Source organism: Vibrio sp. 1078-1, assembly GCF_033340475.1.
The window spans coordinates 57,672-100,253 of record NZ_JAWOWM010000015.1; the positions used below are offsets into that span (position 1 = coordinate 57,672).

General features: G+C 44.6%; 45 protein-coding genes, 1 tRNA gene and 1 rRNA gene (1 of these 47 cut by a window edge). 22 read left to right on the forward strand and 25 right to left on the reverse strand.

The window, feature by feature from the left end:
* From mgtE to R7190_RS21075, 11 genes are all read right to left on the reverse strand, one after another.
* On the reverse strand, positions 1-902 hold the 5' portion of the coding sequence (mgtE, locus tag R7190_RS21025; protein WP_005381121.1) for a magnesium transporter. Its footprint begins 457 nt before the window's first position; 902 of the gene's 1,359 nt are visible here — the first part of the coding sequence; its start codon is at positions 900-902; the stop codon falls past the left edge of the window.
* Positions 903-1,050: 148 nt separating this feature from the next.
* Positions 1,051-1,326, reverse strand: a complete 276-nt coding sequence (locus R7190_RS21030) for an HPr family phosphocarrier protein (protein WP_005381120.1) — start codon at positions 1,324-1,326, stop codon at positions 1,051-1,053.
* A gap of 2 nt (positions 1,327-1,328) precedes the next feature.
* Entirely contained in the window at positions 1,329-2,192 is an 864-nt protein-coding gene (gene rapZ / locus R7190_RS21035; RefSeq protein ID WP_005381118.1) for an RNase adapter RapZ, read from the reverse strand.
* A gap of 14 nt (positions 2,193-2,206) precedes the next feature.
* Entirely contained in the window at positions 2,207-2,653 is a 447-nt protein-coding gene (gene ptsN, locus R7190_RS21040; protein ID WP_005381116.1) for a PTS IIA-like nitrogen regulatory protein PtsN, read from the reverse strand.
* A gap of 2 nt (positions 2,654-2,655) precedes the next feature.
* The gene (gene hpf / locus R7190_RS21045) at positions 2,656-2,943 is read right to left on the reverse strand and encodes a ribosome hibernation promoting factor (RefSeq protein ID WP_005381114.1); all 288 of its coding nucleotides are present in this window, start codon (positions 2,941-2,943) and stop codon (positions 2,656-2,658) included.
* A gap of 24 nt (positions 2,944-2,967) precedes the next feature.
* Positions 2,968-4,437, reverse strand: coding sequence for an RNA polymerase factor sigma-54 (locus tag R7190_RS21050; protein ID WP_005381112.1), 1,470 nt, complete (start codon positions 4,435-4,437; stop codon positions 2,968-2,970).
* 50 nt (positions 4,438-4,487) lie between these two features.
* Entirely contained in the window at positions 4,488-5,213 is a 726-nt protein-coding gene (gene lptB / locus R7190_RS21055; RefSeq protein WP_005381111.1) for an LPS export ABC transporter ATP-binding protein, read from the reverse strand.
* A 1-nt stretch (position 5,214) separates the two neighbouring features.
* Positions 5,215-5,709, reverse strand: a complete 495-nt coding sequence (gene lptA / locus R7190_RS21060; RefSeq protein WP_005381109.1) for a lipopolysaccharide transport periplasmic protein LptA — start codon at positions 5,707-5,709, stop codon at positions 5,215-5,217.
* The gene (gene lptC / locus R7190_RS21065; protein WP_005381106.1) at positions 5,690-6,253 is read right to left on the reverse strand and encodes an LPS export ABC transporter periplasmic protein LptC; all 564 of its coding nucleotides are present in this window, start codon (positions 6,251-6,253) and stop codon (positions 5,690-5,692) included. The genes lptA and lptC overlap by 20 nt, the downstream gene beginning before the upstream one ends.
* Positions 6,254-6,339: 86 nt before the next feature.
* Entirely contained in the window at positions 6,340-7,311 is a 972-nt protein-coding gene (gene kdsD, locus R7190_RS21070; RefSeq protein ID WP_005381104.1) for an arabinose-5-phosphate isomerase KdsD, read from the reverse strand.
* Positions 7,312-7,340: 29 nt separating this feature from the next.
* Entirely contained in the window at positions 7,341-8,306 is a 966-nt protein-coding gene (locus R7190_RS21075; protein ID WP_005381102.1) for a calcium/sodium antiporter, read from the reverse strand.
* A 374-nt stretch (positions 8,307-8,680) separates the two neighbouring features.
* Between R7190_RS21075 and mlaF the strand changes: the two genes are divergently transcribed.
* The 8 genes from mlaF (at position 8,681) to R7190_RS21115 (ending at position 14,122) form a co-directional block, all read left to right on the forward strand.
* A complete protein-coding gene (gene mlaF, locus R7190_RS21080) occupies positions 8,681-9,484 on the forward strand; it encodes a phospholipid ABC transporter ATP-binding protein MlaF (RefSeq protein WP_005388422.1) in 804 nt (267 codons plus the stop codon).
* A complete protein-coding gene (gene mlaE, locus R7190_RS21085; protein WP_005381100.1) occupies positions 9,474-10,265 on the forward strand; it encodes a lipid asymmetry maintenance ABC transporter permease subunit MlaE in 792 nt (263 codons plus the stop codon). The genes mlaF and mlaE overlap by 11 nt, the downstream gene beginning before the upstream one ends.
* 2 nt (positions 10,266-10,267) lie before the next feature.
* Positions 10,268-10,756 carry an outer membrane lipid asymmetry maintenance protein MlaD gene (gene mlaD / locus R7190_RS21090; RefSeq protein ID WP_005381099.1) on the forward strand — a complete coding sequence of 163 codons (489 nt, stop codon included), beginning with the start codon at positions 10,268-10,270 and terminating at the stop codon, positions 10,754-10,756.
* Between the two features lie 2 nt (positions 10,757-10,758).
* Positions 10,759-11,397, forward strand: a complete 639-nt coding sequence (mlaC, locus tag R7190_RS21095; RefSeq protein ID WP_033907408.1) for a phospholipid-binding protein MlaC — start codon at positions 10,759-10,761, stop codon at positions 11,395-11,397.
* A complete protein-coding gene (locus R7190_RS21100; RefSeq protein WP_005381093.1) occupies positions 11,397-11,717 on the forward strand; it encodes a lipid asymmetry maintenance protein MlaB in 321 nt (106 codons plus the stop codon). Before mlaC ends, R7190_RS21100 begins: the two co-directional genes overlap by 1 nt.
* Positions 11,718-11,720: 3 nt before the next feature.
* A complete protein-coding gene (ibaG, locus tag R7190_RS21105; protein ID WP_005381092.1) occupies positions 11,721-11,975 on the forward strand; it encodes a BolA family iron metabolism protein IbaG in 255 nt (84 codons plus the stop codon).
* 9 nt (positions 11,976-11,984) lie between these two features.
* Positions 11,985-13,241, forward strand: a complete 1,257-nt coding sequence (gene murA, locus R7190_RS21110; RefSeq protein WP_005388419.1) for a UDP-N-acetylglucosamine 1-carboxyvinyltransferase — start codon at positions 11,985-11,987, stop codon at positions 13,239-13,241.
* Between the two features lie 155 nt (positions 13,242-13,396).
* Positions 13,397-14,122 carry a 1-acylglycerol-3-phosphate O-acyltransferase gene (locus tag R7190_RS21115; protein ID WP_005381088.1) on the forward strand — a complete coding sequence of 242 codons (726 nt, stop codon included), beginning with the start codon at positions 13,397-13,399 and terminating at the stop codon, positions 14,120-14,122.
* An 85-nt stretch (positions 14,123-14,207) separates the two neighbouring features.
* Here R7190_RS21115 and R7190_RS21120 read toward each other — a convergent pair whose 3' ends face one another.
* From R7190_RS21120 to arcA, 6 genes are all read right to left on the reverse strand, one after another.
* A complete protein-coding gene (locus R7190_RS21120; RefSeq protein ID WP_005381087.1) occupies positions 14,208-14,597 on the reverse strand; it encodes a RidA family protein in 390 nt (129 codons plus the stop codon).
* A gap of 130 nt (positions 14,598-14,727) precedes the next feature.
* A complete protein-coding gene (gene pyrI / locus R7190_RS21125; RefSeq protein WP_005381086.1) occupies positions 14,728-15,189 on the reverse strand; it encodes an aspartate carbamoyltransferase regulatory subunit in 462 nt (153 codons plus the stop codon).
* Between the two features lie 15 nt (positions 15,190-15,204).
* Complete coding sequence (pyrB, locus tag R7190_RS21130; protein WP_005381085.1) at positions 15,205-16,134, reverse strand: aspartate carbamoyltransferase; 930 nt, start codon at positions 16,132-16,134, stop codon at positions 15,205-15,207.
* 86 nt (positions 16,135-16,220) lie between these two features.
* On the reverse strand, positions 16,221-16,316 hold the full coding sequence (locus R7190_RS21135; protein WP_005381084.1) for a hypothetical protein: 96 nt from the start codon (positions 16,314-16,316) through the stop codon (positions 16,221-16,223).
* Between the two features lie 99 nt (positions 16,317-16,415).
* Complete coding sequence (locus R7190_RS21140) at positions 16,416-17,420, reverse strand: ornithine carbamoyltransferase (protein WP_005385520.1); 1,005 nt, start codon at positions 17,418-17,420, stop codon at positions 16,416-16,418.
* Between the two features lie 156 nt (positions 17,421-17,576).
* Positions 17,577-18,797, reverse strand: coding sequence for an arginine deiminase (gene arcA, locus R7190_RS21145; RefSeq protein WP_005381082.1), 1,221 nt, complete (start codon positions 18,795-18,797; stop codon positions 17,577-17,579).
* 583 nt (positions 18,798-19,380) lie between these two features.
* Here arcA and rraB point away from each other — a divergent pair.
* Positions 19,381-19,794 carry a ribonuclease E inhibitor RraB gene (gene rraB / locus R7190_RS21150; RefSeq protein WP_005381081.1) on the forward strand — a complete coding sequence of 138 codons (414 nt, stop codon included), beginning with the start codon at positions 19,381-19,383 and terminating at the stop codon, positions 19,792-19,794.
* Positions 19,795-19,948: 154 nt separating this feature from the next.
* Positions 19,949-20,749: a glycosyl hydrolase 2 galactose-binding domain-containing protein gene (locus R7190_RS21155; protein ID WP_042523476.1), complete on the forward strand. Its 801-nt coding sequence runs from the start codon at positions 19,949-19,951 to the stop codon at positions 20,747-20,749.
* A gap of 19 nt (positions 20,750-20,768) precedes the next feature.
* Here the strand turns inward: R7190_RS21155 and R7190_RS21160 are convergent, their stop codons facing one another.
* The 5 genes from R7190_RS21160 to pepA form a co-directional block, all read right to left on the reverse strand.
* Positions 20,769-21,674 (reverse strand): bifunctional helix-turn-helix transcriptional regulator/GNAT family N-acetyltransferase, encoded by a 906-nt coding sequence (locus R7190_RS21160; protein ID WP_186584636.1) that lies wholly within the window; start codon positions 21,672-21,674, stop codon positions 20,769-20,771.
* 116 nt (positions 21,675-21,790) lie between these two features.
* The gene (locus tag R7190_RS21165; RefSeq protein WP_005381078.1) at positions 21,791-22,195 is read right to left on the reverse strand and encodes a DUF2061 domain-containing protein; all 405 of its coding nucleotides are present in this window, start codon (positions 22,193-22,195) and stop codon (positions 21,791-21,793) included.
* A 202-nt stretch (positions 22,196-22,397) separates the two neighbouring features.
* Complete coding sequence (locus tag R7190_RS21170) at positions 22,398-25,256, reverse strand: valine--tRNA ligase (RefSeq protein WP_186584637.1); 2,859 nt, start codon at positions 25,254-25,256, stop codon at positions 22,398-22,400.
* 96 nt (positions 25,257-25,352) lie between these two features.
* Positions 25,353-25,802 carry a DNA polymerase III subunit chi gene (locus R7190_RS21175; RefSeq protein ID WP_031777270.1) on the reverse strand — a complete coding sequence of 150 codons (450 nt, stop codon included), beginning with the start codon at positions 25,800-25,802 and terminating at the stop codon, positions 25,353-25,355.
* 115 nt (positions 25,803-25,917) lie between these two features.
* A complete protein-coding gene (gene pepA, locus R7190_RS21180) occupies positions 25,918-27,426 on the reverse strand; it encodes a leucyl aminopeptidase (RefSeq protein ID WP_005381073.1) in 1,509 nt (502 codons plus the stop codon).
* 200 nt (positions 27,427-27,626) lie between these two features.
* On the opposite strand from pepA, the gene lptF reads away from it, so the two are divergent.
* Both lptF and lptG read left to right on the forward strand, forming a co-directional pair.
* Positions 27,627-28,727: an LPS export ABC transporter permease LptF gene (gene lptF / locus R7190_RS21185; RefSeq protein WP_005381072.1), complete on the forward strand. Its 1,101-nt coding sequence runs from the start codon at positions 27,627-27,629 to the stop codon at positions 28,725-28,727.
* Between the two features lie 3 nt (positions 28,728-28,730).
* The gene (lptG, locus tag R7190_RS21190) at positions 28,731-29,801 is read left to right on the forward strand and encodes an LPS export ABC transporter permease LptG (protein ID WP_005381071.1); all 1,071 of its coding nucleotides are present in this window, start codon (positions 28,731-28,733) and stop codon (positions 29,799-29,801) included.
* Between the two features lie 87 nt (positions 29,802-29,888).
* On the opposite strand, the gene R7190_RS21195 is transcribed toward lptG, so the two are convergent.
* A complete protein-coding gene (locus R7190_RS21195; protein WP_005381070.1) occupies positions 29,889-30,368 on the reverse strand; it encodes an RDD family protein in 480 nt (159 codons plus the stop codon).
* Positions 30,369-30,552: 184 nt separating this feature from the next.
* Positions 30,553-31,821 (reverse strand): DUF2254 domain-containing protein, encoded by a 1,269-nt coding sequence (locus R7190_RS21200; RefSeq protein ID WP_053303445.1) that lies wholly within the window; start codon positions 31,819-31,821, stop codon positions 30,553-30,555.
* 227 nt (positions 31,822-32,048) lie between these two features.
* Here R7190_RS21200 and R7190_RS21205 point away from each other — a divergent pair, with 227 nt between their 5' ends.
* On the forward strand, positions 32,049-32,714 hold the full coding sequence (locus tag R7190_RS21205; protein ID WP_186584638.1) for an SDR family NAD(P)-dependent oxidoreductase: 666 nt from the start codon (positions 32,049-32,051) through the stop codon (positions 32,712-32,714).
* 190 nt (positions 32,715-32,904) lie between these two features.
* Positions 32,905-32,989 (forward strand) — tRNA-Leu (locus tag R7190_RS21210).
* Between the two features lie 246 nt (positions 32,990-33,235).
* On the opposite strand, the gene R7190_RS21215 is transcribed toward R7190_RS21210, so the two are convergent.
* On the reverse strand, positions 33,236-34,519 hold the full coding sequence (locus R7190_RS21215; protein ID WP_053303443.1) for a carbohydrate-binding protein: 1,284 nt from the start codon (positions 34,517-34,519) through the stop codon (positions 33,236-33,238).
* 247 nt (positions 34,520-34,766) lie between these two features.
* On the opposite strand from R7190_RS21215, the gene R7190_RS21220 reads away from it, so the two are divergent.
* From R7190_RS21220 to R7190_RS21255, 8 genes are all read left to right on the forward strand, one after another.
* On the forward strand, positions 34,767-35,072 hold the full coding sequence (locus R7190_RS21220; RefSeq protein ID WP_025767645.1) for a PTS sugar transporter subunit IIB: 306 nt from the start codon (positions 34,767-34,769) through the stop codon (positions 35,070-35,072).
* An 88-nt stretch (positions 35,073-35,160) separates the two neighbouring features.
* Positions 35,161-36,495 carry a PTS sugar transporter subunit IIC gene (locus tag R7190_RS21225; RefSeq protein ID WP_005381064.1) on the forward strand — a complete coding sequence of 445 codons (1,335 nt, stop codon included), beginning with the start codon at positions 35,161-35,163 and terminating at the stop codon, positions 36,493-36,495.
* A gap of 51 nt (positions 36,496-36,546) precedes the next feature.
* A complete protein-coding gene (locus R7190_RS21230) occupies positions 36,547-36,858 on the forward strand; it encodes a PTS lactose/cellobiose transporter subunit IIA (RefSeq protein WP_031777269.1) in 312 nt (103 codons plus the stop codon).
* Between the two features lie 12 nt (positions 36,859-36,870).
* Positions 36,871-38,193, forward strand: coding sequence for a 6-phospho-beta-glucosidase (locus R7190_RS21235; RefSeq protein ID WP_053303322.1), 1,323 nt, complete (start codon positions 36,871-36,873; stop codon positions 38,191-38,193).
* Between the two features lie 18 nt (positions 38,194-38,211).
* Entirely contained in the window at positions 38,212-38,967 is a 756-nt protein-coding gene (chbG, locus tag R7190_RS21240) for a chitin disaccharide deacetylase (RefSeq protein WP_053303321.1), read from the forward strand.
* Between the two features lie 104 nt (positions 38,968-39,071).
* A complete protein-coding gene (locus R7190_RS21245) occupies positions 39,072-40,070 on the forward strand; it encodes a LacI family DNA-binding transcriptional regulator (RefSeq protein ID WP_053303320.1) in 999 nt (332 codons plus the stop codon).
* 130 nt (positions 40,071-40,200) lie between these two features.
* A complete protein-coding gene (locus R7190_RS21250) occupies positions 40,201-41,454 on the forward strand; it encodes an HD-GYP domain-containing protein (RefSeq protein ID WP_005381029.1) in 1,254 nt (417 codons plus the stop codon).
* A 565-nt stretch (positions 41,455-42,019) separates the two neighbouring features.
* Positions 42,020-42,582 (forward strand): 16S ribosomal RNA (locus R7190_RS21255); the annotation flags it as partial.

Here is a 42,582-nt window from a genome sequence, read left to right on the forward strand (position 1 = left end):
GCAAGGGCGGCTAATACGTTAGCGCCAAGCCAGATACTGCGTTTGCGAGCTGATTTTACAACAGGCGCGAAAGTATCTTCGTCATCGTCCATACCCGCCATACTCATCATCGAGTGTTCCGCGTCTTCACGAATAACGTCAACCACGTCATCGATGGTGATACGACCGACCAAATGCAAGTTTTCATCAACAACAGGTGCAGATACCCAATTACGGCGTTCGAACAGACTCGCAACATCTGAGTCGCTAGTATCGACGGTGATGGCCTCGTCCGCGTCTTCCATTACATCAATGATTTTTACGTCTGGCTGAGTGGTAATAAGCGTCGTGATCGGCAGTTCACCGATGAGCTTACTCTCTTCATCGATCACATACAGGGCATCCGTAGCTTCTGGAAGCTCGCCTTTCATACGTAGATAACGCAAAACTACGTCCACATCTACGTCACCACGAATTGTGATGACGTCGGTGTTCATCAGTCCACCCGCGGTGTCTTCTGGGTAGGATAGGGCGGTTTCGACCCGTAGGCGGTCAGATGAGTCCATTTGCGACAGGACTTCGCGTGACAGGTTGTCAGGCAAGCTACGCAGTACGTAAGCCACGTCATCGGTATCCATGCCTTCTGTCGCTTCTGCAAGCGCTTCTGGTGCCATTTTGGATACGAGGCTGTCTTTGACGTCTTCGTTCAGCTCGTCAAGGATTTCACCATAATCTTCAGGGTCGGTGAGTTGCCAAAGAACTTCACGGCTCTTACGTGGGGAGGCTTCTAAAAGGTGAGCGATATCCTCAGGTTCCATGTCCTGTAATTGACGACGAACATGGACGAAGCGGCCATTTTCTAGCGCTTCTGTGACTTCTTGGAGGGCTTGGTGAGCTTGGTCGAATTCAATTTGCTCTGCCATTCATTCCTCCCAATTCCTGATATTTACAATGCGTTGAATAATAACTTAATTCTAGGCGCCTTTTAATAACAACTTATGATACTAAGCAAATTTATTTATTAGGTCAGGGAAGAGAAAGATAATGGGAGGTAAGAAAAAAGCGAGTAAACTACTCGCCTTCATCAAATTTATCTTCGATCAAATGGCAAACGGCATCCAGTGCTTCTTCCGCTTGCCCACCCGTTGCGTGGATCGTGACGTATTGTCCTTGAGCGGACTCTAGCATTAACAGGCCCATTACGCTGTCTGCTGTGGCGGTTTTGTCTTCTTCATTGTCGATGGTGATGACCGCTTCAAAGCTCTGTGCCAGTTCGACCAGTTTGACTGCTGCACGAGCATGTAAGCCAAGGCGGTTTTGAATCAATACTTTACGACTTAACTCCACGGCTACTCCTTAGCGTTTTTCTCTAGTGAGGTATGGCGAATTTGTACTTGGTGTCCTTTGTTGGCGAAGTATTCACCGATTTGCTGAGTTAAGTACACCGAGCGGTGCTTACCACCAGTACAACCGATTGCAACGGTCAGGTAGCTGCGGTTGTTTTTCTCAAGCAGAGGTAACCAATTCTCTATAAAGCTTTCAATTTGATATTTCAAACTTAACACCGATTGGTGTTGCTCTAAAAATGCGGCGATAGGAGCATCCAGACCTGTAAGCGGGCGTAGTGCTGGTTCCCAATGTGGGTTAGGTAAGAAGCGAACGTCGAATACGTAATCGGCATCGGAAGGCAGGCCGTATTTAAAACCAAAAGACTCAAATACCATAACGAGCCCTTTGCGATCTCTGCCTTCAACGCGCATACGCACGGTTTCACTCAATTCATGCAAAGACTGCCCACTACTATTTAGGACCAGATCTGCATGCGCTTTGAGTGGCGTCAAAATTTGCTTCTCACGCTCGATGGCTTGATCGAGCGAGAGGGAGGTGCCACCTAAAGATAACGGGTGAATTCGGCGTGTTTCGCTGTAGCGTTTGAGTAGCGTTTCTTTATTGGCGTCCAAGAAAAGCACGGTCACATCAAGCTCAGTTTTTAACTGTTCTAGTGTACTCGTCAGTTCTTTTAGCTTTTTAGGAATATTACGAATATCAATGCTGACTGCAACATTCTGTTTGCTGTCAGCAACAGAATGAACAAATGCGTCCAGCAAGTTAACTGGCAGGTTATCAACACAGTAGTAACCTAAGTCTTCCAGTACACGAAGCGCAATACTTTTACCGGCACCTGAGTGCCCGCTAACAACGATTAGTCGCATGGAGTTAGTCCTGCTTATTGGTGAATCATGATGTCGTAAAGTTCTTCATCACTCTGAGCATTACGCAGTAGTTTTAATACTTGCTTATCGCTCAGACGTTCTGCCATAGAGGATAGAGTCTTGAGGTGCTCTTTGCACTGTTCTTCTGGTACAAGGAGCGCAAAAAGAAGATCGACAGGTCGATTGTCAATCGCATCAAATTCGATTGCTTCATCACATTGCAGTAAGACAGCAATGGCCTTGTCGCTTGATTGCATTCTCGCGTGAGGGATCGCAATACCGTTTCCGATACCGGTACTGCCCATTTTTTCTCTATTGAGCATGCATTCGAACAGCTCGGTAGAATCTTGGCCCGTTTGATCAGCCACGATACGGCTGATCATTTCAAGGGCGCGTTTTTTACTCGTGCAGTGGACCGCACTTTTGGTGCAGTCCAATGACAGTATTTCGCTCAGTTGCATGATTAATGACTGTTTAGTTTTTCTTTGTGCTTATTAAGTTGGCGAACCAATTTATCTACCAGCGAATCGATCGCGGCATACATATTTTCGTCATCGGCTGATGCGTGGATTTCGCCTTGATTTATGTGAAGCGTAGCTTCCGCGATTTGAGTAATTTTTTCAACTTTTAGTACAACATGCACTTGATTGATATGGTCGAAGAACCTTTCGAGCTTCTGAAACTTAGAATTTACATAGTCTTGCATTGAATCGGTAAGATCAACGTGATGGCCTTGAATATTGATTTGCATAGACTTTCCTTTTCAGTTAGTGCCTTATAATAGGCGTTTACGCTGACTTGAAGGGGCAATTCCCAAGGATTCGCGATATTTGGCTATCGTACGTCTTGCGACCTGAATCCCTTGGTCAGCCAGAAGAGCAGCAATCTTGCTATCACTCAGTGGTTTGGCAGTATTCTCTGCTGCGACCAGTTTTTTAATGAGTGCACGAATTGCTGTTGACGAACATTCTCCGCCGTTGTCAGTACTAACATGGCTAGAGAAGAAGTACTTCAATTCAAAAATACCACGTGGTGTATGCATAAACTTTTGCGTTGTTACACGAGAAATCGTGGATTCATGCATGTCCACAGCCAAAGCGACATCATTGAGTACCATTGGCTTCATGGCTTCCTCACCATACTCGAAGAAATCTTGTTGATGTTCAACAATACATCTTGCAACTTTGAGTAGCGTCTCGTTTCTACTCTCTAAGCTCTTAATTAACCATTTTGCCTCTTGCAAATTGCTGCGGATGTACTGGCTATCCGCGCTATTACCTTTGCCTAATTGAGCATATTGTTGATTTACTTTTAATTTTGGCACGCTATCCGGGTTTATAGAAACGGTCCATTTGCCATTGTCTTTAAAAACGGATACGTCTGGGATTACGTACTCGGTATCATCAGGAGTGATGCGACTACCTGGACGAGGATCTAACTGTTGGATAAGCTTTAAGACTTCACGAAGATCGGCTTCTTTCAGCTTAGTCTCTTTGATGACGAGCTTGTAGTCTCGGTTGCCTAGGTGATCAATGTGATCCGCAAGTATCATTTTGGCTTCAGCAAGCCACGGCGTGTCTTCTGGGAAGGTCGTCAATTGCAGTAACAAACATTCTTGTAAGTTACGCGATGCTACGCCAAGAGGATCGAATTGTTGAATGCGTTTACGAACGGCTTCTACTTCGTCTAACTCTATCTCTTCATTATCGAAGCTCTCATGAATCTCTTCAGGCGACAAAGTTAAATAGCCGTAGTCGTCAACAGCGTCAATAATCGCTAATGCAATCGTGCGGTCGGTTTCACTGAATGGTGTTAGGTCAAGCTGCCACATGAGGTAATCATGTAATGATTCAGTGGTTTCGCCCTGGTAGACGGGCATATCATCATCAAGAGCTAAGCCGGTGCTACCAGTATTCGCGCTGTAGACGTCATCCCAAGTCGTGTCGATTTCAAGTTCAGAGCTAATTTCTGATTTCTCTATCACATCGGAGCTATCTGGAACGTCAATTTCTGTTGGTTCGCTAGCACTGTTGCTATCAGCTGCCTCGACCGCTGACTTATCTTCACCGTTTGCTAGAGGCTCGTCTTGGCCTTCTTCAACTTCCAATAATGGGTTTGAGTCCAACGCTTCTTGGATTTCTTGTTGAAGATCGAGTGTCGACAATTGCAATAAGCGAATCGCTTGCTGCAACTGTGGCGTCATGGCTAACTGCTGACCTAGCTTGAGTTGTAATGAAGGTTTCATTCAGTGTTACTTACCTTGTAATGCTCAGAATCTTACCGTTCCTAATATAATCATAGACGGAATTGTTCGCCGAGATAAACTTGTTTCACCTGTTCATTATTGAGAACTTCTGCCGGAGTTCCCGATGCAATTAGGTGCCCTTGGCTCACGATATAGGCTTTTTCACATACGTCCAGTGTTTCACGTACATTATGGTCAGTGATTAACACTCCGAGACCACGATCGCGCAGATGCTCAATGATTTTCTTGATGTCATTAACCGAAATTGGGTCAACACCAGCGAAAGGTTCATCCAATAAAATGAACTGAGGGTTGGCCGCTAAAGCTCGAGCGATTTCCACCCTGCGTCGCTCACCCCCTGATAGTGCCATACCAGCACTGGTTCTGATGTGCTGGATGTGGAATTCTTCCAACAAATCTTCCAGTTTATCTTGGCGCTCTTCCCTCGTCATTTCTTGACGAGTTTCAAGTACGGCCATGATGTTATCTTCTACTGAAAGCTTACGGAAAATCGACGCTTCTTGCGGAAGATAGCCAATGCCAAGTCGTGAACGGCTATGCATCGGCAAAATACTGATGTCATTGTCGTCAATGGTAATGGTGCCTTCATCGCGAGGTACTAAGCCGACAATCATGTAAAACGAGGTGGTTTTACCCGCACCGTTTGGACCGAGCAGCCCAACAATCTGACCAGATTCAACTTCTAAGCTAACATCAGTGACGACTTTGCGTTTTTTGTAGCTTTTCGCCAAGTTTTTCGCACTCAGTACTGCCATATTAGTTCTCTATCTGATTGGGTTGCAAAATGGTCGTAACGCGCTCTTCCTTAGAGCTATCTGCGACTAGCTTTTGTTTACCAATTTGGTAACGAATCGAAGAACCTTTAATGGTGTTGTTGTCTTGCGCCAGCTGCGCTTGACCTTTCATGGTCAGTTCGTCTGTAGAAATACGGTAATCCAACTCCGTAGCTTGACCGCTAAGTGTTTTACCATCGTCCATCAGCTGAGAAAACTTCGCAGGTTTACCAAATGCTTGAATCTGTTTAATTGCTTCGGTTTTAGGATCGCGAGTTACCACGATTCTATCAGCATCGATATTGATGCTCCCTTGCTTAAGAGATACATCGCCTTCAAAAACAACCTGGTTACTCTTCATGTCCACCTGTTGGGTGTCAGAGTTTATGTAAACCGGCTGTTGAGTATCCGACTTGAGTGCCAGCGCTTGAGGCGCCGCCAATACCAGTGCCAGTAGGCTAAGGTGTAACGGTTTCATATCGACCTTGAACTTCATCTGTCAGAGTCGCAGTATGCTGTTTTAAGTTGCCTTGCATTGCGCCTCCAGTAGTTTCAAATTGTGGTCCAACCAACATCACTTGTTGGTCAGCTTTAAAATCACGATTGGTTAGATTAATGACCAATTTGTCTGTTGCCATGGTATCAAAACTCGCACCAGGCAGAAGGTTTTGCATTAAGACTTTGTCATATAAAGTCAAAACTTGGTCTTCATCTAACACTGCTCTTGTGGCAGTCACCTTCCATTCAATGACGCTACCTTCACGGTAAACCATCAAAGTCGGGTTATTAAAAATAGTATCTCCACTCTTAGCATAATGGTCTAAGTTAGTGGAGCGAATGATGTAACTGCGGACACCATCTTCACCGTAGGTGATGTTTTCTAATCCAGAACCACTGAACATGGGCAGTTCAGAATCTGGTGCTACTTGAATTGCGTCGTTGCCTTTAGGGGTTAGTAGGTAATAACCGCACCACGCTACAACGAAGATCAAGAGCAAATAAATAAGGCGAGTAAAACTCATATAATGAAGGCCTATCGTTTAGCTCAGTACTTCCCTGACCATTGCCTTTATTCGTCTAATAAATGATTTAAATGTTTGTGCTGATATTACATCACGCCAGCTTTTAGTAAATCGTGCATGTTCAGTGCACCCACAATTTTTTCGTCTTTACATAAAATCAGAGCGTTAATGTTTTTATTCTGCATCAAGTTCAAACCTTCAACCGCCAGCATATCAGGGTGTGCTGTGGTTGGGTTTGTCGTCATGACCTCGCCAATTGCCGTCGTATGAATATCGATACGCTTGTCTAAGGTACGACGTAAATCACCATCGGTGAATATACCAAGCATAGCATCGTGCTCATCGACGATGGCTGTCATGCCTAACCCCTTTTCTGAAATTTCAAGCAGGGCATCACGAATTAATGCGTCAGGAGAAACTTTAGGTAACGCTTCTCCAAAGTGCATAATATCAGACAACTTAAGTAGCAGTTTTCTCCCCAGTGCACCACCTGGGTGAGATAGGGCAAAATCTTCGGCAGAAAAACCACGAGCTTGAAGCAGAGCTACGGCTAATGCATCTCCCATCACTAATGTGGCAGTCGTACTGCTAGTTGGCGCCAGGCCTAACGGACAAGCTTCTTGAGGTACCGTAATTTGCAGGTGTAAGTCAGACAGCTTGGCCATATTTGATTCTGGCTTACCTGTCATGCTGATGATCTTAATATTCAGGCGCTTTAATACTGGAAATAGAGACAGAATTTCGTTTGATTCACCAGAGTTAGAAATTGCCAGCACAATGTCACCAGGGCTAATCATACCCAAGTCACCATGTGCGGCTTCGCCTGGATGAACGAAAAACGCCGAAGTCCCAGTGCTTGCCAGAGTGGCGGCAATCTTGTTACCAATATGGCCTGACTTGCCAATACCCATAACGACAACTTTGCCGTTGTTGGAAAGGATAAGTTCACACGCTTTTTCAAATTGATCATCAAAGTAGGTATCTAGCTCTTGCAGAGCAGCAACTTCGATATCAAGAACTTGTTTAGCAGCAGCGCGAAAATCAAATTGATTGGACATATCAGATCTCTACTTATTGATCGTGGTAATTAAGCGGTCATGTTTGCGAATAAGTACACTTGGTAACCTAAGAAGCACACAAACAAGATGGCACCTTCAATACGGTTAATACTGCGTGATTTACCCAAACACATCGCGACAAGTAACAATGAAACGCCTAACATGACCCAGAAGTCACGTCCCATCGCGTACTCACTGAGCACCGATGGATTAATGATGCCAGGAATCCCCATTACCGCCAGAATGTTAAACACATTCGAACCGATAATGTTACCGACAGCCATGTCGTCTTCACCCTTTAAAACTCCCGCAAGTGATGCGGCTAGTTCTGGCAGGCTAGTGCCAATGGCGATAATAGTTAGACCGATAACAAGGTCGCTCATACCAAAGTGTTTAGCAATAATTACCGCGTTATCAACCAGCATGCTGGCTGCCAAAGGAAGCAGTATCAAGCCAATAACCACCCACATGATTGCTTTAGGGTTACTGACGCCTTCTGGGATCTCTGACTCTTGGTCATCAAGAAAAACATCACCTGATTTTTGCTCTTTGCGGCTGATTTGCAACATAGCAAATAAAAATGCCCCAAAGAGTACAAACAATAAGACACCCTCATAAAAACCGAGATGGCTATTCCAAAGCAGAATACCAGCGAGTACGGTTACGGCTATCATGAGTGGAAGTTCTCGGCGGATGACGGCGGAGCTAATCGACAAAGGCTTGATCAGCGCTGTAATACCTAGGATTAACGCAATGTTCGCTATGTTTGAGCCTAATACGTTACCCACCGCTGTATCTGTTTTGCCATCCCAAGCAGCGGTTGCAGATACCATCATCTCAGGGGCGGATGAGCCCATCGCGAGGATTGTCATGCCAATGACAAGCGGGGAAATACCGACGTTGCGGGCTATCGCTGCAGAGCCAAAAACAAGTTTATCTGCACTCCAAACAAGCAAAACAAGACCGACTATAAGCAACGCAACGGCTTCGAGCATGAGAATTCCTAAGTATTAAATAAGTAAAATGAATAACCGCTAATTTTGACCTTTTGCGGCCTAAAATGGAAGATAAACGAAGAATAAATTAAAGGTTAGTAACGAAAATGTATGTAAATCTCACTCATTTAAATGAGCAATTCTGGTCTAGGATTTAAACACTTCGTGCTAATTCGGTCATAAACCATGAGAAATTGCAGGGATATACTCGACTTTATTTAATTGAACAGTGCTTTAAATTCAACGCCAATGTGCTTATGATTGCAGCCTAATAAATGTACCGACGTTACTTTATTAAACGTAGAATTCAACTCCGATGAGTATCTGCTTGATGATTCCGTGAGTTGCAACGCTCCTACAGTAGAAGAGATGATATGTCGAACAACGATTTAGTCACCGTGAACAACCTCACTTTTTCACGGGGAGAACGCATGATCTTTGATGATATTGATCTGCATGTTCCTGAGGGCAAAGTGACGGCCATTATGGGACCATCGGGAATTGGTAAAACAACACTGCTGCGTTTGATTGGTGGTCAGTTGTATCCCGAGCAAGGAGAGATCTGGTTTGATGGCGACAATATTCCCTCTCTCTCGCGTAAAAAACTCTACCATGCTCGAAAGAAAATGAGCATGTTGTTCCAGTCAGGGGCTTTATTCACTGATTTGAATGTTTTTGATAATGTCGCCTTTCCATTGAGAGAGCATACCGATTTATCGGAAGATTTGATTCGCACCATGGTGTTACTCAAGCTCGAAGCTGTCGGTCTGCGCGGCGCGGCGCAATTAATGCCGAGTGAGCTTTCAGGTGGTATGGCAAGACGCGCTGCTTTGGCTCGTGCAATCGCACTTGATCCTGACCTGATCATGTACGATGAGCCGTTTGTGGGGCAAGACCCAATCACTATGGGCGTTTTGGTTGAGCTAATTAGCAATCTAAACCAAGCGTTAGGTTTGACCTCTATTGTGGTTTCTCACGACGTACCTGAAGTCATGAGTATTGCTGACTGGGTATACCTGATGGCCGATGGAAAAATCATCGCCTATGGTACGCCAGAAGAGCTGACTCAAAACTCTGATCCTCGTGTCCAGCAGTTCTTACAAGGTGATGCCGACGGTCCTGTACCGTTTCGTTTCCCTTCTCAAAGTATCGAAAAGGACTTATTTGATGGTCGATAACTTCATTCACTTTGTCGCCTCGCTGGGTCGACGCACGCTTTCTATTTGCGGAGCATTTGGTCGTGCGACTTTCATGTTGATTGGGGCGCTATTTTCTAAGCCACAACCGATCAGAAGCTTTCCTCTGCTTGTTAAGCAACTTTATTCTGTTGGTGTTCAGTCGCTGGCGATCATCGTCGTATCTGGTCTGTTCATTGGAATGGTTTTGAGTCTACAAGGCTATGTTGTGTTGGTGGATTACGGCGCAGAAGGCAGTTTGGGGCAAATGGTAGCGCTTTCGTTACTCCGTGAATTAGGACCCGTTGTTACTGCACTTTTGTTTGCTGGTCGTGCCGGTTCTGCGTTAACCGCAGAGATAGGTCTAATGAAAGCAACGGAACAACTGTCTAGCCTTGAAATGATGGCGGTAGACCCATTGAAACGAGTGATTGCACCACGGTTTTGGGCTGGGGTTATCTCAATGCCTTTACTGGCTATGATTTTCATGGCTGTGGGAATTTGGGGCGCTCAGCTTGTTGGTGTTGACTGGAAAGGCGTTGATCACGGCAGTTTTTGGTCAGCGATGCAGTCCTCTGTTGAGCTAGGGCAAGACATTGGTAACAGTATGATCAAATGTTTTGCGTTTGCAATTACGGTTACTTGGGTCGCTCTATTTAACGGTTATGATGCTATTCCAACATCGGAAGGGATCAGCCGAGCAACTACGCGCACTGTTGTGCATTCTTCTTTAGCAGTACTAGGATTAGACTTTGTACTGACCGCATTGATGTTTGGGAATTAATCATGCAACAAACACGTAAAACTGAATTATGGGTTGGCAGCTTTGTATTAGCGGGAATTTGCGCGATTCTTGTGATGATTTTTCAAGTTGCTGACGTAAAAAGCATTGGCTCTGGTGATACTTATACCCTCAAAGCCGAGTTCGATAATATTGGCAGTTTAAAAGTTCGTTCGCCCGTAAAAGTGGGGGGCGTTGTGATTGGTCGAGTAAGTAGTATTTCGCTTAACCCAGACAACTTATTGCCAGTTGTAACACTATCTATCAATAGCAAATACAATCAGTTCCCAGAAACGTCGAGCGTACAAATTTTGACATCTGGCCTGATTGGTGAGCAATACATTGGTTTAGTACCTGGCTTCGTTTTTGATGATGAAGTCATGCTGGTGGATGGTGATACCATCGAAGACACCAAATCGGCGCTTGTGCTTGAAGACTTAATTGGTCAAGTACTATACAGCGTAGGTGGTTCAGACGACTCAAGTAAGGAATAACTATGTTAGCGAGATTACTACTTTCAGTTTGTGCTGTGTTTAGCGTCTTTGGAACAACAGCAGCAGAGGTGGATAAAACTGAACCTTATAAGATGATGAAGCAGGTAGCTGAAGTCACGTTCGAAAGATTGAAAGCCGAACAGCCGAAAATCAAACAAGATCCAAATTTACTTAAAGTGATCGTTGAAGAAGAGCTAATGCCTTACGTCAACTACCGCTATGCAGGGTTAAAACTTCTTGGTCCAAACTTAAAAGGTGCTAAGCGTGAAGATGTACTTGAGTTTATCGATGCATTTCGTGCGTACCTAATTGCGTCTTATGCACAAGTGTTGACGCAATACTCTGACCAAAAAATTGAGTTTGGTCCTGAGCCTAGCATTGATGACTCTAAGCGTATTACAAGCATTAAAGTTGATATCATCGATACTCCGCGTCCAAACATCAAACTTGAGTTTAAACTGCGTAAAGACAACCAGTCTGGTGAGTGGGAAGCATTCGATATGATTGCAGAGGGCATTAGTTTGCTTTCTAGTAAACAATCCGAATGGAACAGTAAAATTCGTCAAGAAGGTATTCTATCTGTTGCTAAAGACCTAGAAAAATTGGCCGCAGAACCGATCCGCTTCGAGGCGAAGAAATAATGGCCCAGACTCCCGCTCAGTGGCAATTGGATCAAAACATTCTTAAGCTAACAGGGGCACTTGATAGAGATACAGTGCCTTCATTGTGGGCGTATGCACAGCAATGGCAACCTGCTCAATCGGAGCTGGAATGCTCGCTAAAAGAGATAGAGCGCGTCGACTCTGCAGGAATGGTGATGTTAATCCACTTATTAGAGCATGCAAAAAAGCAAAACTGTCATATAATGCTCAGTTTCGTGCCGGCGCAACTGCGCACTTTGTTTCAACTGAGCAATGTTGAATCTTTAGTGGCCAAACACATACAGAATTATCAGGGGTAAATTGTGGATAGCGCAAAAGTACAACAGTTATTAGAAGAAGCACTAAACCTTCAAGAAGTGCATGTGAAAGGTGAAGGTAGCCACTATGAAGTGGTTGCTGTTGATGCTTGTTTCGATGGAATGAGCCGCGTTAAGAAGCAGCAGCTAATTTATGCTCCTCTGATGGAATACATCCAGCGTAACGACATTCACGCATTATCAATCAAAGCGTTCACACCAGAAGAGTGGGCTCGTGATAAGAAATTGATGTCGCTTTAAGGTTTATTGATGGAAAAGTTTCGAGTTATTGGGTCAGATAAACCACTAGTTGGTGAAGTGACCATTTCAGGTGCAAAAAACGCAGCACTGCCGATTTTATTTGCGTCTATCTTGGCGGAAGAGCCAGTAGAAGTGGCAAACGTACCACACCTTCGTGATATCGATACAACCATGGAATTGCTTAAGCGTTTAGGCGCGAAAGTAAGCCGCAATGGCTCTGTTCATGTTGATCCAAGCAGTATTACAGAATACTGTGCGCCTTATGACTTGGTGAAAACCATGCGTGCTTCTATTTGGGCTTTGGGTCCTTTGGTGGCGCGCTTTGGTCAAGGTCAGGTTTCTTTACCAGGCGGTTGTGCTATTGGCGCTCGTCCTGTGGATCTGCATATTTCTGGTTTAGAGCAGCTTGGCGCAACCATTACATTAGAAGATGGTTATGTGAAAGCAGAAGTGGATGGTCGTCTAAAAGGCGCGCACATCGTGATGGATAAAGTCAGCGTAGGCGCGACGATCACCATCATGTGTGCCGCTGCGCTGGCGGAAGGCACAACAACACTAGATAACGCTGCGCGTGAGCCTGAAATCGTCGATACCGCTGATTTCCTAAATAAGCTTGGCGCAAAAATCTCTGGCGCTGGCACAGATACCATTACGATTGAAGGTGTTGAGCGCCTAGGCGGTTGTAAACACAACGTGGTTGCTGACCGTATTGAGACGGGAACATTCCTTGTCGCAGCAGCAGTATCTGGCGGTAAAGTGGTATGTCGCAACACTAATGCTCATTTGCTTGAAGCGGTTCTCGCCAAGCTGGAAGAAGCTGGCGCGCTTGTCGAAACGGGTGAAGATTGGATCTCCGTTGATATGACCGACCGCGAGCTAAAAGCGGTAAGTGTACGTACTGCGCCACATCCTGGTTTCCCGACGGATATGCAAGCTCAATTTACGCTACTGAACATGATGGCGAAAGGTGGCGGCGTAATCACTGAGACTATCTTTGAAAACCGCTTTATGCACGTACCAGAACTCATGCGTATGGGCGCTAAAGCTGAGATCGAAGGCAATACGGTTATCTGTGGTGATGTTGAGTCACTCAGCGGTGCGCAAGTGATGGCAACCGATCTACGAGCTTCGGCTAGTTTGGTTATTGCAGGTTGCATTGCTAAAGGCGAAACCGTCGTTGATCGTATTTACCATATCGACCGTGGTTACGACAAAATCGAAAATAAACTGGCTGCACTTGGCGCAAATATTGAGCGAGTGAGCTAGGCAAGTTAAACTGCACCGCAGGTAACTTGGATATCAAGAGAGCCGAAACCTGAGTTTCGGCTTTTTTATATCACTCTCATGACCATATTTTCCCTTTATGGAAAGAGAGATATTAATAGCTGTATCTGGCAAAAGCCGGTTCCTGGAGAACAAGAATGATTGCACTGTTACGTGTATTTGCTGTCGCTATCTTTGCGATTGTTATGTTTATTGGTGGTTGTGGTTACTGCCTATTAAGCCCTAGAAACCCTAAGCACGTTTTCACTTTTGGCCGTTTGTTTGCCAAGATGTCTCGTGTGTTTGGGATTAAGTTAGAGTTGCGTATCCCTGAAGATGCGTATTCACGCGGTCAACATGTTTACATTGCTAACCACCAGAACAACTGGGACATGTTTACTGTTTCTGCGGCTGTGACTCCGAAAGTTGTGACAGTAGGTAAAAAGAGCTTGGCTTGGATGCCACTGTTTGGTCAGCTTTACTGGCTTACGGGTAACATTCTGATTGACCGAGCGAATCGTTCTAAAGCAAAAGGTACTATCGATCAGGTCGTGAGCAGCATGAAAGAAAGTGATGTTTCGGTGTGGATGTTCCCAGAAGGCACGCGTTCTCGTGGGCGTGGTTTGCTTCCATTCAAAACAGGTGCTTTTCATGCGGCAATTGGTGCAGGTGTGCCAATCATTCCTATCGTATGTAGCTCGACGAATAAAATTAAGCTGAACCGTTGGAACAATGGTCATGTGATTGTTGAAATGCTACCTCCAATCAGCACTGAAGGCTATGGTAAAGAGGGCATTCGCGAGTTAGCGAATATCTGTCGTGAACAGATGAAAGAGAAGCTTGAATCGTTAGATGAAGAAGTCAAACAGCGCAACGCTGCTTAAGTTTTACTGCGATATCATCACGAAAAGACAATAAAAAACGGGTAGCCTGAGCTACCCGTTTTTTTATGTTTGTCAGCAAGTGCAATTATTTGCGAACAGCGATTGCTTCAATCTCGATGCCAACATCTTTTGGTAGGCGAGCCACTTCTACACAAGAGCGTGCAGGGTAGTTTGCTACGCCGTGCTCATCAAAGAACTTGCCGTAAACTTCGTTCACTGTGCCAAAGTCATTTAGGTCTTTAACAAAAACCGTTAGCTTTACAATATCAGATACTTTAAGACCTGAAGATTCAACTACAGCCTTTACGTTTTCTAGAGACTGACGAGCTTGTTCTGCGATATCAGCAGACACTTCACCTGTCGCTGGGTTTACTGGGATTTGGCCTGAAGTAAGAACCATGTTACCTAGATCTACGCCTTGAACGTAAGGACCGATTGCTGCTGGTGCAGACTCAGTGTGAAGTACTTTCGTCATTTGATTTTTTCCATCAGTTGTAGGGAATAAAGATTCTCAGTTTGCCTCTAAACCCTCGGTAGGTAAAGAGCAAAATACCCTGACATTACAGGGTATTTTAAACGTATCACAGCCTAGTCGTGCGGCGTGTTTATCGCTCGGTTACGATCTCGCGTGAGAACACTTTCTCGCAGTATTTACACTTTAGGCGGATTTCTTGTTTCTTCTCGAACACGCTAAAGCTGCTTTCTACTGGTTCATTATGAGAAATACAGTTTGAATTCGGGCATTCAAATACATCATTGATGCGCTCAGGAAGCTCTAATGCGAGCTTTTTCACCACTTCATAATTCTCGATTTGATTCACGGTCGCGTGAGGAGCATACAACGCTAGCTTGCTCGCTTGCTCTTCATTGATAAACACATTTTCGATTTTGAGTAGATCTTTATGACCGAGTGCTGATGATGGCAAGTTCAGTCCAATCGTTACGCGTTGTGATGAATTGTGCATATCGAACAGTCTTAATACTTTGATGCCGATTTGCGCAGGGATGTGGTCGATGACCGTACCATTTTTGATTGCTTCTACCTGCAATTGAGTTTCTTTAGCCATGATTTCTCCCCTCGATTACAGTGTTTCGTTTAGAACAAGCGCCAGCAGTGCTTGGCGAGCATACACGCCATTTTGAGCTTGCTGGAAGAAGTAAGCATGAGGCGTTTTATCAACATCAGTTGTAATTTCATCCACACGTGGTAGTGGGTGCAGTACTTTCAAGTTCTCACGCGCGCCTTCTAGTAGTGCCGCCGTTAGGATGTAAGCCGACTTAATATGTGCGTATTCCGATTCGTCAAAGCGTTCTTTCTGTACGCGTGTCATGTACAGAATATCCAGTTCAGGAATCACACTTTCCATGTCTGTGTGTAGGCTATATTGAATGCCAGCTTCGTCTAGTTCTTCGCAGATGTAATCTGGCATTGCCAGCGCATCTGGTGCAACAAAGAAGAAGCGGATGTTGTTAAACTTTGCTAAGGCTTGAGTCAGTGAGTGCACTGTGCGGCCATATTTTAGGTCACCTACGAATGCGACGTTCAGGTTGTCTAGACGCCCTTGTGTTTCCGCGATGGTGTATAGGTCGAGTAGCGTTTGAGTTGGGTGTTGGTTTGCACCGTCGCCCGCGTTGATCACTGGCACGCCATTTGAAAATTCAGATGCCAAGCGAGCGGCGCCTTCTTGTGGATGACGCATCACAAAGGCATCGACGTAAGAAGAGATGACTTGTACTGAATCTGCGAGTGTTTCGCCTTTCTTCGCCAGAGAGGTATTACCATCATTATCAAAGCCAATCACGTCACCACCAATGCGCTGAATCGCTGTTTCAAACGATAAACGTGTACGTGTTGATGGTTCAAAGAAACAACTTGCAACGACTTTGTTTTTAATCAGTTCTGGTCGAGGTGCTTTTTTAAGGCTACCTGCTGTTTCTACGATAAGTTCCAGTTCTTCGCGTGAAAGCTCTGGAATAGAGATGATGTGCTTCTGGTAAAGCGAGTTCGCCATGATCTTCTTCCCTATAACATTGATGACTACATCCAAATAACCGAAAGGAATTTTGGACATAAAAAAACCTCCCCAATGGGGAGGTTTTAAAATTCAATAGAATTAACGAAAATAACACCACGTAAGCGTAGTCGCTTAGCGAGAGCAAATCGCGTTTTTACGTCAGCAATCAGCGTGGTCATTTCTTAATCCTCAGACAAATTGCCGAGCATTATACGCTTAACTTTCGTGAGCGCAAGCGATTACATCATGGTTTTTATCGGCTGTTTTTGCGCACTGGTTTAGCTTCCTAGCGTCGCAACCATCACGGCTTTGATGGTATGCATACGGTTTTCAGCTTCGTCGAATACGATGGAGTATTCCGATTCAAATACCTCTTCTGTTACTTCAAGGCCTTTCATACCGTATTTTTCAGCGACTTCTTTGCCGACGGTGGTTTCATCATTGTGGAAAGCTGGAAGGCAGTGCATGAATTTCACATGTGGATTACCCGTTTGCTCAATCACGTCCATATTGATTTGATAAGGTGTCATTAACGCTACACGTTCATCCCATGCCTCGGCAGACTCACCCATAGACACCCAAACGTCGGTGTATAGGAAGTCACAACCTTTCACACCTTCCTCAACGCTTTCTGTTAACGTGATTTTTGCACCGGTTTGTTGCGCGATAGTTTGACAAGTTGCCACGAGCTCTTCTTCAGGCCAGAACGCTTTTGGCGCGACAAGGCGAATATCCATGCCCATTTTCGCTGCGCCCACCATAAGTGAGTTACCCATGTTGTTGCGCGCATCACCTAGGTAAGCGAAGGTTATTTCATGCAGCTGTTTACCACGGCCGTGCTCTTGCATGGTCAGGAAGTCAGCAAGGATCTGGGTTGGGTGGAACTCATCCGTTAAACCATTCCACACTGGAACACCAGCATAAGTACCAAGCTCTTCAACAATGGATTGGCCAAAGCCTCGGTATTCAATCCCGTCGTACATACGACCAAGAACACGAGCTGTGTCTTTCATCGATTCCTTATGACCGATCTGCGAGCCAGAAGGGCCGATGTAAGAGACTTGAGCACCTTGGTCAAAGGCAGCGACTTCAAACGCACATCGGGTACGAGTCGAAGATTTCTCAAAGATTAGTGCGATGTTTTTACCTTGAAGTTTCTTCTGCTCTGTTCCTGCATATTTAGCTTTTTTCAGCTCTGCAGACAGTTCGAGCAAAAACTGGATTTCTTTGGTTGAGAAGTCCAATAGCTTCAAAAAGTTGCGGTTACGTAAATTGAAAGCCATAGCTCGTCCCTTAGTACATGTGATTAGATTAATAGAATTTATTAAAACATATAAATGCTTTTATTGTGAATAATTATTTTTAATTAAAGCTAAAAAAGGTTGATGTATTCACATCAACCTTAGTTTTGATTCACCTAATGTAAAGGGACGAGTAAGTTATATATCGTCTCGTTCTATTGGACAGCTCATACAGCGAGCGCCACCGCGACCACGACCAAGCTCGTTACCAGGTACTGTCAGTACTTTGATGCCAGCTTTATCGTATTTTTCGTTGGTGTATACGTTGCGTTCGTAACCAATTACTACGCCCGGTTTTACAGTTAGAACGTTATTGGCATCATTCCATTGTTCGCGTTCCGCTTCATAGCTGTCGCCACCAGTGGTGATGATTTTCAGCTGATCTAAGCCAAGAGCGGACTCAATCGCGTGCAGATAGTTATGTGAGGCTTCAACATGCATTTCACCGTTGCCTTTTGGTGTTAAGCGCCATGTGTCGAGATCTTTGCGCATGATCTCTGGGTAAACAGAGAAAGTATCTACATCCATATGGGTCATCACGGTGTCTAAATGCATACATGAGCGGTGTTTAGGCAGATCAATTGCAATCACCTCGGTAGCTTGGCCTGCTTTAAATAGGCTTGCTGCAAGGTTCTCTACACCTTGTGCAGTCGTACGCTCAGACATACCGATAAGAACTGCACCTTTACCAATAACCAACACATCACCGCCTTCGACATTCGCATTATCATAATGCAGATCATCGTCACCGAAGTATTTGATAAAATCTTGGCCAGCAAAAATTGGGTGCCAACGATAAATCGCACGTAAGTGGTTTGTTTCACGTTGGCGTGCAGGCATCATCATCGGGTTAAGAGAAACGCCGCCATAAACCCAGCATGAGGTATCACGAGTAAAGAGGTGATTAGGCAGTGGCTCAATAACAAAGTCGAGAGGACGCTTCATTTTTGGCAGCATAGAAGATGAGGAGATCGGTAGCTCTGAGTAAGCTAAGCCACCTAAAAAGATGCAGGCAAGGTGTTCATCATCCATTTCTGAAAAGTATTGGCGTAGGTCTCGCGCAAAGGTTGGCCCGTAACGAAAGTCAGAAATCTGAGTGTTCAGCAGCCATTGTTTTGCTTCTGGAACAGCGAGGGTTTCGACCAGTAAATCGTGGAGGAGAAGCACTTCAACGTCTTGCTCGCGCAGCGTACGTGCGAATGCATCGTGCTCTTCACCTGCCGCTTCTACAGCAAGAACGTCATCAAATAGCAACTCATGACAGTTTGACGGAGTTAAGTGGGTTAGGGCGCGTTCAGGGCGATTTAATAGAACTCGTCGAAGTTGACCAACTTCTGATCCAACGTACAGCTTGCTCATTTTGTATCCTTACAAATTTTCCAGCCATTAGTTATGACAAGCTTCCTAGAAAGATGCAAGTTATCAAGCTTTGTTTATATTCTGGTGTTTATGGTTTTGTGAGTTTTTTATTTTTATTTTTATTCTTATGAAATTTATTATTAGATATAAATGCTATTTTACTAAAATTAGAGTGCGTGCGTTTTTATTCTAATTTTCCCGTTGAGAAAGAATACATGCACAGTGCATAAAACGTGCATTTTTATTCTAAATTATGCATTATTAAAGTGAATTTATTCGTTATGCATCTTCGTTTTACACGTGAGTGTATTCAAGAAAGCATCATAAACACGCATAGAAAGAGAAAATAACCACATTAAGTGTCAATTAGGATGTTCTGAATATTAAAAAACGCCATTCTTTGTTAATTTTTTGTTTCTTTGTGTGGTCGGTTTAATATTTAGATTCAAATAACCGATAAGAATCGCAGTGGTATGATGTTTGTTTGTGGCTTTTCATCGCAATCCATGCCATATTTCACCGGATCAGCATACTCAGTATCGGGTATTGTGTTTCCATCAAGTAACTAATCTGGAGCCAAAACATGTCTCACGAAGATGAATATCTATCAGTAGAAGAATTAATTGAGATTCAAAAGGAAGAGACTCGCGATATCATTGCAGCATTGCTAGAAGATGGCAGCGATCCAGATTCGCTATACGAAATTGAGCACCACCTGTTTGCAGAAGATTTTGACACGCTAGAAAAAGCGGTAGTTGAAGCATTCAAGATGGGCTTTGAAGTTCTTGAAGCAGAAGAAACTGAAGATGAAGATGGTAACAAGTTGCTTTGCTGTGATGCGACTATGGAGTCCGCACTAGACGCAGAAGCGATTGATGCGCAAGTTGAAAAATTGATTCACTTGGCAGAAAAATACGACATCATCTATGACGGTTGGGGTACGTACTACGAAGGCGAAGATGCGCTTTACCCTGAAGAAGATGAAGACGACGAGTAATCAAAGCTCACTACTTTTGGAAAAACCAGCGTTTAACGCTGGTTTTTTTATTCCTTGAAAAACTGACGAATGTGGAGGCGATAAATAATTCACATTGAGTTTATAGGGGATTTCTCCCTATAATGCGTGAAAATTGATCTAGCTCAAGGTGTATATGCAACTCTCACTCGCCGGTTTATGGCAAGTCTCTCCACTGACGGACCTTTCTATCCCACAGGATGACATTACTTTCCCTGCTCCTTTGAGTCAGGTATTGCCAGCTGAACTGACAGAAGAAGCAATTCGTCAGCAAGAGTGGCACCTGATGCATGACATTGAAGTGGACGAATCCATGATGGCATTCCCAGCGGTAGAAATGGTGTTGGGTGGTGTGGATTACCATGCAGAAGTGCGTTTGAACGGAGTAGCATTGTTTGACTGTGACGGTTCTCAAAATGTCTACAAGAAAGACATTCGCCCGTTCATGCAGATGGGGCGCAACCGTTTTGAGATCCTATTCCTTGAGGAAGAAGAAGATCTTCTGTTGGATGAGGATAAACCGGAGTTGTGTTTACTTGCAGATCATGAATATAAAAAAAGTGATGAGCGCTTAGGGGTATGGCAAGAACCGTATCTGCAGTTCATTCGCAATGTGCGTTTAGACCGCGTGGCTACCGAACAGATTTGGCACCACGGTGGTGGTTGTGAGTTTAAAGTAGACTTGTACTATCAAACTTTTTCGCCGGGCCTGGTCTCTGCATCGGTTAAGTTTAATGGTATGACTTACCATATTCCTATTGATGTCCGAGCGGAGCATGCGAGCGCTTTATTCCAGATCGAAGCGCCAAAGTATGCCGATCTTACTGATCCTGATCCAAGTGATCTCTACCAGTTGTCTGTTGAGTTGGATGGGCAGCACCAAAACTTCACTGTTGCCTTGAGCCAGGAGCTTTGTGTTACCCATGTTGTGCTTTAACTCTTAGTAATGCTCTTTATTACAGTGTTTTAAGCATTACGACTTCACATGCATCATGCCCTGTTTGTCCAAGCGGGGCATCGAGATGCTCAAAGCCTAGCTTTTCATACAAGCTTACCGCTTCTCTCAGACATTCAGTTGTCTCTAAATAGCACTGCTGATAACCAAATTGTTTCGCCAATTGTAAGCTCAATGCGACGATGCGTTTGGCTAAACCGTGCCCTCGTGTTTGAGGTAAAAAGTACATCTTTTGTAGTTCACATACATTTGGCTCGCCAGCTAAAGGGGCAAAGCCACCGCCACCAACGATCTCTCCGCGATGTTCAATGACCCAATAGGCGGCCCTGTTTTGATTGTACACCGAATACATATCATCAAGCGTTGGATCGGCCACACCATAACCTTTGTCTGCGGTTAAGCCGTATTCTGCAGAGACTTTACGAATCACATCTGCGACTTGCGGGTTGTCTGCTTTAGTAAGAGGTCGAAGAACGTATTCCTCAGCCTGACACACTTTTGTTAGCCCTTTTAGGTAAGTCTCTAGACCAAGTTTGAGTTGCTCTTGCTCGCTGTCATCGAGTTGGGTAAGCAGTTGTTCAAAGAAGTGGTTTTGCTGTTGGTCCAGTTGTGATAACGCCTGTTGGCCTTGCTCTGTAATCGCGACGAGTTGACTACGTTTGTCTTTTGGGTTTTCGATGCTCTCGACCAAACCTAATTTAATCAAACCAGTAACGGTTCGGCTCGCGTTGGACTTGTCGACATTAAGCTGCTGTGCCAGCTGATTGATGGTCAATGGCTGCAATTGGATTTCACCCAATGCGTGCGCTTGCACTGGAGTGAGAGCGACATCGCCGCATTGTTTATCAAGCATACCAAGCAATCGGACTGCTTGACGGGAGTAGTGTCGAAGTTGACGAGCGTTCATTATCACTTACCTCTAAAAAATAAAGTTGCGCACCGCAACTAAAATAATTGCGGTGCGCAACCTTGTCAATGGTAAATGTCATTTTTCTCGTTAGGAGACGTAGTGAGCCTCCATGTTTAAGCGTGGTGATGTAAACAAAACTGCGGTGCTGGAGCTTTTTCTGATGATTTACGCATCCATACTTTCTCGTGGAAGTAGTAAGCCACCGTGTTCAAACTCGGCTCTAGCATCGCCATTACGCCGCCGACAAATGCATCACCTGTTAGTAAGTAAACCACGGTAAAAGCGACGCTGAAGTGCACGGTCGCAAAGCTTGCGGTTTTTAATTTGGTCATCCACTGACGAGCTTTAAGTGCTGGGACTTTTGCCCATGCCTTTTCATGAAAGTAGAAGGCTACGGTGTTCACTGAAGGCTCAATCATGGCAATTAAACTACCAATTAGAATGTCGCCTGTGAGTACGTAAGCGACACTAAATGCGATAGTAAAATGCAGTGCTGCGAAAGTTAGTGTCTTTTTCATGATAATTACTCAATCGTGTTTGTTTCGATGAGTTCATTATCGATAATAATTCTCATTAATGCTAATGGATGATGAGTATTGTTGCGATAGGGGAAAGCTATTGATGATGGTTTTTGGTGAAAGAGATACAAAAAAGGTTGACCATGATGGCCAACCTTTGGATTCAAAGTGAGAAGTGTGAGTTCTTCTCTTTCACTGAGGCTTAAAGTGCAGCGATCGTTGTCTTCTGCTCTTCTAGCTTAGCTAGTGTCTCTTTGTAGCCTTCAAGCTTCTCACGCTCTTTAGCAACAACAGCTTCAGGTGCTTTCGCTACAAAGCCTTCGTTGCCCAGTTTGCCTTCGATACGCTTGATTTCGCCGTGCGTCTTCTTGATTTCGCCATCTAGACGAGCAAGCTCAGCATCTTTGTCGATCAGACCTGCCATTGGGATCATTAGCTCAGACTTAGCAACCAATGCTGTTGCACACGCTGGCGTTTCTTCGTCAGCAGCAAGTACGCGTACAGATTCTAGTTTCGCTAGAGACATTAGTACTTGTTTGTTTGCTTCTAGACGCGCAGCGTCTTCTGCGTTTGCTGCTTTCAGCATAACGTCAAGCGGCTTACCTGGGTTGATGTCGTATTCAGCACGTAGGTTACGGATGCTGGTAATAAACGCTTTCACCCATTCAATGTCGTCTAGCGCTTCTTGGTTGAAGTTTGCTTCGTCGAATTGAGGCAGTGCTTGAAGCATGATTGTCTCGCCTTCAACACCTTCAACTAGTGGCTTGATGCTTTGCCAGATAGTTTCAGTGATGTAAGGAATCACTGGGTGAGCTAGACGAAGAGTCTTCTCAAGAACCGTGATTAGCGTACGGCGAGTACCACGCTGTTGCGCTTCAGTACCTTTCCATAGAACGGGTTTAGTTAGCTCTAGGTACCAGTCACAGAATTGGTTCCAGATGAATTCGTAAAGCGTGTTAGACGCCATATCTAGACGGAAGTTGTCGATATGGTTGTTGAACGCTTTCGCTGCAAGTTCAAACTGAGACTCGATCCACTTGTCTGCTAGTGAGTATTCAATCTCACCACCGTTGAAGCCACAATCTTGCTCTTCTGTGTTCATCATTACGTAACGGCTTGCGTTCCATAGTTTGTTACAGAAGTTACGGTAACCCTCAAGACGCTTCATATCCCAGTTGATATCACGACCTGTTGATGCCATTGCTGCAAGAGTGAAACGCAGTGCGTCTGTACCGTATGCTTCGATACCGTTTTCAAACGTCTTACGAGTGTTCTTCTCGATCTTCTTCGCTAGTTGAGGCTGCATCATGTTGCCACAACGCTTCTCTACGAGAGACTCTAGGTCGATACCATCAATCATGTCGATTGGGTCAAGTACGTTACCTTTCGACTTGGACATCTTGTCACCGTTTTCGTCACGGATTAGACCAGTAACGTAAACCGTCTTAAATGGTACTTGTGGTTTGCCGTTTTCGTCTTTCACGAAGTGCATGGTCATCATGATCATGCGCGCAACCCAGAAGAAGATGATGTCGAAACCAGTTACTAGAACGTCTGAAGGGTGGAATACTTTCAGATCGTCAGTTTGCTCTGGCCAACCTTGAGTACCGAACGTCCATAGTGCAGAAGAGAACCACGTATCCAGTACGTCTTCGTCTTGGTGAAGTTCAATGACTGACTCTAGGTTGTTGTTCTTACGAACTTCTTCTTCAGTGCGACCTACGTAAACATTACCTTGGTTGTCGTACCAAGCTGGGATGCGGTGACCCCACCATAGCTGACGAGAGATACACCAGTCTTGAACGTCACGCATCCAAGAGAAGTACATGTTTTCGTATTGCTTAGGAACGAATTGGATGTCGCCGTTTTCTACTGCTTCAACTGCGGTTTTCGCTAGAGGCGCAGTACGTACGTACCATTGGTCAGTTAGCATTGGTTCGATAACCACGCCACCACGGTCGCCGTAAGGAACTTGTAGATCGTGATCTTTCACTTCTTCAAGTAGGCCTAGCTCGTCGAATTCAGCAACGATAGCTTTACGAGCGGCAAAACGCTCCATACCGTGGTATTTAGCTGGTAGCTCAGTGCTGTAAGCGTCGCTTGCTTCGCCGTTAGTGTTGAATACTTCTGCTGAGTCGCGGATGTTCGCGTCGAAAGTCAGAATGTTGATCATTGGTAGCTGGTGGCGCTTACCTACTTCGTAGTCGTTGAAGTCGTGCGCAGGTGTGATTTTCACACAGCCAGTACCTTTTTCCATATCTGCGTGCTCATCGCCCACGATTGGGATGCGACGATCAACGATAGGAAGGATGATTTCTTTACCGATAAGATCTTTGTAACGTGGATCTTCTGGGTTAACTGCAACACCTGTATCGCCTAGCACGGTCTCTGGACGAGTCGTTGCAACAACGATGTAGTCTTTGCCATCCGCTGTTTTTGCGCCATCTGCTAGTGGGTAGCGGAAGTGCCACATGTTGCCTTTAGTGTCTTTGTTCTCTACTTCTAGATCTGAAATCGCTGTGTGTAGCTTTGGATCCCAGTTAACTAGACGCTTACCGCGGTAGATTAGATCGTCTTCGTATAGACGTACGAACACTTCTTGAACGGCGTTAGATAGACCATCGTCCATCGTGAAGCGTTCACGATCCCAGTCTACAGATGCGCCAAGACGACGAAGCTGCTTAGTGATAGTGCCGCCAGATTCGCCTTTCCATTCCCAGATTTTGTCGATAAAAGCTTCACGACCGTAATCGTGTTTTGTTTTGCCTTCTTCTGCAGCGATCTTACGCTCAACAACCATCTGAGTTGCGATACCAGCGTGGTCAGTACCTACTTGCCAAAGGGTGTTTTTACCCTTCATACGTTCACAACGGATAAGCGTATCCATGATCGTATCTTGGAACGCGTGGCCCATGTGTAGGCTACCAGTGACGTTCGGTGGCGGGATCATGATGCTGTATGATTCTTTAGTAGTGTCACCGTGTGGCTTAAAGTAGCCTTTCTCTTCCCAAGTCTGATACAGAGCTTGTTCGATTGAAGTTGGGTTGTATGTCTTTTCCATAGCGCTCTTTTAATGGATACGTTGATGGTTGAATCTTAGTCAATCTTTATAAGTGAGGGATCTTAACAAGATCGCCTTAACTATAAGGATTGACCGTTAAGGATATTGAATTTCGATCGTTTGCAGCTGGTAACCTGCTTGACGGTAAATTTTATATCTTTCTCTTGCGAGTTGTTTAGCTTTTTCTTCGCAGGGCACGAAGTCTACCACTTGAGCAAACTTGTTCGCAAAGGTTGTCTCATTTTCCGCCAAATTAATTACCAGCTGACGGTTCCAATTAGGTTTTACACCTTCATGGCCGATTTCAATGTTGGTGGCGTATTTCGGTCCCTCGCCTACGAGGTTATGTGCCATGAACTTGTCTGCATCAACTTGCCAAAAGGCTTCAGCGAGCTGCTCGGCGTGTGGTTTGTCTTGGCAGTTTAAATACACTTTAGCGCCTTGGCGAGCAAAGTGCTGAGCCAAAAACACGATGTATTCTTCAAAGCCAGCCACCGTTGCTTGCGGGCTCTCTTCGTTAATGATGTAGAAGGTTGCAGTTTGCATCATTCTCTCACTTGCCTTGGGTCTCTTCCTAAGACCATCTTAAGTCCCACTTTCATTTTAGAAAATTAGGATAATAAAAAAGGGCCTTGCGGCCCTTTTAGATTCTGTTCAGAAATTACTCTTCTGTCTCTTGGCCGCTGCGGTTCAAAAGGAATTGGACAAGCATTGAGACAGGACGGCCCGTTGAGCCTTTCGCTGCGCCTGATTTCCACGCGGTACCTGCGATATCGACGTGTGCCCAGTTGTACTTCTTCGCGAACTTAGATAAGAAGCAACCCGCAGTAATTGTGCCACCAGGGCGACCACCAATGTTTGCCATATCCGCAAACGGGCTCTTCAACTGTTCGTGGTACTCGTCTGCCATTGGTAGACGCCATGCACGGTCACTCGCTTGCTCAGAAGCGTTTACTAGCTCATGAGAAAGAGGGTTGTGGTTAGAGATTACGCCGCTGATATGGTGGCCTAGTGCGATAACACAAGCACCAGTTAGCGTTGCAACGTCAACCACGCAGTCTGGTTCGAAACGCTCTACGTAAGTCAGTGCGTCACAAAGAACAAGACGGCCTTCAGCATCCGTGTTCAGAACTTCTACAGTTTGACCAGACATGGTCGTTAGGATGTCACCTGGACGGTAAGCGTTGCTGCCAGGCATGTTTTCACAGCCCGCTAGAACACCAATAACGTTGATTGGTAGGTTTAGCTTCGCTAGCGCTTTCATTGTACCGAATACCGATGCCGCACCACACATGTCGTACTTCATCTCATCCATACCTTCACCCGGCTTTAGAGAGATACCGCCTGAGTCGAAGGTTAGACCTTTACCTACGAGCACAATCGGTTTTGCATCTGAGTCAGGGTTACCTTTGTACTCGATGATAGACATCATAGATTCGTTTTTAGAACCACGGCCTACTGCTAGGTAAGAGGTCATACCCAGTTTTTCCATCTCTTGCTCACCAATAATTTTGGTGGTTACGGTTTCGTAATCGTCCGCTAGACGACGAGCTTGAGAAGCAAGGTAAGCTGGATTAGCTACGTTTGGCGGCATGTTGCCAAGGTCTTTTGAGGCTTTGACACCTGATGCGATAGCAAGGCCATGAGTGATTGCTTTTTCACCCAAGTTCAATTCACGACGCGTTGGTACGTTGAAAACAAGCTTGCGCAGTGGGCGGCGAGTCTCAGGTTTCACGCTCTTGAATTGATTAAATGTGTATAGACCATCTTTAGTCGCTTCTACAGCCTGGCGCACTTTCCAGTATGTATCACGACCCTTAACATGCAGTTCAGTTAGGAAACATACCGCTTCCATTGAGCCTGTCTCGTTAAGTGTGCTGATCGTCTTTTGAATGATTTCCTTGTACTGGCGCTCGCCAAGTTCACGCTCTTTGCCGCAACCGACAAGTAAAACGCGCTCTGACAAAACACCTGGTACTTGATGCAGTAGCAGCATCTGACCAGGTTTACCCTCTAGATCACCACGGCGAAGTAGTGAACTGATGTAACCGTCACTGATTTTATCAAGTTGTTCGGCTACTGGAGAAAGGCGACGTGGTTCAAACACACCAACAACGATACATGCGCTACGTTGTTTCTCTGGACTGCCACTTTTTACACTGAACTCCATGCGTACTCCTACATCCTGAAGACAAATTGCTCTAAATGTTAGATAATGATCGCTTACTTGTTGAATTTTAGCTCCAGACTTACATGCAGAGCTGATTAAGCGACTAACATCTAGTTTATAATTTTTAAAAAAATAAATGGTTCAACGGGAAACTATAGTGATTCGACCAAAAAAACAAGTTTTGTATAGGTAATTTCAGCGTGATTATTGTTAGATATTTGATCCGCGAAACACTCAAGAGCCAATTTGCGATTTTTTTCGTACTTTTTTTGGTGTTTGTAAGCCAGAAATTCATAAGTGTTCTTGCTGATGCTTCTGATGGGGATATTCCTGCTGGATTGATTTTCTCTATTGTTGGTTTGAACATGCCAGCAATGGGTCTGTTAATGCTGCCTTTAAGTCTGTATATCGGCATATTGATCACATTTGGTCGTCTGTATGCAGAGAGCGAAATTGTCGTAATGAACGCGACAGGTATTGGTAATAAATTCTTAGTTCAAGCGGCCTTATACCTAGCGTTGATTACTTCAGCGGTGGCGGCTTTCAATGCGTTGTGGCTATCTCCGTGGTCTCAAGACCGCGTTGAGCAGCTTTATGAGCAGGTAGCGTCAGAAAACAGCGTTGACCTACTTAAAAAAGGTCAGTTCCAAGGTACACCAGACGGTTCATCGGTTGTGTTCATCGATGACATTAAAGACAATACCTTGAGCAACGTTTTTGTTGCGCAGATGCGCCCTCGAGATTCGGTGTTACCGAGTGTGATGTTCTCATCTTCTGGTGAAGTAAAAGAGCTTTCGGACGGTCGTCAGATCATCACTATGAAAGAAGGTACGCGTTATGAAGGTGTGCCTACTCGCGTTGAATATATGATCACGAAATTCGATGAATACGAAGGTGTTATCGGCCAACGTGAGGTCAAAAAGAAAGGGCGAGACTGGGAAGCATACCCAACGGTTGACTTGATAGGTCACCCAGATCCAGAGGCGCAAGCGGAGCTACAATGGCGAATTTCGTTATTTGTGTGTATTCCACTCTTAACGATGCTCGTTATTCCTTTGTCTGCGGTGAATCCGCGTCAGGGACGGTTTGCCAAAATGGGGCCTGCGATTCTGATCTACCTAGCGTATTTCTTGGCGATCAGTGCAACCAAATCTGCATTAGAAGATGGTGACATCCCGGCTGCTATTGGTATGTGGCCAATCAATGCGATGTTGCTGATTGTTGCTATCATGGCGAATATGATGGACAGCGTTGCTGCTAGACGAATAAAAGACAAATTCCGCAAGAAGAGGCTCGCGTAAGCTGTGTTCAAAATATTAGACCTTTACATCGGTAGAACCATCATCTCTACCACTGCCTTGGTTTTAGCGACGTTTGTTGGCTTATCGGGCATCATCAAATATGTAGAACAGCTACGTAAAGTTGGGCGAGGTGTGTACGACCTCACTCATGCGTTGTACTTTGTGTTACTCAGTGTGCCGCGTGATATCGAAATGTTCTTTCCAATGGCGGCATTACTCGGTGCCCTGATCGGCTTAGGTATGTTGGCTTCAAGCTCTGAGCTTGTGGTGATGCAAGCTGCTGGTTTCTCTAAGCTGGATATCGGGTTATCGGTACTCAAAACGGCCGTCCCGCTCATGATTGTTGTTATGGCGTTAGGTCAATGGGGCGCTCCTGAGGCCCAGAAGATGGCCCGTGACTTACGTGCGTTTGCGATATCAGGTGGTAGCATTGTGTCTGTGCGCTCAGGTGTGTGGGCTCGTGATGCAAACGACTTTATCTTTATCGGTAAAGTCGAAGACGACAAACTTTATGCTTTAAATATGTGGCGTTTTGATGATGATAAGAATCTACAAAAAGTTATTTTCGCCGAAGAAGTCGACTACCAACAAGATAACAACTGGCTGATGCGTTACGTACAAATTACGGACATGGAAAATGAAAACGTAATTTCAAAGCAAGACATCGAACAGATGGAGTGGCACACCTCTTTGGCACCAGATAAGCTAGCTGTGGTGACCGTGAAGCCAGAAGAACTGTCACTGAGCGGTTTGTATGATTATGTGACTTACCTAAAAGCATCGGAACAAGATGCATCTCGCTATGAGTTGGCGTTTTGGCGTAAGTTGACTCAGCCGCTTTCAATTGCTGTGATGATGTTAATGGCGCTATCTTTTGTTTTCGGTCCACTCAGAAGCGTGACCATGGGGGCAAGGGTATTGTCGGGCGTGGTTGCCGGGTTTACTTTTTACATATCCAGTGAGTTCTTTGGCCCATTAAGCTTGGTGTATGGCATATCCCCAGTGTTTGGTGCTTTGGCCCCGAGTTTGGTGTTCTTAGCTATTGCGATTGCACTGCTACGAAGAAAGCTATAACTGAAGCATCATCGAATAAACCAAGTTTTACCGAACCAAATGTAAAAGGAAGGCATTACGCCTTCCTTTTTTGTGTTCCTAGACAAGTTAGTTTGCCTTCGGTAATACAACAACCTCTGTTTTGGCCCAAATGTCGTGGAAACCACGTTTCTTCGGATCAATCGGTACAGTCAGATTTGCCAAGCCAAAGCCAGATGTCGAAATACGAATTAGAGCTTGAGTTACCGTAATTGGTGCACCGTCTTTGGCATTGCGAACTCGAAGCTTCCAAGCGCGCATCCCAAGAGTTTGTCCTGCTCGCGTCCAGAAGAACACAAAGAAATATATCCACACACCCGCAAGATAAAGTGTAAATAGAGGGCTCAATACAGGGTGCTTTCCGAGCATATCTGCGGCATCAGCGTACTCGCCATAGCTCAACAATCCTGCTGCATTTAGTGCAAACACAACGGCCATAACAATACCAGCGGCCATCATTTCAATTGCGATAATAATCAATGTGTCGTAAATCAACGCTGCAAGTCGACGAAAGAGACCTGCAGGTGGAAGAGTTGTAGACGTTGTCATTATTCCATCACTTACCTTAAAAATTGTGCGTCAGAATATAGATTCCCTCACCAAGAGAAAAGAGACCTAACGCACAGAGTCTTTAATTGTGTATAAACGAAGAGACTTTTCTGCCCTACGTTATCAGCACATGTCATGATACACGAGGCCGTGCAGCAATATGTTTCAACTGAATTCGACTCTCTTAACCATTGGCTTTTTGGTCTGTGACCAGATTAGATAGCTGAGAGAGTTGGTGTTTCTCATCTTCGGTATAATGTTGGCTTAATGAAAGCTCTAAAGCTTTTTCTGACAGCTTGATTGCTGGTGACAAAAATAACTTAGGGTGCATACTAGAGAGAGCTAGCAAGGCCTTTTGTAGGCGAATCTGTATTTGGAGTTGCGCTGCACCATCGTGTGCTATCGGCAAAAAGACATCATCAAACAAATCCTGGTAGCTCAATGCGGGCACAAATAGTCTAGGATATCGAGTTTTGGCTGGCGGCTCACTGAGTAGGTCTCCCCATAATGAAAGTGCTCGTACAGAACGCCCAAGAACGTCAATCGCGGTGCCATTATCATTTACAGCCGGAGATAGTGCTCGTGAGGCGATTTCCGCCATAACGACTAAACCAAAGCGAGGGTCCTGATCATATGAACGCTCCGTTCGAATCGTGAAGGCTGCCGTTACTTCGCTTTCGTCTGGCAATTCTCCACAAACCCAAGCCAATGGTTGACCTACGTACACAAAACTTCCCGGTTGTCGCTCAAGGTAGATGGTGCATTGGTTTGCTTCAGCAATACTATCGAGGTGATGCATATCAACATGCTGTAAGTAGCCAATTTCTTGGCTCAAAATAGGTTTACTTCCTCTGGGCTTATGCTCTGGGTGGCTCCATGGGTGAGCACCTAGCCAGCGCTCTTTGCCCCGTTTTCTTATCGCATCTAACAAGGCTTGCTCTACGTATGAAGTGGTTTCACTGACCCTTCCTAGTACGGAAAGGTGCTGAATCCAACGTAGCAGAGTGAGTATGATCATCACGATTACGGCGATAGTCACGATGAATAGATAAATTTGTGCTTGTTGATGATAGGCCCCAATACCTAGCGCGATAATTCCTACCAAACTAAATAGAAAAGAGCCAAGAAAGGTTGCTAAGGCATTTTGTGTTGTGCTGTCTTCCATCAACAGTTTTGTCGCTCGCGGCGTTACCCCTGCACTAGCGGCACTGTACGCTGAGACCATAATATTGAGAGAGAATGTAGTCACTGCAAGCATGGAGGTTGCGAGGATATTTAATATGTTGTTCAACAAATCCTTGCTGACGTTGATGGCAGGGGGCAGAGTAATGAACTGGTTTAAAACAATCGACATTAAGGCGGTAGCAACAGCTAGTAATGCGTAGAGTGACGTCCGGACCCACAGTTTTCGTGTCATCTGTTTCAGTAACCACTGCCATTTTGACCCAGTCATTCTTTGCTCCTATTCAGTTCTCACTAGAAAGTCGATAGAAAATTCAGAAAGTTATTCTTGCTTAAGCATAGGTTAAATGCCCGTCGTTCTGCTTGATATTTCATGCATCACGAAAGTAAGAAAGCTGCTTGCTTCAAAGAATGGTGCTCTTGAGGTGTGAATTACCACGATTCTGTTACCTTAATTGATAGATGAATTAAAAGTATGTGATTGAAAAGAGGTAGCGCATGATTGTAATTACAGGTGCAAGTAGCGGCTTAGGGGCGGAACTAGCAAAGCGTTATGATGCGGAAGGCAAAGAGACGTATGTAATAGGAAGAAATACAGAAAAACTATCCGCACTAGCAAAACAACTCTCTCATAACGTTGGTTATCAAGCTTGCAACCTCTCATTGCACCAAAATGTGAAACAGCTCTTTGATGGGGTGAAACAGTCCCCTGAAATGGTCATTCATAGTGCGGGAAGTGTTTATTTTGGCTTACTGGAAGAGCAGGAGCCGAAAGAGATTCAAAAGTTGATTGATAACAACCTGAATTCTGCGATTCATGTGCTAAGAGAGTTAGTAAAGCGTTACAAAGATCATCCAATAAAAGTGGTCATGATCATGTCCACAGCCGCGCAACAACCTAAAGCGCAAGAGTCTACGTATTGTGCAGTGAAATGGGCCATCAAAGGATTAATTGAGTCGGTTCGTTTGGAGCTAAAAGGAAAACCTATGAAAATTATCGCGGTTTATCCTGGTGGAATGGATACGGAATTCTGGAAAACAAGTGGCAATACGATGGACACGAGTCACTTCATGCAAGCAGAAGATGCCGCAGAGATGCTCCATAATGCGTTGTCGAGCATTGGGAATGGTTATGTTTCTGATATTACAGTGAATAGAACTTAAAAAGAGTTTCGTATACTCATTTTCATCTGGAAGAGTAGTAGAAAATGGAGCGTACGTTTCTTATGAGTACAGCTTTGTCACACTTTGTGGCGAAATTATCAGCAAACGATAGTTATTTAAGGTATTTCTGCTTGCGCAGGTCAAAAGCTTACGTATAATGCCAACCATCAAAGGGCAATAGCCCAAAGATGCCGGTGTGGTGAAATTGGTATACACGACGGATTCAAAATCCGTTGCCTTCGGGCGTGGCGGTTCAAGTCCGCCCACCGGTACCATATTAGAAAGGTCGCTTTTATAGCGGCCTTTCGTCGTTTTAGGTGTTCGTAAATATCAAAAGAAAGTTAGCGTTGCCTTCGCGGTGGCGGCAGGAATGCCAGTCCAATCAACTCCGTCCACCGGTACCATATTTTAAGACAGAGCCTCGATGAAAGTCGGGGCTTTGTTGTATCTGGATCTTCAAAACAAAAAAGCGCGAGGGGTATGCCTCGCGCAAACTACTACATGGTGATAGTAAGAACAGCCTATAGAGCTGTGAACAAGGTATTCTGAGTGTTCGGAGTCCAGTCTGCTTGGGACACGTGCGGTACATCAACTAGATAACGCAAACCTTGATAAGTCACCACATCACCTTGTTTATAGGAAACATTCTGAGTCCAGTTAGTGGCTGGGTCTGCATTTGTCCAAAGGCTAGAGGTTGGAGATGGTGCCCAATCTTGTTGCGCAGTATGGTTTGTTACAGCCTGGTATACAGTACCTAGGTGTAAGACGTAATCGCCAGCGTCGTAGTTATGACCAACTTGCCAGTTCGGTGTGTAGTTATCCATTGTGTCGAAGTCATAACCCGCTTGTTTTGCTAACTGTATAAACTTAGCGAGCTTAGGTAGGTTTTGCGTTGCACCCATGCCACGCTTACCATCTTCAAATAGGAACTCGTGAGTTAATACGATAACTTTATCGGCGTGTAAAGGTGTACCACATGGGAACTCTTGAGCTTTGGAGTTGATCGGGTTAATCGTTGTTGGTGCACAAGTGTTTAACGCGGAATCCACATATCCAAGAAATGCTTCTGCTTCTGTAAGGCTGTTTGCTGGCATTTCAATGCCCCAATTTTCGGGTGCCCAGTCCACATCCCAACCGTGAGTTTGATAGCCGTTATTCGCTAGGATATTTTGAACCTCGATAGCTGCTTTTACACTGTTGGATGGGTTGGATGTATCGCATACATATCCTGGTTCCCAAGGTTTCAGGTCATCAGACGTGGCACATAACCCATCTGCTTTGAAGTCTTTCGTCACGCGCCAACCGTTGGTGTAGGGCAGTCTAGCAAACTCTGTTGCCTTGTAGTTCGGGTAGCTTGTAATGTTCGGCAAATACTTTGCTAACACAGATAAGTTTTCCGTAAACATTGAGGCATCGTAAACAGGGTCTTGATACGAGTTAAGCTGGTGGTCCCCGGTCGCATTACACTCCGCAGCACTGTTCGGTCCAAACTCATCCACGCAGTTGTGCACCATGTGATCGTAACTGTGGTTCGCAACAATATGACCAGTGTCTAATGTGAGCTTTAAGGCTTCTAGGGAACGGTCTTCATTCTCATCACCAATTCCATCTAAATGCCAAGCATTAAAGTAAAACGTCGCTTTGATATCTTCCTGGTTAAGTACTTGAATAACGTCAATAGATGCATTGATTGGTCCATCATCAAACGTTAGATAAATTGTGCCTTTAGAGTCGGTTTGAGCAAATGAGTGTTGTGATAGTGCGGCACTTACAAGCGTTGCAATAGCCAATTTATTAAATTTCATTCTCTATTCCTTTTAAGAAATTAATAACGACGTTGTCAGTAGTAAAATATTGATAATTTGAAACTTAATGTGATGTCTTAAATTATTTTATGACTTTTATCCTAGACCTAAATAATTATAAAAAAATAGGTGGTATTTTCTAAATTGGGATTGTGTTCACGAATAATGCAACCGGTTGCGCTTTTTTGTCTTGGTTATTTTTGCTACAGTTTTTGCAGGTTGAAATTTACACAACGGGAGTAAGGCTATGAAAAAGATCCTTTTATGCTGTAGCGCAGGGATGTCAACCAGTATGCTTGTTAAGAAAATGGAGCAAGCTGCTGAAAATAAAGGAATTGAATGCAAAATTGATGCGATGTCAGTGAATGCATTTGAAGATGCAATTAAAGAGTACGATGTTTGTCTTCTCGGGCCTCAAGTACGTTTTCAGCTAGAAGAGCTAAGAAAAACGGCGCAAGAGCATGGTAAAAACATTGACGCGATTTCTCCTCAGCATTATGGAATGATGAAGGGAGAGGAAGTACTAGAGCAAGCATTAGAATTAATTAACTAAACCATAGTTTTAAATTAAAAAAGATAACTGTACATCAAATATAAATATTTGATGCGGGATTCTTTTGCCTAAAATAAGGATGGATTCTATGAAGCTTTATGACGCAATTATAGGCGCAGTCGAAAAGCATATAGCCCCTATAGCAGCTAAAGTGGGGAATCAGCCCCATGTTCGCGCAATGAGAGACGGTTTTATTGTCGCAATGCCGTTTATTATTGTTGGTAGTTTCATTTTGATTTTTGCATTCCCCCCATTTGCCGAAGATACAACCTTTACTTTTGGTCGAATTTGGCTCGATTTCGCCACTACACATTTTGATACCATAATGATGCCCTACAACATGTCGATGGGGATCATGACCATTTTTGTTTCGCTGGGCGTTGCTTATAGTTTAGCGAAGGCTTACAAGATGGATGGGATCACGAGTGCTGTATTGTCACTAATGTCTTTTTTACTCATAGCGGCCCCAGCTAAAGATGGCGCTTTGTCTATGTCTCACATGGGCGGAACCGGGATCTTCACCGCAGTGATGTGTGCATTTTTCTCGGTGGAGCTCTACCGTTTTATGAAAAAGCACAATATTACGATTCGCATGCCAGAGCAGGTGCCACCGGCGATTGCGCGATCATTTGAAGTATTGCTACCAGTCTTAGCGATATTCATTACCTTATATCCACTTAGCCTTTTCGTACAAACCCAGTACGACATGCTGATTCCAGATGCTGTTATGGCTATCTTTAAACCGCTAATTAGTGCGTCTAACTCATTGCCTGCCATTATTGGCGCTTTATTGCTTTGCCAGCTGCTTTGGTTTGCGGGTATTCATGGTGCTGCAATTGTTGTTGGACTGCTTTCTCCAATCTTTTTGACCAACATTGGTGCCAACATTGAAGCCTTTGTTGCAGGTGAACCGATTCCAAACGTATTTACTCAACCGTTCTGGGATTTTTACATCTTTATTGGCGGCTCTGGTGCAACACTTGCTCTTGTTATGCTGATGTCGTTTAGCCGTTCTGTTCACCTTAAGAGCATTGGTCGAATGAGTGCGGTGCCTGGCTTTTTCCAAATCAACGAACCAGTGATCTTCGGTAGCCCAGTTGTGATGAACCCGACCTTGTTTATCCCGTTCGTCTTCGCTCCAGTCATCAACGCTACGATTGCGTATTTTGCTGTGCATGTCGGCTTTGTGGGTATGGGTGTCGCTACAACACCTTGGACAACACCGGCACTGATAGGTGCTTCGTGGGGTAGCGGTTGGACCTTTGCGCCAGTATTGCTCGTCATTGGTTTATTAATTCTTGATCTAATCATCTACTTCCCATTCTTCAAAATGTTTGAGAAGCAAATGTTGGAGCAAGAACTACCAACGACGAAGGAAACTAAAGGTGACACGCAGCCGTCAGGCGAAGGCGTTACTGCTTAACTGTGCTTAATGGGCCGCAATTACCGCGGCCCGATTTTCGGAGAGAAAATGATGGAACAAGAATTGGTTGTAATGGAGATCATTTGCAATGCTGGTGAAGCCAGAAGTTTAAGCTACGAGGCATTGCGTTTATCTCGAGAACAAGATTTTGAAGCGGCTGATGAGAAGCTCTCTCAAGCAAGAGAGTGCATTAATAAAGCCCACTTAATACAGACTCAGCTTATTGAAGAAGATCAGGGAGAAGGGAAAGTCCCGATGACGTTAGTGATGGTGCATGCTCAAGATCACCTAATGACTACGATTTTGGCTCAAGAGATGGCTGTAGAAATCGTCGCACTGAACAAAAAAATCTCGAACAAATAAAGGGGGATGAAAATGTCTAGAGAGGCGATCAAACTTGCCATTATTGGCGGTGGTAGTAGCTATACCCCGGAATTGGTTGAAGGGGTTATTAAGCGCTTAGAATATTTACCCGTTAGGAAGATTCATTTTGTGGACATTGAGTCAGGAGCTGAGAAGCTTGAGATCATCAAAGGATTGGCTCAGCGAATGGTCGATAAAGCCGGAGCAAAAATTGAGATAAAAGCCAGTTTCGATCGCCGTGCTGCGATAAAAGATGCGGATTTTGTGATGACGCAGTTTCGTGTTGGTGGCCTTGCTGCACGCGCTAACGATGAGCGAATCCCAATCAAGTACGACGTCATCGGCCAAGAAACAACGGGCCCTGGTGGTTTTGCTAAAGCACTGCGAACCATTCCGGTCATTCTTGATATCTGTAAAGACATTGAAGAGTTGGCTCCAAACGCATGGATGCTCAATTTCACCAACCCAGCGGGTTTAGTTTCCGAAGCGGTCAGTAAGTACACCAAAGTAAAGAGTATTGGTTTATGCAATGTGCCCGTTTCAATGGAAATGATGATTGCAGAAATGATGGAGTGCGAGCCAAAAGAGCTACAACTTGAGTTTGCTGGGTTAAACCATCTCGTGTGGGTACACAAAGCATGGCTCAATGGGGAAGATATTACTCAAACGGTATTAGAGAAAGTCGGTGATGGTGCCAACTTCAGTATGAAGAATATCTGGGAAGAGCCGTGGGATCCTGCATTTCTAAAAGCACTGGGGGCGATACCATGTCCTTATCATCGCTACTTCTACCAAACTGATGCCATGCTTGCTGAAGAGAAACAAAGTGCCGATGAAAAAGGCACTCGTGCTGAGCAGGTAATGGAAACAGAAAATGCGCTATTTAAGCTCTATCAAGATCCTACCCTCGATCATAAGCCGAAAGAGTTAGAGGAGCGGGGTGGTGCTTATTATTCTGATGCATCACTGAACCTAGTTGATTCAATTTATAACAATCGTAATAGTATTCATGTTGTTAACGTTTTAAATAATGGAGCGATCAACGGCCTACCTGACGATGCTGTGATTGAATGTAGTGCGGTGATTGGTAGCTGGGGGGCGAAACCTCTTGCGGTTGGCGAGTTGTCAAACAATATCAAAGGATTACTCTATCAAGTTAAAGCGTATGAGCAGCTAACAATAGAAGCTGCTGTCGAAGGTAATTATGACAAGGCGCTTATGGCATTAACCAATAACCCATTGGTGCCTGACATTGGCCGCGCCAAGTCAATCCTGGATGATATTCTGGCGGTGAACGCTCCGTATTTACCTCAATTTAAACTAACGACGTTGTAAGACTAAGGAAGGGCGCCGATGAAAGTCATTTTTAATGCTGATGATTTTGGTTTAACGAGAGGTGTAAATAACGGCATCGTTAAAGCTCATCGGCAAGGTGTGGTTCATTCAACCACCATGATGGTGGGTATGGATGCTGAGCAACATGCCTTAGAACTAGCTCGCCATAATCCAGACTTGAAAGTTGGCGTTCATCTTAGGTTTACAGCAGGTGTGCCTATAACGAAGCATCGTAACTTGACTAACGGCCGAGCGCACTTTATCAACTATGACGAACTTTGGAGTAAGCAGGACTTCGAAACTCAGGTCGTTTATGATGAAGCAAAAGCTCAGGTGGAACATTTTTTATCGCTTGGGTTAGAGCTAAGCCACTTAGATAGCCATCATCACGCGCATACTCACCCTCAAATTTTGCCCGTTATTAAAGAAGTAGCGAATGAATACCGAGTGCCACTGCGGGGCACTGGCTTGTGTCAAGAATCGATGACAATCAGGTATATCTTTACTGATGAGTTTTATGATCAAAAAGTGAGCTTGGATGGCTTAATGGCACATCTATTGAGCTTAAAAGCTGACTATGACTTGGTTGAGGTGATGTGCCACCCGGCAGAGGCCGATCAGGCGCTTATCTTAAAGAGTGGCTATGTGCTTCAGCGAGAGCTAGAGTTACAAGTTCTTACCTCTCCCATTTTAAAAGAACAGTTAGCTCATCATGGTATAACTGTCACGGATTACTCTGAGCTTGTTTCTACCAATCAAATGGTCGGTGTATGATTAAAGGCTGCCAGCTTCGCCCCCTATAGCACCTTACGAATTGCTGGCAGCCGTTCTACACAAACGAATATTTAATAACAATTGCAGTTGGACCCAATAGCATTATGGCCAGGATTAAAGATGTAGCCGAACTCGCCGGTGTAAATCGCTCTACCGTTTCTCGAATTATTAATGGAGAGGGGAAATTTCGCGAGGAAACTCGAAAAAAAGTAGAGCAAGCTATGGCGCAATTGAATTATCGTCCTAGTGCAATTGCTCGTTCACTCGCAACCTCATCCAGTAATATGGTTGGGTTATTGGTGACTTACTATACGGGGGGCTTCTTTGGCGAGATGATGGAGCAGGTTCAGACCGAGCTGGATATTCATAAGAAGTTTTTGATTACAGCTCAAGGCCATCATTCTGCACAAGGTGAAAAAGAGGCAATTCAGCGTTTTAATGATTTACGTTGTGACGGCTATGTACTTCATAGTCGTTATTTGTCAGATGATGACTTACGTGAACTAGCTAAACAGCCAACACCTTTCGTTCTCCTGGATCGCTACGTGGAAGGAATAGAAGAGCGTTGTGTTACCTTTAACCATCATCATGCAAGTCGTATTGCCGTTGAGCACCTTTTAGCTGGTGCTCATCGAAAGATTGCTTGTATTGCCGGTCCATCCCAACGTCATAACAGTGTATTGAGAAAGCTTGGGTATATTGATGCAATGAAGGATGCTGGTATAGATATTGATGAAAGCTGGTGTGAAGAAGGGAATTATGGCCGGCAAAGTGGTTATGATGCAATGGCTGCAATTTTACAACGACACCCTGATGTGACGGCTGTCTTTTCGTGCAGTGAAGAAATGACGGTTGGCGCAATGCAGTACTTACACGAGCACAGTATTTCTGTACCAGAGCAAATCTCATTAACTAGCTTTGACAGTGTTGATCTTTGTGAAAGTCTTTACCCTACAGTATCAGCAGTGCACTTTCCTATCAGTGACATGGCCCGTGTAGCGGTACAAACGTTAATGGGACTAGTCAAAGATCAAGAAGTAATAGACAAGCCAGTGTTCGAGGCCAAGCTTAAAATACGCAAAGCAGATCGCTCCTTAAAGTAGCTTACTTCTATCTAATTAAGTGAGTCGCTTAGAAATAACGGTTTGATGTTTTGATAGTTACTGATGAATTTATTCACAAAATTTACTAGTATTCTAACTCTCTTAAGAAATATAAATCAGTAGTGAATAAGTGGCAGCCATTAAACTAACGGTCGATCGTATTCAACCCGGACTACATATCCGTCTTCCGCTAAAGTGGAACGATCACCCCTTTCTACTCAATAGCTTTAAGATTAAAGACCAAGAGCAAGTCGAGATGATCCGCCACCTCGGCGTAAAGTTCGTTTACTTTAATCCAGAGCAAAGCGATGCCGTTCCACTCCCTGTTGATCAAAGACAAGCTGACAGAGTAACAAATGAAGCGTCGTTAGATCATGAAACTCAAAAAATGTGGCAAGAAAAACAGAACCGCATAGAGAAGTTAAGTGCATACCGTCGACGCGTGATTCAGTGTGAAAAAGAGTTTGAGCGCTCTCTGGCACGTATGCGTTCAGTCATGACTAAAATCCGTAACCGTCCGACAGCAGCAGTTGATGAAGCAAAGCTTCTTATTGAAGATATCGTCGAGAAGTTAATGTGCGATGATAATGTTACGTTACATCTGATGAACGGAAAAAATGAGTTTGAAGATATTTATTTCCACTCATTGAACGTGGCTGTTATCTCGATGATGATTGGCCGTGCTAAAGGGTACTCAGCAGCACAGTTGAAAGAGCTTTCCTTCTCCGCACTATTCCATGATATCGGGAAAATAAAAATCCCGACTGCAATATTAAGAAAGCAACTACCTCTAACAGAGCCAGAAACCAACTACTTAAAGTTGCACACTAAATATGGCGTCGATCTTGCGAGTCAAATCGAGGCTTTTCCCGAAGTCGCGAGAATTGTGATCGCGCAGCACCATGAGCTAAGAGATGGGTCTGGTTATCCTAAAGGCCTGAAAGGAGATGAGATCAACGAGTTTGCTCAAATTATTGCTGTAGCCAATGCGTTTGATAACTTGTGTCATACCCCGATAGTCTCAGACCAAAAGATTCCTTATACCGCACTCTCTCATTTATATAAGAACTGTAAACACCTATATAAAGAAGAGAACCTGAACATCCTAATTAAGTTTATGGGCGTGTTTCCTCCGGGTACCGTAGTTCAGCTTTCTAATAATATGGTCGGCCTGGTTATCTCAGTGAATGCATCGCATTTATTATTCCCGAATGTCTTGGTTTACGATCCATCAGTACCAAGGACGCAAGCGCCAATCATTGATCTTGCGTCAAAAGATATAAAGATAGTTAACGCGATTCATCCGTCAAAATTACCGGATAAAGTAAAAGAGTATCTAAATCCGCGTTCGCGTATTTCTTATTTCTTTGATAGCGATGAGTAGTTATCCACAGCTTTTTGTGGGTAAATTGTATAAATCCTGAGTGTTATTTCTGGGTAATTTTGGGGTTGGATGGAAAGTATCCATTTGGCATGTTTTTTTAGAAAAAATGCATTTTTAGTATTGCCAAAGAAAATCTTCTCCCTATAATGCGCATCCATCGACACGGCAGACGTCACAAGGCTTCAGCAGGGTCGAAGAGGTAAAAAGCTTCTACAAAAAATTAGTTTAAAAAAGTGTTTGACACTAACAACTAAATCGCTAGAATGCACCTCCGCTTTGAGAGAAAAACTTCTCGCAAAGCAAGCTCTTTAACAATATAGACCTATCAATCTGTGTGGGCACTCGTTGATGATAATCCAATTAGATATTTCTTTCTTAACGGAAAGCGGTATCAAATTAGGTTTCAATGAAACGAAGTGACCATTCGAATTGGGAAGCAGCCTTGAGCTGTTTTGTTTTACTTTTTCAAAAGTAAAAACCAATAAGAGCACAGTCAATTCAAACATTACTTCTGCTATTTATTAGCGAAAGGAATGTTCAGTATTCATTGAGCCGACAAAATCTTAAATTGAAGAGTTTGATCATGGCTCAGATTGAACGCTGGCGGCAGGCCTAACACATGCAAGTCGAGCGGAAACGAGTTATCTGAACCTTCGGGGAACGATAACGGCGTCGAGCGGCGGACGGGTGAGTAATGCCTAGGAAATTGCCCTGATGTGGGGGATAACCATTGGAAACGATGGCTAATACCGCATAATGCCTACGGGCCAAAGAGGGGGACCTTCGGGCCTCTCGCGTCAGGATATGCCTAGGTGGGATTAGCTAGTTGGTGAGGTAAGGGCTCACCAAGGCGACGATCCCTAGCTGGTCTGAGAGGATGATCAGCCACACTGGAACTGAGACACGGTCCAGACTCCTACGGGAGGCAGCAGTGGGGAATATTGCACAATGGGCGCAAGCCTGATGCAGCCATGCCGCGTGTGTGAAGAAGGCCTTCGGGTTGTAAAGCACTTTCAGTCGTGAGGAAGGTAGTGTAGTTAATAGCTGCATTATTTGACGTTAGCGACAGAAGAAGCACCGGCTAACTCCGTGCCAGCAGCCGCGGTAATACGGAGGGTGCGAGCGTTA

Bases quoted from the DNA above. Each gene is read 5' to 3' on its own strand.
- R7190_RS21235 (WP_053303322.1), top strand. From the start codon at position 36,871: ATGTCTAGAGAGGCGATCAAACTTGCCATTATTGGCGGTGGTAGTAGC.
- rraB (WP_005381081.1), top strand. From the start codon at position 19,381: ATGTCTCACGAAGATGAATATCTATCAGTAGAAGAATTAATTGAGATT.
- R7190_RS21230 (WP_031777269.1), top strand. From the start codon at position 36,547: ATGGAACAAGAATTGGTTGTAATGGAGATCATTTGCAATGCTGGTGAA.
- R7190_RS21135 (WP_005381084.1), bottom strand. From the start codon at position 16,316: ATGACCACGCTGATTGCTGACGTAAAAACGCGATTTGCTCTCGCTAAG.
- R7190_RS21220 (WP_025767645.1), top strand. From the start codon at position 34,767: ATGAAAAAGATCCTTTTATGCTGTAGCGCAGGGATGTCAACCAGTATG.
- hpf (WP_005381114.1), bottom strand. From the start codon at position 2,943: ATGCAAATCAATATTCAAGGCCATCACGTTGATCTTACCGATTCAATG.
- R7190_RS21175 (WP_031777270.1), bottom strand. From the start codon at position 25,802: ATGCAAACTGCAACCTTCTACATCATTAACGAAGAGAGCCCGCAAGCA.
- pyrB (WP_005381085.1), bottom strand. From the start codon at position 16,134: ATGGCGAACTCGCTTTACCAGAAGCACATCATCTCTATTCCAGAGCTT.
- R7190_RS21205 (WP_186584638.1), top strand. From the start codon at position 32,049: ATGATTGTAATTACAGGTGCAAGTAGCGGCTTAGGGGCGGAACTAGCA.
- kdsD (WP_005381104.1), bottom strand. From the start codon at position 7,311: ATGTCCAATCAATTTGATTTTCGCGCTGCTGCTAAACAAGTTCTTGAT.
- arcA (WP_005381082.1), bottom strand. From the start codon at position 18,797: ATGAGCAAGCTGTACGTTGGATCAGAAGTTGGTCAACTTCGACGAGTT.
- R7190_RS21120 (WP_005381087.1), bottom strand. From the start codon at position 14,597: ATGACGAAAGTACTTCACACTGAGTCTGCACCAGCAGCAATCGGTCCT.
- R7190_RS21165 (WP_005381078.1), bottom strand. From the start codon at position 22,195: ATGAAAAAGACACTAACTTTCGCAGCACTGCATTTTACTATCGCATTT.
- R7190_RS21140 (WP_005385520.1), bottom strand. From the start codon at position 17,420: ATGGCTTTCAATTTACGTAACCGCAACTTTTTGAAGCTATTGGACTTC.
- lptC (WP_005381106.1), bottom strand. From the start codon at position 6,253: ATGAGTTTTACTCGCCTTATTTATTTGCTCTTGATCTTCGTTGTAGCG.
- ptsN (WP_005381116.1), bottom strand. From the start codon at position 2,653: ATGCAACTGAGCGAAATACTGTCATTGGACTGCACCAAAAGTGCGGTC.
- R7190_RS21225 (WP_005381064.1), top strand. From the start codon at position 35,161: ATGAAGCTTTATGACGCAATTATAGGCGCAGTCGAAAAGCATATAGCC.
- R7190_RS21170 (WP_186584637.1), bottom strand. From the start codon at position 25,256: ATGGAAAAGACATACAACCCAACTTCAATCGAACAAGCTCTGTATCAG.
- pepA (WP_005381073.1), bottom strand. From the start codon at position 27,426: ATGGAGTTCAGTGTAAAAAGTGGCAGTCCAGAGAAACAACGTAGCGCA.
- lptA (WP_005381109.1), bottom strand. From the start codon at position 5,709: ATGAAACCGTTACACCTTAGCCTACTGGCACTGGTATTGGCGGCGCCT.
- mlaF (WP_005388422.1), top strand. From the start codon at position 8,681: ATGTCGAACAACGATTTAGTCACCGTGAACAACCTCACTTTTTCACGG.
- murA (WP_005388419.1), top strand. From the start codon at position 11,985: ATGGAAAAGTTTCGAGTTATTGGGTCAGATAAACCACTAGTTGGTGAA.
- R7190_RS21050 (WP_005381112.1), bottom strand. From the start codon at position 4,437: ATGAAACCTTCATTACAACTCAAGCTAGGTCAGCAGTTAGCCATGACG.
- pyrI (WP_005381086.1), bottom strand. From the start codon at position 15,189: ATGGCTAAAGAAACTCAATTGCAGGTAGAAGCAATCAAAAATGGTACG.
- lptB (WP_005381111.1), bottom strand. From the start codon at position 5,213: ATGGCAGTACTGAGTGCGAAAAACTTGGCGAAAAGCTACAAAAAACGC.
- mlaD (WP_005381099.1), top strand. From the start codon at position 10,268: ATGCAACAAACACGTAAAACTGAATTATGGGTTGGCAGCTTTGTATTA.
- R7190_RS21160 (WP_186584636.1), bottom strand. From the start codon at position 21,674: ATGAACGCTCGTCAACTTCGACACTACTCCCGTCAAGCAGTCCGATTG.
- R7190_RS21115 (WP_005381088.1), top strand. From the start codon at position 13,397: ATGATTGCACTGTTACGTGTATTTGCTGTCGCTATCTTTGCGATTGTT.
- R7190_RS21155 (WP_042523476.1), top strand. From the start codon at position 19,949: ATGCAACTCTCACTCGCCGGTTTATGGCAAGTCTCTCCACTGACGGAC.
- R7190_RS21100 (WP_005381093.1), top strand. From the start codon at position 11,397: ATGGCCCAGACTCCCGCTCAGTGGCAATTGGATCAAAACATTCTTAAG.
- chbG (WP_053303321.1), top strand. From the start codon at position 38,212: ATGAAAGTCATTTTTAATGCTGATGATTTTGGTTTAACGAGAGGTGTA.
- R7190_RS21245 (WP_053303320.1), top strand. From the start codon at position 39,072: ATGGCCAGGATTAAAGATGTAGCCGAACTCGCCGGTGTAAATCGCTCT.
- mlaE (WP_005381100.1), top strand. From the start codon at position 9,474: ATGGTCGATAACTTCATTCACTTTGTCGCCTCGCTGGGTCGACGCACG.
- R7190_RS21200 (WP_053303445.1), bottom strand. From the start codon at position 31,821: ATGACTGGGTCAAAATGGCAGTGGTTACTGAAACAGATGACACGAAAA.
- rapZ (WP_005381118.1), bottom strand. From the start codon at position 2,192: ATGCGACTAATCGTTGTTAGCGGGCACTCAGGTGCCGGTAAAAGTATT.
- R7190_RS21075 (WP_005381102.1), bottom strand. From the start codon at position 8,306: ATGCTCGAAGCCGTTGCGTTGCTTATAGTCGGTCTTGTTTTGCTTGTT.
- R7190_RS21195 (WP_005381070.1), bottom strand. From the start codon at position 30,368: ATGACAACGTCTACAACTCTTCCACCTGCAGGTCTCTTTCGTCGACTT.
- mlaC (WP_033907408.1), top strand. From the start codon at position 10,759: ATGTTAGCGAGATTACTACTTTCAGTTTGTGCTGTGTTTAGCGTCTTT.
- R7190_RS21215 (WP_053303443.1), bottom strand. From the start codon at position 34,519: ATGAAATTTAATAAATTGGCTATTGCAACGCTTGTAAGTGCCGCACTA.